53 protein-coding genes and 1 pseudogene (1 of these 54 running past the window's edge) are annotated in these 56,788 nt (G+C 65.0%); 11 read left to right on the forward strand and 43 right to left on the reverse strand.

Annotated elements, in window-relative coordinates; genetic code table 11:
• Positions 1-102 precede the first annotated feature (102 nt).
• A complete protein-coding gene (locus CXR03_RS00255; RefSeq protein WP_104101191.1) occupies positions 103-915 on the forward strand; it encodes an alpha/beta fold hydrolase in 813 nt (270 codons plus the stop codon).
• A gap of 238 nt (positions 916-1,153) precedes the next feature.
• Positions 1,154-2,098, forward strand: coding sequence for a serine/threonine-protein kinase (locus CXR03_RS00260; RefSeq protein ID WP_104101192.1), 945 nt, complete (start codon positions 1,154-1,156; stop codon positions 2,096-2,098).
• An 88-nt stretch (positions 2,099-2,186) separates the two neighbouring features.
• On the opposite strand, the gene CXR03_RS18210 is transcribed toward CXR03_RS00260, so the two are convergent.
• The 5 genes from CXR03_RS18210 to CXR03_RS00280 form a co-directional block, all read right to left on the reverse strand.
• Positions 2,187-2,357, reverse strand: coding sequence for a hypothetical protein (locus CXR03_RS18210; RefSeq protein WP_181034454.1), 171 nt, complete (start codon positions 2,355-2,357; stop codon positions 2,187-2,189).
• Between the two features lie 150 nt (positions 2,358-2,507).
• Positions 2,508-3,863 carry an MFS transporter gene (locus tag CXR03_RS00265; protein ID WP_104101194.1) on the reverse strand — a complete coding sequence of 452 codons (1,356 nt, stop codon included), beginning with the start codon at positions 3,861-3,863 and terminating at the stop codon, positions 2,508-2,510.
• A gap of 103 nt (positions 3,864-3,966) precedes the next feature.
• Positions 3,967-7,062 (reverse strand): AAA family ATPase, encoded by a 3,096-nt coding sequence (locus tag CXR03_RS00270; protein WP_104101196.1) that lies wholly within the window; start codon positions 7,060-7,062, stop codon positions 3,967-3,969.
• The gene (locus CXR03_RS00275; RefSeq protein ID WP_104101198.1) at positions 7,059-8,222 is read right to left on the reverse strand and encodes an exonuclease SbcCD subunit D; all 1,164 of its coding nucleotides are present in this window, start codon (positions 8,220-8,222) and stop codon (positions 7,059-7,061) included. Before CXR03_RS00275 ends, CXR03_RS00270 begins: the two co-directional genes overlap by 4 nt.
• A 157-nt stretch (positions 8,223-8,379) precedes the next feature.
• Positions 8,380-9,408, reverse strand: a complete 1,029-nt coding sequence (locus tag CXR03_RS00280) for an MIP/aquaporin family protein (RefSeq protein ID WP_104101200.1) — start codon at positions 9,406-9,408, stop codon at positions 8,380-8,382.
• Positions 9,409-9,640: 232 nt separating this feature from the next.
• Here CXR03_RS00280 and CXR03_RS00285 point away from each other — a divergent pair, with 232 nt between their 5' ends.
• The gene (locus tag CXR03_RS00285) at positions 9,641-10,663 is read left to right on the forward strand and encodes an ADP-ribosylglycohydrolase family protein (RefSeq protein WP_258073518.1); all 1,023 of its coding nucleotides are present in this window, start codon (positions 9,641-9,643) and stop codon (positions 10,661-10,663) included.
• Between the two features lie 6 nt (positions 10,664-10,669).
• Here CXR03_RS00285 and CXR03_RS00290 read toward each other — a convergent pair whose 3' ends face one another.
• From CXR03_RS00290 to clpS, 9 genes are all read right to left on the reverse strand, one after another.
• Entirely contained in the window at positions 10,670-11,686 is a 1,017-nt protein-coding gene (locus tag CXR03_RS00290; protein ID WP_104101203.1) for an exonuclease domain-containing protein, read from the reverse strand.
• Between the two features lie 129 nt (positions 11,687-11,815).
• Positions 11,816-12,514, reverse strand: a complete 699-nt coding sequence (locus CXR03_RS00295; protein ID WP_104052427.1) for a DedA family protein — start codon at positions 12,512-12,514, stop codon at positions 11,816-11,818.
• A 141-nt stretch (positions 12,515-12,655) separates the two neighbouring features.
• On the reverse strand, positions 12,656-13,288 hold the full coding sequence (gene rdgB, locus CXR03_RS00300) for an RdgB/HAM1 family non-canonical purine NTP pyrophosphatase (RefSeq protein ID WP_104101205.1): 633 nt from the start codon (positions 13,286-13,288) through the stop codon (positions 12,656-12,658).
• Positions 13,285-14,049, reverse strand: coding sequence for a ribonuclease PH (rph, locus tag CXR03_RS00305; RefSeq protein WP_104102713.1), 765 nt, complete (start codon positions 14,047-14,049; stop codon positions 13,285-13,287). Before rph ends, rdgB begins: the two co-directional genes overlap by 4 nt.
• A gap of 82 nt (positions 14,050-14,131) precedes the next feature.
• Positions 14,132-14,686 (reverse strand): hypothetical protein, encoded by a 555-nt coding sequence (locus tag CXR03_RS00310; protein WP_104101206.1) that lies wholly within the window; start codon positions 14,684-14,686, stop codon positions 14,132-14,134.
• Positions 14,687-14,782: 96 nt separating this feature from the next.
• A complete protein-coding gene (locus CXR03_RS00315; RefSeq protein ID WP_104101208.1) occupies positions 14,783-15,634 on the reverse strand; it encodes an MBL fold metallo-hydrolase in 852 nt (283 codons plus the stop codon).
• Positions 15,635-16,615, reverse strand: a complete 981-nt coding sequence (murI, locus tag CXR03_RS00320) for a glutamate racemase (protein ID WP_104101209.1) — start codon at positions 16,613-16,615, stop codon at positions 15,635-15,637. It lies immediately after the preceding gene.
• A 59-nt stretch (positions 16,616-16,674) separates the two neighbouring features.
• Positions 16,675-17,232 carry a DUF2017 domain-containing protein gene (locus CXR03_RS00325; RefSeq protein WP_104101210.1) on the reverse strand — a complete coding sequence of 186 codons (558 nt, stop codon included), beginning with the start codon at positions 17,230-17,232 and terminating at the stop codon, positions 16,675-16,677.
• 60 nt (positions 17,233-17,292) lie between these two features.
• Entirely contained in the window at positions 17,293-17,625 is a 333-nt protein-coding gene (clpS, locus tag CXR03_RS00330; protein ID WP_104101212.1) for an ATP-dependent Clp protease adapter ClpS, read from the reverse strand.
• Between the two features lie 86 nt (positions 17,626-17,711).
• Here clpS and CXR03_RS00335 point away from each other — a divergent pair, with 86 nt between their 5' ends.
• Together CXR03_RS00335 and CXR03_RS00340 are read left to right on the forward strand one after the other, a co-directional pair.
• Entirely contained in the window at positions 17,712-19,043 is a 1,332-nt protein-coding gene (locus CXR03_RS00335) for a nicotinate phosphoribosyltransferase (RefSeq protein ID WP_104102714.1), read from the forward strand.
• Positions 19,040-19,663 carry an isochorismatase family protein gene (locus CXR03_RS00340; protein WP_104101213.1) on the forward strand — a complete coding sequence of 208 codons (624 nt, stop codon included), beginning with the start codon at positions 19,040-19,042 and terminating at the stop codon, positions 19,661-19,663. Before CXR03_RS00335 ends, CXR03_RS00340 begins: the two co-directional genes overlap by 4 nt.
• A 678-nt stretch (positions 19,664-20,341) precedes the next feature.
• Here the strand turns inward: CXR03_RS00340 and CXR03_RS00345 are convergent.
• The 8 genes from CXR03_RS00345 to CXR03_RS00380 form a co-directional block, all read right to left on the reverse strand.
• Positions 20,342-22,129 carry a DEAD/DEAH box helicase gene (locus CXR03_RS00345; protein ID WP_104101214.1) on the reverse strand — a complete coding sequence of 596 codons (1,788 nt, stop codon included), beginning with the start codon at positions 22,127-22,129 and terminating at the stop codon, positions 20,342-20,344.
• Positions 22,126-23,508 (reverse strand): MFS transporter, encoded by a 1,383-nt coding sequence (locus CXR03_RS00350; protein ID WP_181034455.1) that lies wholly within the window; start codon positions 23,506-23,508, stop codon positions 22,126-22,128. The genes CXR03_RS00345 and CXR03_RS00350 overlap by 4 nt, the downstream gene beginning before the upstream one ends.
• A gap of 52 nt (positions 23,509-23,560) precedes the next feature.
• Positions 23,561-23,872 (reverse strand): DUF3039 domain-containing protein, encoded by a 312-nt coding sequence (locus tag CXR03_RS00355; protein WP_104052437.1) that lies wholly within the window; start codon positions 23,870-23,872, stop codon positions 23,561-23,563.
• Between the two features lie 14 nt (positions 23,873-23,886).
• Positions 23,887-25,458, reverse strand: a complete 1,572-nt coding sequence (locus CXR03_RS00360; protein ID WP_104101217.1) for a transporter — start codon at positions 25,456-25,458, stop codon at positions 23,887-23,889.
• Entirely contained in the window at positions 25,440-26,234 is a 795-nt protein-coding gene (locus CXR03_RS00365; RefSeq protein ID WP_104052439.1) for an ABC transporter ATP-binding protein, read from the reverse strand. The genes CXR03_RS00360 and CXR03_RS00365 overlap by 19 nt, the downstream gene beginning before the upstream one ends.
• Positions 26,235-26,458: 224 nt before the next feature.
• Positions 26,459-27,571 (reverse strand): NADH:flavin oxidoreductase/NADH oxidase, encoded by a 1,113-nt coding sequence (locus CXR03_RS00370; protein WP_104101219.1) that lies wholly within the window; start codon positions 27,569-27,571, stop codon positions 26,459-26,461.
• A 10-nt stretch (positions 27,572-27,581) separates the two neighbouring features.
• Positions 27,582-28,544: a tetratricopeptide repeat protein gene (locus CXR03_RS00375; protein WP_104101221.1), complete on the reverse strand. Its 963-nt coding sequence runs from the start codon at positions 28,542-28,544 to the stop codon at positions 27,582-27,584.
• A gap of 64 nt (positions 28,545-28,608) precedes the next feature.
• Complete coding sequence (locus CXR03_RS00380) at positions 28,609-30,414, reverse strand: hypothetical protein (RefSeq protein WP_104101223.1); 1,806 nt, start codon at positions 30,412-30,414, stop codon at positions 28,609-28,611.
• A 236-nt stretch (positions 30,415-30,650) separates the two neighbouring features.
• On the opposite strand from CXR03_RS00380, the gene CXR03_RS00385 reads away from it, so the two are divergent.
• Positions 30,651-31,952: an AI-2E family transporter gene (locus tag CXR03_RS00385; RefSeq protein ID WP_104101225.1), complete on the forward strand. Its 1,302-nt coding sequence runs from the start codon at positions 30,651-30,653 to the stop codon at positions 31,950-31,952.
• A 46-nt stretch (positions 31,953-31,998) separates the two neighbouring features.
• On the opposite strand, the gene CXR03_RS00390 is transcribed toward CXR03_RS00385, so the two are convergent.
• Entirely contained in the window at positions 31,999-32,358 is a 360-nt protein-coding gene (locus CXR03_RS00390) for a hypothetical protein (RefSeq protein WP_104101227.1), read from the reverse strand.
• Positions 32,359-32,399: 41 nt separating this feature from the next.
• Here CXR03_RS00390 and nucS point away from each other — a divergent pair, with 41 nt between their 5' ends.
• Both nucS and CXR03_RS00400 read left to right on the forward strand, forming a co-directional pair.
• Entirely contained in the window at positions 32,400-33,095 is a 696-nt protein-coding gene (gene nucS, locus CXR03_RS00395) for an endonuclease NucS (protein WP_104101229.1), read from the forward strand.
• A 360-nt stretch (positions 33,096-33,455) separates the two neighbouring features.
• On the forward strand, positions 33,456-33,659 hold the full coding sequence (locus CXR03_RS00400; RefSeq protein WP_104101230.1) for a cold-shock protein: 204 nt from the start codon (positions 33,456-33,458) through the stop codon (positions 33,657-33,659).
• A gap of 218 nt (positions 33,660-33,877) precedes the next feature.
• Here the strand turns inward: CXR03_RS00400 and murA are convergent, their stop codons facing one another.
• From murA to CXR03_RS00470, 14 genes are all read right to left on the reverse strand, one after another.
• Positions 33,878-35,143, reverse strand: a complete 1,266-nt coding sequence (gene murA / locus CXR03_RS00405; protein ID WP_104101232.1) for a UDP-N-acetylglucosamine 1-carboxyvinyltransferase — start codon at positions 35,141-35,143, stop codon at positions 33,878-33,880.
• 37 nt (positions 35,144-35,180) lie between these two features.
• Positions 35,181-35,609, reverse strand: a complete 429-nt coding sequence (locus tag CXR03_RS00410; RefSeq protein ID WP_104101234.1) for a DUF2550 domain-containing protein — start codon at positions 35,607-35,609, stop codon at positions 35,181-35,183.
• A 9-nt stretch (positions 35,610-35,618) separates the two neighbouring features.
• Positions 35,619-35,912 carry a F0F1 ATP synthase subunit epsilon gene (locus CXR03_RS00415; RefSeq protein ID WP_104052449.1) on the reverse strand — a complete coding sequence of 98 codons (294 nt, stop codon included), beginning with the start codon at positions 35,910-35,912 and terminating at the stop codon, positions 35,619-35,621.
• Positions 35,913-35,917: 5 nt separating this feature from the next.
• A complete protein-coding gene (atpD, locus tag CXR03_RS00420) occupies positions 35,918-37,381 on the reverse strand; it encodes a F0F1 ATP synthase subunit beta (protein ID WP_104052450.1) in 1,464 nt (487 codons plus the stop codon).
• A 72-nt stretch (positions 37,382-37,453) separates the two neighbouring features.
• Complete coding sequence (locus CXR03_RS00425; protein WP_104101235.1) at positions 37,454-38,347, reverse strand: F0F1 ATP synthase subunit gamma; 894 nt, start codon at positions 38,345-38,347, stop codon at positions 37,454-37,456.
• A gap of 101 nt (positions 38,348-38,448) precedes the next feature.
• A complete protein-coding gene (gene atpA / locus CXR03_RS00430) occupies positions 38,449-40,086 on the reverse strand; it encodes a F0F1 ATP synthase subunit alpha (protein ID WP_104101237.1) in 1,638 nt (545 codons plus the stop codon).
• A gap of 102 nt (positions 40,087-40,188) precedes the next feature.
• Entirely contained in the window at positions 40,189-41,004 is an 816-nt protein-coding gene (locus CXR03_RS00435; RefSeq protein ID WP_104052453.1) for a F0F1 ATP synthase subunit delta, read from the reverse strand.
• Entirely contained in the window at positions 41,004-41,552 is a 549-nt protein-coding gene (locus tag CXR03_RS00440; protein ID WP_104052454.1) for a F0F1 ATP synthase subunit B, read from the reverse strand. The genes CXR03_RS00435 and CXR03_RS00440 overlap by 1 nt, the downstream gene beginning before the upstream one ends.
• A 42-nt stretch (positions 41,553-41,594) precedes the next feature.
• Complete coding sequence (locus CXR03_RS00445; RefSeq protein ID WP_181032239.1) at positions 41,595-41,804, reverse strand: F0F1 ATP synthase subunit C; 210 nt, start codon at positions 41,802-41,804, stop codon at positions 41,595-41,597.
• 85 nt (positions 41,805-41,889) lie between these two features.
• Positions 41,890-42,696, reverse strand: a complete 807-nt coding sequence (gene atpB, locus CXR03_RS00450; RefSeq protein WP_104101239.1) for a F0F1 ATP synthase subunit A — start codon at positions 42,694-42,696, stop codon at positions 41,890-41,892.
• 79 nt (positions 42,697-42,775) lie between these two features.
• Positions 42,776-43,045, reverse strand: a complete 270-nt coding sequence (locus tag CXR03_RS00455) for an AtpZ/AtpI family protein (RefSeq protein WP_258073429.1) — start codon at positions 43,043-43,045, stop codon at positions 42,776-42,778.
• On the reverse strand, positions 43,038-43,526 hold the full coding sequence (locus CXR03_RS00460; protein WP_104101243.1) for a hypothetical protein: 489 nt from the start codon (positions 43,524-43,526) through the stop codon (positions 43,038-43,040). Before CXR03_RS00460 ends, CXR03_RS00455 begins: the two co-directional genes overlap by 8 nt.
• A gap of 111 nt (positions 43,527-43,637) precedes the next feature.
• Positions 43,638-44,636, reverse strand: coding sequence for a glycosyltransferase family 4 protein (locus CXR03_RS00465; RefSeq protein ID WP_104101245.1), 999 nt, complete (start codon positions 44,634-44,636; stop codon positions 43,638-43,640).
• Positions 44,636-46,540, reverse strand: a complete 1,905-nt coding sequence (locus tag CXR03_RS00470; RefSeq protein ID WP_104101247.1) for a nucleoside-diphosphate sugar epimerase/dehydratase — start codon at positions 46,538-46,540, stop codon at positions 44,636-44,638. The genes CXR03_RS00465 and CXR03_RS00470 overlap by 1 nt, the downstream gene beginning before the upstream one ends.
• Positions 46,541-46,697: 157 nt before the next feature.
• Between CXR03_RS00470 and CXR03_RS00475 the strand changes: the two genes are divergently transcribed.
• The 3 genes from CXR03_RS00475 to CXR03_RS00485 are packed head-to-tail and all read left to right on the forward strand — an operon-like array spanning position 46,698 to position 49,619.
• Positions 46,698-47,597: a glycosyltransferase gene (locus tag CXR03_RS00475; RefSeq protein WP_104101249.1), complete on the forward strand. Its 900-nt coding sequence runs from the start codon at positions 46,698-46,700 to the stop codon at positions 47,595-47,597.
• Between the two features lies 1 nt (position 47,598).
• Entirely contained in the window at positions 47,599-48,606 is a 1,008-nt protein-coding gene (locus CXR03_RS00480) for a glycosyltransferase (RefSeq protein WP_104101251.1), read from the forward strand.
• Positions 48,603-49,619, forward strand: coding sequence for an NAD(P)-dependent oxidoreductase (locus CXR03_RS00485; RefSeq protein WP_258073430.1), 1,017 nt, complete (start codon positions 48,603-48,605; stop codon positions 49,617-49,619). Before CXR03_RS00480 ends, CXR03_RS00485 begins: the two co-directional genes overlap by 4 nt.
• A 49-nt stretch (positions 49,620-49,668) precedes the next feature.
• On the opposite strand, the pseudogene CXR03_RS00490 reads toward CXR03_RS00485, so the two are convergent.
• From CXR03_RS00490 to thrC, 6 genes and pseudogenes are all read right to left on the reverse strand, one after another.
• Positions 49,669-50,319, reverse strand: a pseudogene (locus CXR03_RS00490) (L-threonylcarbamoyladenylate synthase); the annotation flags it as partial.
• Between the two features lie 55 nt (positions 50,320-50,374).
• The gene (gene prmC / locus CXR03_RS00495; protein WP_104101254.1) at positions 50,375-51,247 is read right to left on the reverse strand and encodes a peptide chain release factor N(5)-glutamine methyltransferase; all 873 of its coding nucleotides are present in this window, start codon (positions 51,245-51,247) and stop codon (positions 50,375-50,377) included.
• Positions 51,248-51,255: 8 nt separating this feature from the next.
• On the reverse strand, positions 51,256-52,335 hold the full coding sequence (gene prfA, locus CXR03_RS00500; protein ID WP_104052465.1) for a peptide chain release factor 1: 1,080 nt from the start codon (positions 52,333-52,335) through the stop codon (positions 51,256-51,258).
• Between the two features lie 221 nt (positions 52,336-52,556).
• Positions 52,557-54,752 carry a transcription termination factor Rho gene (gene rho, locus CXR03_RS00505; RefSeq protein WP_104101256.1) on the reverse strand — a complete coding sequence of 732 codons (2,196 nt, stop codon included), beginning with the start codon at positions 54,750-54,752 and terminating at the stop codon, positions 52,557-52,559.
• 378 nt (positions 54,753-55,130) lie between these two features.
• Positions 55,131-56,141: a homoserine kinase gene (thrB, locus tag CXR03_RS00510; RefSeq protein ID WP_104101258.1), complete on the reverse strand. Its 1,011-nt coding sequence runs from the start codon at positions 56,139-56,141 to the stop codon at positions 55,131-55,133.
• Positions 56,142-56,146: 5 nt separating this feature from the next.
• Positions 56,147-56,788 carry the 3' portion of a threonine synthase gene (thrC, locus tag CXR03_RS00515; RefSeq protein ID WP_104101260.1) on the reverse strand. 474 nt of this gene lie beyond the right edge of the window, so only the last 642 of its 1,116 coding nucleotides appear in the window; the start codon falls outside the window, past its right edge; its stop codon occupies positions 56,147-56,149.

The following is a 56,788-nucleotide window of genomic DNA, read 5'->3' on the forward strand; positions in this document are numbered from 1 at the left end:
GGAAAATCGACGTACCGTATCTCTCGGGACGGCTTTGAAGATGACGAATCCCCGTACATCGAACCCGTCTCCCCTGGACCCAGCAAGCATTGGAGTACCGGCGTGGCCGAAACCCCTGTCCCCCTGCAGGTGCGAGCCGTGGAAGGCATCAATCCCGGCCTGTTTGCCGAAGTCGTCCTGCCCGACGGCGGCGCGCGGCCAATACGACCGGTGCTGCTCCTGCACGGCTTCGCCTCCTCATCGCAGCTGAACTGGCACAACACGGGCTGGGTGAACACTTTGACCGCCGCCGGCAGAACGGTAATCACCGTGGACCTGCCCGGACACGGGCGCAGTGCTGCACCCGCCGATCCGGCAGCCTACCGGCCCAGCCGTATCCGGGCGGACCTGCTGCAGCTGCTGACGGATGCCGGCGTTCTCCCGCTGGCCGACGACGACCCGGCGTCAGGCGTGGACATGGTCGGCTATTCCCTGGGCTCCCGGCTGGCCTGGGAACTTGGGGCCACCCAGCCCGATCTGGTGCACCGCATGGTCCTGGGTGGTCCAGGCAGCAGCGATCCGCTTGCCGATTTTGATCTGGCGGGTGCGCGGGAGAGCCTCGCCGGGCGCTCTGAGACGGCCGACGGCGTCACGGCCGAATTGCTGCGAATCGCGCAGCTGATTCCTGGCAACGACATGGCAGCCTTGCTGGGAATGGTGGAAGCGATCAAGGAAGAACGGTTTGTTCCGGCCGGTGCCGCTCCCCGGATGCCGCTGCTGCTCGTGGCCGGTGACCTCGACACTTTTGCAACCGGCATCCCGGAGCTGGCAGAACTGTCCGGTCAGGCAGAGGTGCTCCTGTTGCCTGGCCGAACCCATGCCAACGCCGTCACCTCACGAACCTTTAAGCAGGCGGCTGTCTCATTCCTTGCCTGAACGTCGCCACCCCCTGGCGCCGGGGGAACATGTGCGTGATGGCATATTACGAGTTGATAAAACCGGCACCGGGGTGCGCCCTGCCGCTAAGTCAGCAGGATATGATGATTCGGCGAGTAGAGCAGGACAGATTTAATCAGGCTACTGATTAAATCTGTTATCCGTGACAGGCCCGACACCCGAATACCGCCTGCCGCTCTTTCTTTTTCTATGTCGATTCACCTCAAGGAGGACACCCGTGGATGTACTCCTTGGGCACCGATACCGCACCGTTGAGCTTTTGGGCTCCGGCGGCGCTGCTTCGGTTTACCGCGCAGTGGATGAGAACCTAAAGCGCGAAGTTGCCGTCAAACGCTTCCATCCCGACGTCAGTGATGACGATGAGTTCCGCCGCCAGCAGACCGAGACGCTACTGCTGGCCACGCTGAACCATCCCGGACTGGTGACTTTGCTCGATGCAGGCACCTTCGAAGAGGATGACGGCCGGGCATCAACCTATCTGGTCATGGAGCTCGTGGACGGACCTGACCTTCGCAAAACGCTCAAATCCGGTCCGCTGACGCCGTCCGGAACCGCATCATTGGGCGCCGACCTGGCAGATGCCCTGAATTATGTGCATTCCAACGGGGTCATTCACCGGGATGTGAAGCCCGCGAATATCCTGCTGTATCCGCAGGATGAAAACGACACCCGGCTCTACCCGAAGCTGACGGATTTTGGCATCGCCCGAATGACTGACGCAACTATGGCCACCGCACACGGCGCGACCATCGGCACGGCAAACTATTTGAGCCCGGAACAGGCGCTGGGCGGTGCGGTTGAGCCGCGCACCGACATCTATTCCCTGGGCCTGGTGCTTCTGGAATGCCTGACCGGAGAAAAAGCCTTTCCGGGCCCTACCGTCGAGTCCGCCGTCGCACGCTTGGTCCGAGATCCGGAGATTCCGGCGGACCTTGGCACCGAGTGGGTGGACCTGTTGAAGTCAATGACGGCAAGGACTGTGGAGGCCCGTCCCGAAGCCCACGATGCGGCGGGCGCCCTCCGGGCTCTGGCCGCAGAGTCCGACGCCCTTCAGCATGCTGTTGCTTCCGCAGACTTCGGCCCTGACGACGCCGTCACCGGCGGAGTCACCACCGGGAATATTTACATTCCCCTGCCGCCGGCACACGCACCCAGCCTCTAGAAGAGCCGGGGCGGGGACAGCGAACGGCACAAAGAAGCCCGGACCGATTCATGTCGGTCCGGGCTTTCTCCATCCCCGGCGGGTTGTCCTACTTGGAACCTTCGGCCGACTCCTGGTCTTCCTCCGGCTCAAAATTCGAGGGCTCGTCCGTGGACGCGGCGGCTACGCCGTCCTCGGTGTCGGGGATGGTGCCCTCGGGACCCGTGGTCTTCTCCGAGCCCTTGGACTGGTCCTCGTTGGGGTTCTTTTCGCTGCCCATGGTGGGTCTCCTCATCCGCTGCGGCTCCCGCCGAATATTCCGGCGCTTCCTTCGATACTAAGGCACCTGAGCATAGACGGGACAGCGGCCGGGCCGCACCGTGCCCAAACCGGCCGCTGCGGCGGGTTTGGGAACGTGCCGCTGAGACAGTCAGGCGCGACGGCGGCGCGAGGCGACGGCCCAGCGGGTGACCAGGCTCAGCACCAGCAGCGCGGCCGCCGCACCCACCGTGACCATGAAGGCCGCCTGGTGACCGTGGCTGTCCGCGAGCCGGCCGGCCAGGGCGGCACCCAGCGCGGTTCCCGTAACAACTCCGCTGGCGAGCATGGTCATGACCGTGCCCATCAGGTGACGGGGCGCAACCACCGCTCCAATACCAAAGATGCTGACCATGGTGGGGCCCACCGGAAGGCCCAGAACAAAGAGCGCCACCAGCATGGTGGGAATGTCCGCGGGGAATAAGAGGAGCACGGAGAACGCCGTCATCGCAGCGGCTGCGGCCATCCACCGCGCTGCCGGTCCGAACCGTTCGGGCCAGAAGGCCACGGACAGAGCTGCGGCGGCCGAGCTGATTCCCATAACGGCGTACAGCAGGCCGGCGGCAGAGGAGATATCGAAGAGTCCGCCGAAAGCGGTGAGGCTGGTTTGCGTTCCGCCGAAGAACGTTCCCATGGCCACCATGCCGAGGACGGGGAGCGCAATGAGCAGCCAGTCGGCACGCGGCTCCACGGCGGCGGGCGTGGCCTCTTCGCCGGCGGCAGCGGCAGCGGTTTCCCGCGCTTCGCGGGCTGCGCGTGCAGCACGGGCCGGAACCACGGTGCGGACCGTGGGATGCACGGCAAAAGCGCTGACCATGCTCAGGGTCAGGACAGCGGCGATGGCCAGCGGGAGCCAAGGTGCGACGGCGGCGGCGAGCAGCCCGACGAGCGCCGGGCCGAGGACGAAGCTCAGTTCATCCGCGGTTCCTTCGTAGGACATGGCGGTGTCCAGGTCCCGGGTGCCCGCGGAGTTTTTCCCCGCTGTCATGGCCATCCAGCGGACACGCGCGAGCGGACCCACCTGGGGGCACGTGGCCCCCATCAGAAAAGCGGTGGCGAGAGCCGCGTAGGGGGTGGAAGCATCAGGCAGCTGAAAGGCCATGTACAGGGTTAATGCGATGGCCAGCGGGTTGATGACGGCGGCGGTCAGCAGAACCGGCCGCTGCCCGACACGGTCGGCCACATAGCCAAGGATGGGAGCGCCGAGGGCCGAGCCGATGCCGACAGCACCGGCAGCCAAACCGCCGGTGGCGTAGGAACCGGTGACACTCGTGACCAGGGTCAGGGCACCGATGGTCAGCATGGCCAGGGGAAGCCGGGCCAGGAAGGCGACCGGGACAAAGCCGCGGCCCGCCATTGCGAAAATCCGGGCGTAGCGGCCGGCAGTTTCTGCGGCAGCCTGGTCCGGAGCAGGCTCCTGATCCGGAGCCTGAGGAGAGATGGAAGGGGAAGACAGATTATTACTCATGCGATGTCCAGATACGTAGCAGCGCGCATCGTCCCCCCTCCCGATGCGCCGAACCCGGTTACGCATCAAGCTTACCTTCTATCGGGAATCAACGCAGGGCGGCCTACACCCCCACCGGGTTCCCGGCAGAGAAACGGACGGAAGACCCGTTGCGCCCCTTGGTGATCTGCAGCTGCGCCCCGATCCGCTGCTTCATTTCCGCCACGTGGCTGACCAGCCCCACTACCCGGCCGCCGTCGCGCAGTCCTTCCAGTGCGTCCATGACCTGTTCCAGGGAGGTCTCGTCCAAGCTGCCGAAACCCTCATCAACGAACAGGGTCTCGATGCTCACACCCCCTGCTTCCTGCTGGACAACGTCGGCCAGGCCCAGAGCAAGGGCCAAAGATGCCATGAAGCTCTCGCCACCCGAAAGAGTGGAGGTGTCCCGGTGCTGTCCGGTCCAGGCATCAGTGACATGCAGGCCCAGTCCGGACTTCTTGTTGCCGGCGGTGGAGTCGCTGTGCACCAGGGCGTACCGGCCGCCCGTCATCGCCGACAACCGTTCAGTGGCAGCCGCGGCCACCTGCTCCAGGCGTGCAGCCAGCACGTAGGTGCTCAGTGTCATCTTGTAGCCGTTCTCCCCTCCCCCGCGCGCTGTGTCGGTGACAGAGCGCAGAAGGTTGTACCGCTCCTCCAGCGGACGGATCCGTTCGGCGGCCGCTGCCAGTTCCATTCCATAGGACTGCAGCGCCTTGGTGGATGCTTCCAGCAGACCCAGCTGGACCGAGCATTCCGTCAGTCGGGTGCGGGCGGACGCAGCGGCGTCCGAGGCGAGGACCAGATCCTCCTCTTCGGGCACCGGAAGGGGTTCGCCGTCCCCGTCCACATCGGCTGCCGAGTCCTCGCCTTCGCGGCGCAGAACCAGCCGCTGGCCCTCCTGGTCGTACCGGCTCACGGTGAGTTTGGCGTCGGCGGCGGTTCCCTCATCCAACAGGGCTCCGCGCACATCCTGAACGGTGTCGAAGTCGGAATCCCGCAGCCGGGCAGCCAGGTCGTCGTCGGCCTCGGCTGCGTTGTCCCGCGCTGTCTGCAGCTCGGCAAGGGATCGCCGCGCCGTACTGATGAGGGTGCGGAGCCCGGCAAGGCAGTTCACTCTCTCGGCGAGTGTCGCGAAACCGTCGCGGGCAGCCTGCACACGGCCGGTGAGATCGGCGATCCGGCGCTCTGCCGACAGCTGCTGCTCCTGCGCCTGCGCGGCAGCAACCAGCGCTGCGGCCGCTTCCTCGGCAAGGTCGTCCAATTTATGGGTCAGCTCCGCGCAGCGCGCGACGGCGGTGTCCAGTGCTGCGGCAGCAGCCACAGCCGCCGCCAGGGCACTCTCTGCTGCTTCTTCCTGTGCCTTGGCTGACTCCGCATCCCCGTCACCGCCCTGGATCCGCAGTTCGGCGAGGCGGCGGCTGTCCTTGTCCGCGCGCAGCCGTGCGGCTTCGAACGCGGCTTCCGCGGACCGGGTGAGCCGGCGTGCCTCATCCTCGTCCTGCTTGGTGACGGCGTTTTCGCCGTCGGGCAGGGCAGCCGGGGCGGGATGAACGCTGCTGCCGCAGACCGGGCAGCCCTTCCCGTCCTCCAGCCGTCCCGCCAGCTCCGCTGCTGCTTGATCCAACCGGCGCTGCTGCAGGTCCTGCCATGCCTGGCGGAGGTCCTGGTAGGTTCCGCGCAGGCGTGCCGCCTCCGCCTCGGACTCTGCAGCGGTGACAGAGGCATGCGCGTATTCGCTGATGGCATGTGTCAGGGCACGCGCCCGGTCCACCTCTTTCTGCGCGGTTTCCTGCCGGGAGGCCTGCTGCCGGAGCGATTCCAGTTCCCGGGTCACCTCGGACTGTTCGGCACGGAGTGTCTCCCCGGCAGCTTCGGCTGCAGCGGCCGCGGCCCGGCTGGTACTGCCCCGGTTAACCGCGTCAGTGAGCTCCGCTTTCAGGTCGCCGATGCGTTCTTCCTCGGCCAGCGCAGCTTCGGCGGCGCCAAGCTCCGCGGTCAACCGGTCCTCGGCGGCTAGCAGCACCGGCGCAAAATCGCCTTCCGCCGCAACCGTTTCGGTGAGCCCGAACCCTGCTGCCAGAGCATGCCCCAGCAGCGCCTCCTGTGCCTGCCCCGCCGTTTCCTCCCGAACCCGAAGCCGTTCCCGGGCGGTGTCGACGGCGCGGACGAAACCGCTCAATGACTCGGCCCGAAGGTGCCGTTCGAGGGCCTCGCGCACAGGTTCCACTTCATCCCGGCGGGCGGCATGAGCCTGTTCATCACGTTCGAGCTGTTCCCGGGCAATGCCGCGCGCACGGCGCGCTTCCAAGTCCGAACGGGTGTGCTCCGCTTCCCGGAGTGCAGCGGCAAGGACTGTGTGCTCTTCCCGTGCAGCCTCCGTACGCGCCGCGAGCAGCCGGCGGAATTCTTCCACCCCGGCCGCCTCGCCGGTTCCGGGCTGATCTGTTTCTGCGTCCCCTCCTGTGTCTGGGGCAGCGCCGTCCGCATCCTCGGCAGTGCTCTCCGCCCAGCGCTCCATTTCATCGCGCGCCCGGCGCATCACATGCTCGCTTTCGGCACGGGCGGCGTTCAGCTCGTGCTCGGCTACGGTGAGATCCGCCTTGAGCTGGGCTTCAATATTCTCGAACCTTGTGGTGCCGAACAGTTTCTGCAGGAGCGCGGACCGGCTGGCGGCGTCGGCCTGCAGGAAGGCAGCGAAGTCTCCCTGCGGCAGCAGAACCACGCGGGTGAACTGCTCCTTGTCCATGCCCATCAGGGCCCTGATCTCGATGCCTGCTTCATCATTGCGGGCGGTCTTCTGGATCCACTCCCCGTTCACGAGTTCGCGGAGGGTGGTCTTCGCCTGCTCGAGCACGGTTTTGCCGGTGCCGCGCTTGGCCGGACGGTCCCAGGCCGGGGTGCGCACCACTTCGAAGCGGCGGTCCCCGGAACTGAACTCGCACAGGACCTCCGGTGCGGTGTCCGGTGCCGCGTGGTCGCTGCGCAGCCGTTTGGAGGTTTGCCGGGAACCGGGGACGGATCCGTACAGGGCGTAGCAAATGGCGTCCAGGATGCTGGTTTTTCCCGCACCCGTGGGTCCGTTGAGCAGGAACAGTCCGTGGGCTCCGAGCTCATCGAAGTCGATGACCTGCCGGTCCGCGAACGGTCCGAAGGCCTGGATTTCCAGCCGGTGGATCCTCACTGTGCAGCCTCCGATGACTGCACCTTGGACAGGACTTCGGCGAAGAGCTTCTTCTCCTGCTCGTCCGCCTGCCGGGAGCGCACATGGTCAAGGAACCCGCAGCAGATCTCCAGGTCATCCGTGGCCCGGGCCAGCCGCTGGCTGTACGTCTGGTTGGCCGTGCGCGGCCCGGACGCCGGATCAAAGGTCAGCACCAAGGTGTCCGGGAAGCGGGTGCGCAGCCGCTCCATGGCTTTGGCGGGACGTTCGTCGTCGGTCAGGGTGATCTGGCAGTAGGCGCCTTCGGCGTCAGCGAGGCCGGGATCTGCGAGCAGGTGCTCCAGTGTCCCCCGCAGGACCGCCAGCCGGCGCGGGGCAGGCCACAGGACCGGTTCCACCGAAACCAGGCCGCCGGCGTCGAACTCCACCAGCAGTCCGCCCTTCTGCTGGCGTGCCTCGGAGAAGGAGTACGGCAGCGGAGAACCGCTGTAACGGACGGACGGGCTCAGTTCCTGCCGGCCGTGCAGGTGGCCCAGGGCGGTGTAGGCGAACGAGTCAAAGAGGTCCAGCGGAACGGCACCCACCCCGCCCACGGTGAGGTCCCGCTCGCTGTCCGTGGTGATGCCGCCGCTGGCGAAGACATGCGCCATGACCACGGGGTGCACTGGCGTTCCGTCCGCGGCCCGGCGCTGCACATCCTCCCGGATCCGGCGGACGGCTTCGCCGATGACGGTTTCGTGGTGCGGCGTGTCCACTCCCAGCTCCGGGGCAGCCAGCCGCGGTTCAAGATAGGGGATGCCGTAGACCGCCACGGGTGGACCGCCGGTTTCCAGCAGGACCGGGTCCGGAATCTCAGTGATCCGGGTCCGCAGGTACACGCCGCCGCGTTCGAAGATGCGGCTGCCGAAGCCGAGGCGGGCCGCGGAATCATGGTTGCCGCTGGAAAGGATGACTTTGGCGCCGGCAGCGGTGATGCGGTCCAGGGCCGAATCCAGCAGGCGGACGACGTCGACCCCCGGGAGTGCGCGGTCGTAGACATCTCCGGCGATCAGGACCGCGTCCACCTCCCGCTCACGGACCGTCTCCACGAGCCGGTCGATGAACTGCTGTTGGGCGCTGAGCATCCCCACTCCGTGGAAGGAACGGCCCAAATGCCAATCGGAGGTGTGCAGTATTCGCATACCAACAAAACTACATCGCTGCACTGACACTCCCCGGACACCGCGGACATGACAACGCCCACCCCTGTGTGCGCCGCAGGACGGCGGGAGGGGCGGGCGTTGGCGGTGACCTGGGGACGACGAGTCGAGGCAGCCCCGGCGTGTCCCAGCACCCGGTTTAGTGCCGACCGGTACCCGGGCGGCCGCCGTCGTCGTCGCCGTCAAAGAACCCGCGGGCGTCGTCGTCATTCTCCCGGGGCATTTTAGTCGGTGCCGCGGCTGATGCGCCCGCCGCCGTTCCCGTTGCGGTGCCGGACGGGTGCTGTGCCTTGGCCTCCTCAACGTCGGCGTTATCGAGCTCATTGGCATCGTCAGCTTCATCGGCCTCGTCGGCCAGGAAATCCACATCCTCGTCTGTGTCGTCACCGTGCTGCGCATCGGAAACGCTCAGGTCGACGCTGCGGTAGATCAGTCCGGCAATCAGGGCACCCAAAACCGGGGCAGCCCAGAACAGCCACAGCTGCTCCAGGGAATCGCCGCCCGCAAAAATGGCTGCGGCGGTGGAACGGGCCGGGTTCAGGGAGCCTCCGGTGATCGGGGCCAGAATGCTGAGCAGGACCGCGTAGGTCACGCCGACGGCGAAGGCCGCCGAGACAGCGGGAATCCGGCGGGCGGAGGCGCCCAGGAACACGGCAACCAGCAGCGCGGTGGCCACCACCTCGGCGAGCAGCGCGCTGGCGAGCGGGAATCCCAGCTGGTAATCGGTACCGTAGCCGTTGGCCAGCACGCTGAAGATCTCGCGCGTGTCAGTCAGCTCAGGATGGTCCTGGAAGAGGACCCACAGGATCAGGTAGGCCAGGAGCGCACCGATGAGCTGTGCCACGACATAGACGGGAAGTGCTTTCCACGACGTGCGGCCGGCAGCGGCGCTGCCCAGGCTGATGGCCGGGTTGAAGTGTCCTCCGGAGACGTAGCCGAAGGCGACCATGGCGGCGGCCGCGGCGAGCCCGACACCCAGCGGGGAAGAAATTCCTCCGGTTCCGCTGAAGATCGCCACGGCTGTTGCGAAGACCAGCAGAAACGATCCCACGCCTTCCGCGATGCTGCGGCCCAGCAGCCCGTAGCTGTGCAGCCGCCTGCGGGGTGCGGTATGGGCGGCGGGTTCTGCGGCGCGCGCGCCGCCGGCGGAGATGGGCTCGGGATTCATTGGCAAAGGTGTCCTCTTCCTCGTTGGTGGAGCTCAGCTTCTTCCGAAGCCAAGCAAACTCACCCAGCTTTCCATTTCCCGCTGTGAACCAGCTGGGGACTCGCTGGGCCTGCATGCTCGATATGCTGGAACCGTGAGCTTGAACCCTGAACAGTCATCTGCCCCTGACCCGTCTCTCGGCGGGTCCGGCGCGGCTTCTTCCCATCTTCCGCGCAATGGCCAGTCAGGAAAAGTGCTCGGCTGTCTGCTGGGCGGAGCCCTGGGTGATGCGCTGGGCTATGCGGTGGAGTTTTCCCGCCTGCCCCAGATCCGCAGCGCCTTCGGTCCGGACGGCCTCCGGGACTTTTCCGTCCTGCCGGCGCCTGTTCCGTTTTCCGATGACACCCAGATGACCCTCTACACGGTGGACGGACTCCTGGAAGCGCTGGAATGGGCCAACGCAGGCCTGGGCGCCGACGAAACAGCCTGCCTGTGGCTGGCCTATCTGCGCTGGCTGAAGACCCAGGGCGTCGCGCTTGATCCGGGGGCGCCCAGCCCTCCGGCCCGGTGGATTGATTCCCAGACCGTGCTCCACCACCGCCGCGCGCCGGGGAATGCCTGCCTGTCCGGGCTGTCGGGGCCGGACATGGGCACCAAGTTCCGGCCGGTCAATCCGGATTCCAAGGGCTGTGGAACGGTGATGCGTTCGGCGCCCTTTGGGCTGCTCCCCTATGTGGAGACCGAAATGGTGTACCGGCTCAGCGAAGATGCAGCGGCACTCACGCACGGGCATCCGTCGGCGCTGCACAGCGCTGCAGTGTTCTCGACCCTGGTCCACGACCTTCTGGACCCGGCGGCTTCCCTGCAGGACGCCGCAGAGACGGCGCTGGAGCGGGCCGGAGGCAGCGGAGTGCCCGAGCTGGCAGAGCGGCTGGCCGCCGCCGTGTCCCTGGCCCGTTCCGGCCCTGTCCCGCCCGAGGAGCTGACCAGCACCCTGGGTGAAGGGTGGGTGGCTGAAGAAGCGCTGGCGATCGGCCTCTATGCGGCCCTGGCGACGGCGTCAGCCGCCACGCCGCAGGAACATTTCCGTGCCGCCCTGGCACTGGCCGTGAACCACGACGGCGACAGCGACTCCACGGGCTCCGTCACGGGCAACATCCTGGGCACGCTGTACGGCGCAGAAGCGCTGCCGGAAGAATGGCTGGCCGCCCTGGACGGCCGCGAGGTTATTGAGGAGCTGGCCCGGCAGTTTACCGCCGCAACCACCGCGGGCTAAGCAGGGTCAAGCCTGCCGGAGCGTTGCGGGCCAGGTCCCGTCGAGCATGCGCAGGAACTCCGGTTCGGACAGCACCTCAATGCGCTGACCCTTGCCGTGCAGGTCCAGGACCCGGCGGGCCTTGCCCGTCAGGACGCCGTTGCGCAGGTCCCCGGCTTCAAAACCGTCTCCCATTACCAGCACGGTGGTGGCCCGGGTGACGTTGGACGCGGGCTTGGCACCAAGATCAGCGGCAAGCTTCTTGGCCGACTCGCGGGACATGCCGAGGTTTCCACTGAACACCACGGTTTGCCCGTACAGCGGGTGGCTGCTGTCAGCGAGCAGGTTGGGCGGCGGGTTCTCCCCTTCCACCGGCCAGCCTGCCCATCCGGTGGCGGCAGCCTTGGTTTCCGTGCCGGTTCCGCGTTCCAGCGCTGCCCGGGTCGCCTTGGACAGTGCGTCGACGCCGGGGATGTAGGCAGGCAGCCGGGACGGCACCATGCCCTGGACGGCGAAAAAGCCGGGCATGTCCGGGGCGCCGCTGCGGCGCACGATATCCAGCATGATCCCCGCGCAGGCCCGGGCGTCCTCCACGGCGTCGTGGTGGTTCTTCAACGGTACTCCTGCGGCCTCGGCCGCGAACGGCAGGGAATGCGACACCAGGGAATAGGTCCGGCGGGAATGCACCACGGAACAGGTGTAGTCATAGGCCGGTCCGGGCAGGTCGGAGACCTCCAGCGCGGAGCGGATGACCCCCATGTCAAAGGCGGCGTTGTGGGCCACCAGCAGGTCCTCGCCGATGAACGCACCGATCTCCGGAAACAGCTCCCCGAAGCGGGGGGCGCCGGCCACCATCGGGGCTTTGATGCCGTGGATGCGGGTGTTGCGTGGATCGAAAAAGTCATGGCCGGCCGGCGGCCGCATCAGCCAGGACACTTCATCAACGATGACGCCGTCCCGCACCTTGACCAGTCCCACCGAACAGGGCGAGCCCCTGAATCCGTTGGCCGTTTCGAAGTCGATGGCCGTGAATTCAATTCCCACGCGGTGTTCGGTTCCTTAGTTCTGTTCAGATCTAGTTCTGTTCAAGCGGGTTCTGCGCAAACACACGTCTGTGAGGGCAGACGGTGCTGCGGTCCTTTGGTAAGGCAGTGCGGCAGAGGGCTGCGGAGCCTATTCGCCGTCCACCGGCTGGACCGGAGGGGCTGCCTTCTTGCGCCGGTGCGAGCGGACCTTGCTCACCACGTACCACGCAGCAACCAGGACACACGCCACGATGACGATCTTCTGGAAGATCCCGGCGTATTCCTCCACCACGTGCCAGCTCTCGCCCAGGTAGAACCCGGCAAAGACAAAGATGGCGTTCCAGATCAGGCTGCCCGCCGTGGTCAGGCCCAGGAACTTCCAGATGGGCATCCGTTCGATGCCGGCGGGAATGGAGATGAGGCTGCGGAAGATGGGAATCATCCGGCCAAAGAACACCGCCTTGTAACCGTGGCGGTTGAACCAGGCCTCCACCTTGTCCACGTCCTCCAGGTCCACGAGGGGAACCTTCGAGACCAGGGCACGCATCCGGTTCCGGCCCAGCCAGGCACCGAGTCCGTACAGTGCCCAGGCACCCACGACAGAGCCGAGGGTGGTCCAGATCAGGGCTTCGATGATCGAGAAGTTGCCCTGGCTGGCGGTGAATCCGGCCAGGGGCAGGATCACCTCGCTGGGCAGCGGCGGAAAGAGGTTCTCCAGGGCGATAGCCAGGCCCGCGCCGGGAGCACCGATGGTCTCCATGACGTTGACGGCCCAGTCAGCGACCCCTCCCAGCGCCGATCCGTCGGTATTGGCGGTGGCAACTGAGGCAAGGATCTGTGTAGTCATATTGACCCCAATTCTGCCTTACGGAGGGCCCCCGGTGGAAACCCGACACTGCGCGGCAGTCTGCTCAGCGGGTTTTACCGGGGTGGCCGGGGCCGGAACGGGGGCACGGCAGGGACCTGCCCGCCGTTTCCCGGGGCGGCCTTAGGCCAGGGCCGCCACGATCGCCGGGAGCAGGGCGCGGAAGGCCTGTCCGCGGTGGCTGATGGCGTTTTTCTCCTCCGGCGAGAGCTCCGCGCAGCTGCGGTCATATCCCTCCGGTCGCAGGATCGGGTCATAGCCGAATCCGCCGTTTCCGCGCGGTGCTGTGAGAAGCGTCCCACGCAGTTCGGCCCGCTCCACCACGGTGTGTCCGCCGGGCAGGGCCAGCGCCGCGGCGCAGACGAAGGCTGCCCCTCTGTGCTCGTCCGCTATGTCCGACAGCTGCGCCAGCAGCAGGTCCAGATTGGCGGCGTCGTCCCCGTGCCGTCCGGACCAGCGGGCGGAGAAGATGCCCGGGGCTCCGCCCAGGACGTCCACGGCCAGCCCGGAATCGTCGGCGATGGCCGCCAGACCTGTTGCCTCCGCCACCGCGCGGGCCTTGAGCAGCGAGTTGGCCTCGAAGGTCACGCCGGTTTCGGGAACATCGGGAACTCCTGCGGCGGCCGCATCAATCACCTGGGTGTCGACGTCGAGTCCTTCGATCCGTCCGCGCAGCAGTTCGCGCAGTTCCCGCAGCTTGCCGGGATTCCGGGTGGCCAGGACGAGCCTGGCGCCGGCGGGAACGCCGGTGCTCACGCGTTTTCCCCGCGGGATTCACCCAGGGTACGGCGCTGGATTTCAGCCAGCTCGGACGTACCCAGCAGGGCCAGGTCCAGCAGGGCGTTCAGCTCGTCGCGGTCAAACGGTGCACCTTCAGCGGTGCCCTGCACCTCTACGAACTTGCCGGAACCGGTGACCACCACGTTCATGTCGGTTTCGGCCCGGACGTCTTCCACATAGGGCAGGTCCAGCATGGGCACACCGTCGATGATGCCCACGCTGATGGCCGCCACGGTGTCCAGCAGGGGCTGGGCGTTGCGGGCAATCAGCTTGTTGTCCCTGGCCCATGTCAGGGCATCGGCGAGGGCCACGTAGGCGCCGGTGATCGCGGCGGTGCGGGTGCCGCCGTCGGCCTGCAGGACATCGCAGTCCAGGACGATGGTGTTCTCACCGAGGGCCTTGGTGTCGATGATGGAGCGCAGTGAGCGGCCGATCAGCCGGGAAATCTCGTGTGTGCGGCCGCCGAGCTTGCCCTTGACCGATTCGCGGTCATTGCGGGTATTCGTGGCACGCGGCAGCATGGCGTATTCGGCGGTGACCCAGCCCTTGCCCTCGCCCTTGAGCCAGCGCGGAACACCGGCGGTCAGGGACGCGGTGCACAGCACCTTGGTGTTGCCGAACTCGATCAGCGCCGAACCTTCCGCCTGCTTGGACCAGCCGCGGGTAATGGTGATGTCACGCAGCTGGTCGGGGGTCCGGCCGTCGGAACGGACGACGGCGGAGCCTGCGGAAGGCATGGAAGAGGCATTGTTTGCTGCTGTAGTCATGCGCCCAGTCTATCGGCCGGCATTCTCCGGACCGGCCCGACTCCCGTCAGCTTTACCTCCGGACGCGCCGCCTTACGGAATGTCCGCGGCTACTGCTTGATCCGGCGGTGGACTTCCGCGGTTTCACGGATGAGGCCGCTGACTCATCGTTATCTGCGGGCACCAACATGACGGCTGCCGGGTAGCGCATATCGACCGCTGCGGTGCTCTGGCCCGATGCCGCAGCCTGCCCGGCGGGTGAAGCATCTGATCCATACATGTCGATGGAGGGCGGGTCCGGCAAACTGGCGAGCTTCTTCACCGGAGCCGGTGTTTCACGGCCCAACTTTCCGTCGAGGGTGACACGCAGCCGCGCAGCCGAAATGTCCCGCAACAGTTTGTTCAGGAACTCAGCTGCCTCGTTACGGCTCAGCTTGTGCATTTCGCTCATTGCCGCCCTCTCGGTCGCCCGCGTCGTTCCCACTCTGCCCCTCCCCGCCTGCCTCGTCCACAACCCGCTCAGGACTTCCAATGGGCTCAGGGCAGCCGCGATTTCCCACCACGCCGGATCCTCACGGATAAGTTCCGTCGCCTGACGTGCGATCTTCTCGAGCTGATGCTCATCCATTACGGGCAGCCTAGCTGCCGTCCTGCCCGTTCGGGGTCAGCTTGAGCACAGATACTGAGCGTGGCCTCTGCAGCCGGGACCGCCTACGGGTTATCGCTAACCGGCCGGCAGAACCCCCGGATTCATGGCCAGCGGCACGGTGAAGGGACTGCCGACGTCATAGGAGACGCCCGCGACGGCGACCGCCAGGTCCCCCGCGTAGGTTTCCCGGGCCTCGGCAACGGACACGGTTGCGTCATTCCACACCGGAAGGTGGGTGAGCAGCAGCCGGCGCGCATTTGCGGCTGAAGCCGCGGCACCTGCCCGCTTTCCGGTCAGGTGAACACCCTCGATGGCGTCATCCCGGCCTTCATGGAAAGCCGCCTCGCAGAGGAAGACGTCGCTGTTGCGGGCAGCCTCCTCCAAACCTGCGCAGGAATCCGTGTCTCCGGAATAGGCCAGGGTGTGGACCACGGGATTTCCTTCGGCGTCGACACCGGTGGCCTGGACCCGCAGCGCATATGCTTCGTCCGCGGGATGCCGCACCGGATACGGCGTGACCGTAAAGGGGCCGATGGTCACCGGCTCGCCGCTGGTCCAGTGGTGAAACTCAAAGTCCTCATGCATGCCCGGGTCAGCGGGCAGCCCGTAAGCGGTGGCCATGCGGTCCGCCGTGTCCCTGGGGCCCCAGACGAGGATTCGGTCCCGGTTCCAGCCGGCCGGATCCCAGTGCACCGCCACATGCAGGCCGCACAGATCCATGCAGTGGTCCGGATGCAGGTGGGTCAGCAGGACCGCATCGATGTCGCGCAGGTCCATGTAGCGCTGCAGTGCGCCCATGGAACCGTTGCCCAGATCCAGCAGGATGCGCCAGTCGCGCACGCCGTCATTGGCGGTCACGAGGTAGCAGGAGGCGGGAGAGGCCGGTCCGGGAAAGGATCCGCTGCAGCCCACTATGGTCAGTTTCATTTAGGTGCCGTTCCGAAGGGCGCCGTGCGGCCTTCCGTTTTCGCGGTGGATGGAGCGGGCTGCGGCAACCATCTCCGGGGTGACCCGGGCCATGCTGCCGGTTGGATAGTGTGCGGCCACGTTCTCGACGTGTTCAACGCTGAGGACTTCGGGGCCAAGGAAACGGCGGGCGAGCAGTTCAAACGACGCCGCGTCCCCCGTGGCCACGAAATGGTGCTGCGGGGCGGTGTCCGCGGTGCGCTGCAGGTTATGCGAAATGAGGGCCCGGTAGACGTCCTTGGCGGTCTCCTCGGCGCTGGAAACCAGCGTGACGCCGTCGCCCATCACGTAGGAGATCACACCGGTCAGCAGCGGGTAGTGGGTGCAGCCAAGCACCAGCGTGTCCACGTCACGGGACTTCAGCGGTGCAAGGTACTCTTCGGCGGTGGCCAGCAGGTCCGGGCCGGCAGTGACTCCGGCCTCCACAAACTGCACGAAGGCCGGGCATGCCACGGATGCGATCTTGAGGTGCGGTGCCGCAGCGAACGTGTCGTCGTAGGCGCGGGACCCCACAGTGGCTTCAGTACCGATCACGCCCACCCGGCCGGAGCGGGTGGCTGCCACGGCACGCCGCACGGCCGGCTGGATAACCTCAATGACAGGAATGCCGTAGCGGCGGGTGTAACGCTCGCGGGCATCCCGCAGCACAGCGGCAGAAGCGGTGTTGCACGCGATCACCAGGAGCTTGACGCCGGAATCCACCAGTTCGTCCATCACGCCCAGCGCATTGGCGCGGACTTCGGCAATGGGCAGGGGGCCGTACGGTCCCTTGGCGGTGTCACCCACGTAAAGAATCGACTCATTGGGCAGCTGGTCGATCACCGCGCGGGCAACAGTCAGTCCACCCACTCCGGAATCGAAGATGCCAATGGGTGCATCCTGGCGCTGTGCGTCCTTCAGCGGTTCTTTCGTCAGCGTGGAGTTACCCGGGTCAGAGCTCATAATGTATCGACAATAGCCCTCGCGGGCCCCGGCGCGTACTCAGTACAACGTGCTCTTGATCACAGCAGGGAACGAATCATGGACTGCATCAATGTCTCCTGGAGCCAGGTGACGAAGTTGTAAACCAAGGCCAGGTAGCCGTCTACATCCTTGGCCTGGGAGGGGTCAGTGATCCCGTGCAGCCGCTCGGTGTCTTCATCGGTCTCCAGCCCGAGCCGGTCCGCCAGCACCAGCCGCACATCGTTGAGTGCACGGGCAAAATACTGGGCCTGCTCGGCATTGAGCAGCACGTGTTTGGACTCCAGAAGCACCGACGCCGCCCGCAGTGCCCCGGTCTTGTTTTCCCGTAGCGAGCGCTCGGTGAGGCGGCGGAATTCCAGGGCTTCGCCGTCGTCGCCCTGCACCCCGTCCGGCAGCAGACGGCGCAGCGCGGAGTCATCCGGCACACGTGCGCTCGTGTCCAAACCCACCATGGCAGCCAGCGGGTCCGCATCGGCGGGGGTCTCCGGTTCCAGCATCTTCAGCACATCGGCAAACAGGCTGCGCAGCAGCTCCCGCTCCCCCGCATCCAGCGATGCCGAAATGCCCTTGCGGGTGGATTTGAATCCGGTAGCCACGTCTGTTCCTATCCGCCGGCGGTGCCGGCCTGTGCTGCATTGGCCGCTGTTGAGGGCTGTTTAGGGCTCGTCGGTCTTTTGGAAGGTGGCCCAGAGACCGAAGGAGTGCATGGCCGTGGTGTCGCGCTCCGCGGACTCGCGGGAGCCGGCGGCAACCACCGATTTGCCCTGCTCGTGCACTTCCATCATGAGCTTGTTGGCTTTGGCCTCCGAATACCCGAAGTAGCTGCGGAACACGTAGCTGACATAGCTCATCAGGTTCACCGGGTCATTCCACACGATCACCACCCACGGCACATCCTTGCCAACGAGGGACTCCGTATCGGTACGCTCGATGGTGTCGGTGCCCGCTGAAGTGCTCAGGACAGCGCCGGGTGCAGTGCTCAACGTCATGACTCCAATTGTAGGTTGGACCCGGTTGCCGAACCGCCACCGGATGCCTTCTACTCAATAAGCGAACGGGGGATAGAGTTTTGACTGTGAACAGCCCTTCAACGTGGCGCCAACCAAATGCCGCCCTCTATACAGACCATTACGAGTTGACCATGCTGCAGGCCGCCCTGCACTCGGGCACGGCCTCCCGCCGATCAGTGTTCGAGGTCTTCGGCCGCAGGCTGCCCGACGGACGGCGGTACGGCGTGGTGGCCGGCACCGGCCGGATCCTTGAGGCCCTCACCGCCTTCCGCTTCGGCGAGGACCAGCTGCAGTTCCTGGCGGACACCTCCGTAGTGGACGGGCCCACCCTGGAATGGCTGGCGGACTTCCGGTTCTCCGGCAACATCTTCGGCTACGCCGAGGGCGAGGCATACTTTCCCAATTCGCCAATCCTCACGGTGGAGTCCACCTTCGCCGAAGCCTGCATCCTGGAAACCCTGGTGCTCTCGGTCCTGAACCATGACAGTGCCATCGCTTCCGCGGCGTCCCGCATGGTCATGGCTGCCGGCGGCCGCCCCTGCATCGAAATGGGCTCGCGCCGCACGCACGAGGAATCCGCCGTCGCCGCAGCCCGCGCCGCGATTATCGCCGGCTTCGACAGCACCTCCAATCTGGAGGCGGGACGCCGGTACGGCCTGAAGACCGTGGGCACCGCAGCCCACTCCTTCACCCTCCTGCATGACACCGAGCGCGATGCCTTCGAAGCCCAGGTGGGCTCCCTTGGCGCCAATACTTCCCTCCTGGTGGACACGTACGACGTCGAAGCCGGCGTGCGCAACGCCGTCGCCGTCGCGGGACGGAAACTTGGCGGCGTCCGGCTGGATTCCGGTGACCTGGTGGCCCAGGCCCGCTGGGTTCGGGAGCTGCTGGATGACCTCGGCAACACGGAAACCCGCATCATGGTGACCTCGGACCTGGACGAATACGCCATTGCCGCCCTGGCTTCTGCTCCGGTGGACGCCTATGGTGTGGGAACCTCCCTGGTCACCGGGTCCGGGGCTCCGACCGCCGGCATGGTCTATAAGCTGGTCAGCCGGGAAGGGGACGACCATGAGTTTGTCTCCGTCGCCAAGGCTGCCAAGAACAAGGCATCCCGCGGCGGCAGAAAGTACGCCCTGCGCCGGCTCGATGAGCACCGAACGGCCACGGCAGAGGTCATCGGCATCGGCCACCGGCCGCTGGATGACGGCAATGACCGTCCCCTGCTGGAGCAGTTCGTTGCCGACGGCGAGATCCTTCCCGGCTGGACCGGGGCTGAGGGCGTGGAGCGTGCAGTCAAACGGCACACCGCGTCACTGGATGAGCTGCCCGATGCCGTACACCGCCTGCAGCGCGGCGAACCGGTGATCCCCACAGAATACGAGGAGGAAGTATGACGCGTGCCCTGATTGTTGTTGATGTCCAGAACGACTTCTGTGAAGGAGGTCCTCTCGCCGTTCCCGGCGGTGCCGACACGGCGTCTGACATCACTGACTACATCGAGACGACGCTGGGCCGCTATGACGTTGTGGCCGCCACCCAGGACTGGCATATTGAGCCCGGCGCCCACTTCTCCGACACCCCGGACTACAAGGAGTCCTGGCCGGTGCACTGTGTTGCCGGCACAATCGGAGCCAACCCGCACCCGGACCTGGACACCGAACACATTGATGCCTTCTTCCGCAAAGGCCAGTATGAGGCCGCGTATTCCGGCTTCGAAGGGGTGCTTGCCCCGGAAGACGAAGTGCCTACGGGCGATCTGGACGCGGCCGCCGCACCGGCTGATCCGGCAGAAACGGTAAGCCTGGATGACTGGCTTCGGGAGAACGACGTCGATGAGGTGGTCATTGTGGGCCTGACCACCGACTACTGCGTCCGGGCCACCGCGCTGGATGCCGTCGCGGCCGGCTATGACACGTATGTCATCCCCGAACTGTGCGCCGGAATCGACCGCGCGGATACCCGTGCCGCGCTCGCCGAGCTGGAAGACGCCGGAGTGGAGCTGCTGGACCTGTAAGCCCTGCCGGCCGGCATCGTCGGCACGTCGGCAAACAGCAGAAGAGGTGCCGGAGCGAGTTGCTCCGGCACCTCTTCTGCGTCCTGGGTGTGCACGTATGGCAACCTCAGCTCGGGGCCACCCGCCAGAGCTGCACACACGGGGCGGGGCTGGACCTCTCGACCCACCAGAACTGCACACCAGATCCTCCGTGTGGATCCTTCGTGCAGATCACGGGGCTTGCCGAAATCTCTCGTGCAGATCCCGGGCCCATAACGGCAAAATTCTCATGTTTGCGCCCGTTATATGCACGAAGGAATCGCGGTGCCCTGGTTTAGGCCCGTTATCTGCACGAAGGATGATCGTTGAGACCCGCTCCGGTGTGCCCCTATGGCCTCAGCGCACTGGAACCCGCCAGAGCTGCACAGTCGATGGTAGCCAGGGGTCCTTTGTGCGGATCAGGGCCCCAAAGTCGCTCGACCGGTGCTTTGGACTCGCCGTCTGCCCTGATGCTCCGGGTTGAGACCTCTCTAGTACAGATAACGGGCCTAAACGTCCCCCATGAGCCCGTTATCTGTACTGCGGACGCCTAACCATGGACCGGACCAGCCCGCACGGCGCCGGCGCCGGCACACAACAACGGCGGGTGCCGGCTCCCGAAGGAACCAGCACCCGCCGTCGTCGTTCCGGTCTGTTTCGCTACTTGCGCCCGATGAACCAGTCCTGCAGCTTCTTCAGCCGCTGGTTGAGCTGTTCCTCGTTGGCCTGCGCCACGGGCGGTCCGCCGCAGATGCGGCGCAGCTCGCTGTGCACCATGCCGTGCGGCATACCGGAGCGGGCAGACCAGGCGGAGACGTTCTTGGCCAGCTGGCCGCGCAGTTCGGTGAGCTGCCGGTGGTCCATGACCGCGGGGGCCGCTTCGGGCTCGGGTGCTGCAGCAGCCTTCCGGCCGCGGCGGGACTGCTGCTCCTGCTGGCGCTGGCGCAGCAGCATGCCCACCTGGTCTGCGTCGAGCAGACCGGGGATGCCCAGGAAGTCCTGTTCCTCTTCGCTGCCCAGCTCTCCGCCGGTGCCGAATTCGCCGCCGTCGAACAGTACGCGGTCAAAGGACGCCTGGGATTCCAGTGCCTCGAACTTCTGTTTGGTGAGGGAGTCCGACGCCTTTTCCTCCCGGTTGGCGGCCTCCATGAGACTGTCCTCCAGCGCGAACCCTTCCTCTTCGAGGTGGTTCTCCGGGCGGTCCAGGGCGTGGTCGCGCTCCAGTTCCAGCTGGTTGGCCAGGGCCATCAGGTTAGGCACCGAGGGCAGGAACACCGACGCCGTCTCACCGCGCTTGCGGGCACGCACAAACCGGCCCACGGCCTGGGCAAAGAACAGCGGGGTTGCCGTGGAGGTGGCGTAGACGCCCACCGCCAGGCGCGGAACGTCCACGCCTTCGGACACCATGCGCACAGCCACCATCCAGCGCCGGTCTCCGGCGGAGAATTCGTCAATCTTGTCCGAGGCCTTGGCATCATCGGAGAGGATGACCGTGGGAGACTCCCCCGTGATCTTCTTCAGCTGGCCCGCATAGGCACGCGCGTCGTCGTGGTCCGTTGCGATCACCAGTCCGCCGGCGTCGGGCACTGCCCGGCGTACCTCGGAAAGCCGGCGGTCCGCAGCTGCCAGCACCGCAGGAATCCATTCACCCGTGGGGTTCAGCGCCGTGCGCCAGGCCTGGGCCGTGATGTCCTTGGTGACGGCGGCTTCACCAAGGGAGGCGGCCATTTCATCGCCGGCACTGGTGCGCCAGCGCATGGTGCCGGAGTAGGCCATGAACATCACCGGACGCACCACGTGGTCCTTCAGTGCCTGCCCGTAGCCGTAGGTGTAGTCCGCCTTGGACCGGCGGATCCCGTCGCGGTCCTTTTCGTACTCCACAAAGGGAATGGCCGCGGTGTCGGAGCGGAACGGCGTACCGGTCAGGGACAGGCGCTTGACGGCCGGTTCAAAGGCCTCGCGGATTCCGTCACCCCAGGACAGGGCGTCGCCGCCGTGGTGAATCTCGTCCAGGATCACCAGGGTGCGGGCCGCTTCGGTCTTGGCGCGGTGCAGCATGGGCTTGGAAGCCACCTGGGCGTAGGTCACTGCCACGCCGATGAAGCCGTCACCGTGGCGGCCGTCAGCATTCTTGAAGTTGGGGTCCAGGGCCAGGCCCACCTTCGCGGCGGCGTCAGCCCACTGGCGCTTGAGGTGGTCGGTGGGCGCGACGACGGTGATCCGCTTGACGATCCCGCGGTCCACCAGCTCGGTGGCCACGCGCAGGGCGAAGGTGGTCTTGCCTGCGCCGGGGGTGGCGACGGCGAGGAAATCGTCGGCGTCGGAGGCAAAAAATTTCTCCAGGGCTTCTGCCTGCCATTGGCGAAGCTTCGGGGCGGTGCCCCACGCGGCTCGCTCCGGGTAGGCGGGCGGCAGGGCCGGTCCGCCGAAGAGGGTATCTGGGCTCACGCTGTGAACGGCACCTTTCCTGTGTTCGGGGTAACAATTGCGCTGCGCGCACCGGAGACAATCCCCAGGCACGCAAAAATGGCCAGGACAAGCCACATGACGCGGAAAACGCCGGCTTGTCCGGAAGCGGCGGGGTCCTGCAGGAGGGCGAAGAGAATTCCCGCCACTGTGGTTCCCGCAACGGCTCCGAGCTGGTCGGAAATCTGCAGGGACGAGGAATTGCGTCCCCGGTCCGCGGAAGTGGACAGAGCCAGCACCATCACGGAAGTGCTGGACAAGGCCAGGCCCATGGCTGCTCCCGCGAAGGACCACACCAGGACGATCACCCAGAAGGGGACCGACGGCGAGGCAAGCAGCCCGATTCCTCCCACGGCCGCGGCCAGCATGGTTGCGCCGATCACCAAAAGCCGGTGACGCCGCCCGCCGGCACGTGCCTGCAGGAAAGAACCCACAGCCCAGCCTACCGCTCCTGCGGTCAGTGCCAGTCCGGCAGTGGCGGGGTCCACACCGTGCGTGGCCAGCACCATCAACGGCAGGAAGGCCTCCGCTGCCACGAATCCGGCACTAAGCAGGCCGCGCGTGGCGACCACGCTGGGCAGTCCGCGGGACAGGCGCAGGGTGCCCGGCGGCAGCAGACGGCCCAGCGCGACACCGGCCGCTCCTGCTCCCGCCGCAGCTGCGGCCCACAGCAGTACGGCGCCCGACGACGGCACTGCGGCCGCGCTGCCCGCCCACTGCGCGAGGAACACGGCAGCGGCCAGCACCGTGCCCCAGAGCGCGCGGCGGCGCCCTGCTGCTGCGTCCATTGCGGGGCTGGCTGGCGGACCCAGGCTGCGGATCCGCGGCCAGACCATCAGTCCGGCAACCAGCACAATGGGAATCACAGCGGCAAAAACCCACCGCCAGCTCACGTACTGCGCCAGCAGGCCCGCGGCCAGCGGACCCACCATGGAAGGCAGGATCCAGGCCGCCGCCAGCCAGCCAAAAATCACCGGTTGAAGCGCCGACGGGTAGATCTCGCCAATGATCACGTAGACCGCCACGATCATGGCTCCCCCGCCGAGCCCGGATACCGCCCGGCCGGCGGTGACAATCCAGAATTCCCCGGCCAGGGCCGAGAGCACCAGCCCGGCGGTCATCAGCAGCATGCCCCCGGCAAGCGAGGGCAGCGGCCCCTCGCGGTCACACCTGCTGCCGGCAACCACGGTGCCCAGCAGCGAGGCGGTGAGGAACATCGAAAATGCCAGCCCGTAGCCGGCACCCGCCGAGAGTTCCGCTGCCACCACGGGCATCGCCGTCGTTACCGCCATCGCTTCGAAGGCGGAACAGGTGATGATCGCCAGAATGCCCAGGGTGAGGGCCCGGTACTCTGCAGACATTGCGCCTGCGGGCCGGCGCTGCGGAGCCGAACCGCTCATGGACGCACCGGAATTATTTCTTGCCGTCCTTGGGCGCGCTCAGCCCGTCGTAGATTTCCTTGCAGGTGGGGCACACGGGGAACTTCTTCGGGTCGCGGCCCGGGGTCCACACCTTGCCGCACAGGGCGATCACGGGTTCTCCCGAGAGCGCGGACTCCATGATTTTTTCCTTGCGGACATAGTGGGCAAACCGCTCACTGTCGCCAGGTTCGGTGTACTCGCGCTGTTCTTCGCGCTCGATAACGGCGGTGGAACCGCCGCCGTCGTCGAGGCGGCGGGCAGGGTCGTTTTCGAAAGGATCGGGAGGAAGACTCATGGCTCCCATCTTAGTACCAGGGGTCATTTGTTCACGGATACAGCAGCCAGAAGCTCCGGGGCGCGGCGGTCCAGCCAGCGGCCGCCAATCCGGATCCCGGCCAGCAGCAGCCCGGCTCCGAGCACCACGCCGGCGGCCAGGGTGAGCCAGCCGAGCAGTGCACTGCCCGTCACGAGGGCGGCCACGGCCAATGCCAGCACCGGCAGCACGATCACCACCTGAGCCAGCATGCCCAATCCCTGGACAAGGACGGTGCGCCCGCCGGAACCGGGCGGCGTCTTGAACGCGTTCTCTCCCGGCAGCGGCACGTTGTAGGTGTAGCGGGCGGACACCACGCTGCACAGGCCCAGCCCGCTGAGCAGCACCCCCAGTGAAACACCCAGCAGCACCGGCAGCAGGTCCGTTTGCCCCAGCAGCACGCAGGGCAGCACGGTGGCGAGCAGCACCGTCGGCACGCCGAAGGCGGCACAGGCAAGGACACGGCCGGCGCGGTCAGCGGCGCCGGTAACCCCGGTGCTGATGTGCAGCGCAAAGGCGGTGTTGTCATACGCCACGTCGGCCGAGATCCCGAAGGCCAGAAGGAAAGCCACCAGCGGGCCGATGAGCAACGGCACCACAGGAGTGCCGCCGGTGTTGTTGACGAAGAGCAGCACCACCACCAGCAGCGGAATGATGAGCAGGGAGGCGCCGTAGCGCGGATCCCGGATCCAGTAGGTCAGGGCCCGGGCCGCCACTGCACCGGTGGGGGTCCCCGGAAACAGTCCAAAGAAGCCCAGCTTGCCGCCCTTACGCCGGGCTCCGGCGTTGTAGGGAGGCGTGACCAGCGCCCGGACGAGGAGGACTTTCCAGGCCCAGACCAGCAGGGCCAGAAAAACGACGGCGATGGCCAGCTTGGCGGCCGCGGTTCCCCACTGGCCCAGGGCAACGTCGCCGGGGACGGCCCAAACAGCTCCCAACGGGGTCCAGGACAGTGTGCCTGCCAGGGAAGGAAGGTACTCCCCTGCACCGCTGACACCCGAGCTGATCCCCCCAATAATCGGTCCCAGCAGCATCAGGGGAATGATGAGCAGAAGACCGGTGATGTCTTTGAACCGGCGGGAGGAAGCCAGCGAGGTACTCGCCGCCACGGTGACCCGGGCAGCAATGACACAGGTGAAAACCGCGATGAGCGCGGTCAGGAGACCGGCCGCCACTGCGGCCGGAGAACGCCACCACACTGCCGCCGAGGCAAGCGCGGCCAGGACGGTGACCACGCCGGGAATCCCGATGAGACCGCCCAGTGCCAGGCCGGTTAGCAGCTTCGGCAGGGGAACGGCAAACGTGACGAAGCGCGCCGGGTCCAGGGTCAGGTCCACACCGGTGGCAAGGATCGGGATCAGCGCCCAGCCCAGCACGGCGGCGGAACCGGCCAGCACCGTAGCTGTTCGGGCCAGCTCCGGATCGATCGTGCTCAGAAGGAACAACCCTGCGAAAAGCAGGGTTAGAACCGCAATTCCATACAGTGCACCCAGGACAATCCCCACGATCTGCCAGGGGCTGCGGCGCAGGGAGTTGCGCAGCAGGGTCAGCTTAAGCCTTACGAGGTGCGCAACCACGGCAGTCCCTCCGAGTGGGTGCGTCCGCCGACGAGCTGCACGAACCGGTCTTCCAGGGATTCGCCGCCGCGGACCTCGTCCACGGTTCCAGCCGCCAGGAGGTTGCCGCCGGAAACCACAGCCACGTGGTCACACATGCGCTGGACCAGGTCCATCACGTGGCTGGAGACGATGACGGTGCCTCCGTTGGCAACATAGCCGGCGAGGATGTCTCGGATATTGGCGGCGGAGATGGGATCCACCGCTTCGAATGGCTCATCCAGCACCAGCAGCCGCGGCGCGTGGATCAGTGCCGATGCCAGCGCAATCTTCTTGGTCATTCCGGCGGAGTAGTCAACAACGAGGGTGCCGGCGTCATTGGCCAGGTCCATGGCTTCGAGCAGGTCCTGCACCCGTTCGGCCACGGTCGCGCGGTCCATGCCACGCAGCAGGCCGGCATACGTCACCAGCTGTTCGCCGGTGAGCCGGTCAAACAGCCGTACGCCGTCCGGGAGTACTCCCATCAGGCGCTTGGCCTTCAGCGGCTCCGCCCAGACATCCGTGCCGTGCACCCACACCTGGCCATGCTCGGGCCGCAGCAATCCGGTTGCCATGGACAGCAGGGTGGTCTTGCCCGCACCGTTGGGGCCGACCAGTCCGAAGAAGGAACCCGCCGGGACGTCGAGGCTGATCCCGTTGACGGCAATTTTCTCGCCGAAGCGCTTCGCCAGTCCCCGAATTGCCAGGGCGGGGGCAGCGGGAACGGCCGAGGTTTCCAGGGGCAGGGAGTCGGTCATGTGAGCACCACTTTCGTCATGCCACCAACCTACCCCCGGGCTCCCGTCCACGGATCAGCCGCAAGGACCAGAATCGCGCCGAGTCCGGGCGGCGAAACCCGCCTTCCGGAGTAGGGGGCCGAAACAAAGCCGCATCGCCGGGACAACCGAACCGGCAAAGGCGCCTTTTCTCGCCACGCGGATCGGATCGGACCTTCGCCAAGCTAACCCAAAGGGCTTGCAGGCTACGGCTGGCGGGCCCGTTCATACTGCGGGGCCCACGGCAGCTTGGCGTCCAGCGTGTCGGCAGCATGCAGCCACCAGTGCGGGTCGCTGAGCGCTGCCCGCGCAATAAGGACCGCGTCGGCACGTCCCTCGCGCAGTATCTGCTCGGCTTCCGCCGCTGTGCGGATCAGGCCGACGGCGCCCGTGGGCACGCCTGCGTGCTTCCGCACGTACTCCGCAAAACCGGTTTGGTATCCCGGCCCCACCGGTATGGAAGCCCCCGGAACTGCCCCGCCGGTGGAAACGTCCACCAAGTCCACGCCCTGGTCACGGGCCTGGGCGGCCAGCCGGGCTGAAGTGTGCTCGTCCACCCCGCCGGCGGTCCAGTCCGTGGCAGATATGCGCAGCAGCAGCGGCATGGATTCGGGGATGACCGCACGGACGGCGTCGATGACCGCCAAGGTGAGCCGGTTGCGGCCCTGCTCCGACCCGCCCCAGCCGTCGGTGCGGGTATTCACCAGCGGCGTCAGGAACTGGTGCAGCAGGTAACCGTGGGCGGCGTGGATTTCAATGGTGTCGAAGCCCGCCTCAACGGACCGTTTGGCAGCGACGGCGAAGTCATCAATGACCTTGCGGATGCCTGCCTCGTCCAAGGCCTCCGGTGCGCCATAGCGGCCAAACGGCTCGGCGGTGGGACCAACGGTGAGCCACCCGCCGTCGGCCTCCGGAACAGTGCCGCTGCCCTCCGCGAAGGGAGCATAGGTGGACGCTTTGCGCCCCGCGTGGGCCAGCTGCACGCCGATCTTGGTGTCCACGGCCCCGTATTTGTGCACAAAGCCGATGATCCTGCGCCAGGCGTCAACCTGTTCCCGGTTATAGATTCCAGTGTCCTGGGGGCTGATCCGGCCCTCGGGACTGACCGCTGTGGCTTCGGTGATAATCAGAGCCGCTCCCCCGGCGGCGAAGGAGCCCAAATGCATCAGATGCCAGTCATTAGGCACTCCGGGAGCGTTGACCTCGTCGGCGGAGTACTGGCACATGGCGGCAACCCAGCCGCGGTGTGCCAGCTCAAGGCCCCGGAGGGTCAGGGGATCAAACAGGCCGTGGAACTGGTGTGCCGCCGCCTCGGTCATACCGGCGGGCCTAGAAGAGTGCCCGGGCCAGGGCGGAGCGCGCCTTGGTCACCCGCGGGTCGGCGGTGCCCACCACTTCAAACAAATCCAGCAGCCGCAGCCTGGCCCGCTCACGGTCTTCGCCGAAGACCCGGGAGATCAGGCGAACCACACGGGTGAAGGCATCTTCAACGTGGCCGCCGGAGACATCCAGGTCAGCGACCGCCAGCTGGGCGTCGACGTCGTTGGGGTTCTCCGCGGCATCGGTGCGAAGCTTCTCCGCGTCGACCCCCTTGAGCCGGGCCATCAGCTCCACCTGGGCGAGCCCGGCCTTGGCTTCGGCGTCGGCAGGCTGCTCGGCCAGCGCTTTGCGGTAGGCCGCGGCAGCGCCGTCGTAGTCTCCTTCAACAATGGCGTCGTAGGCTTCCTGGTGCAGCGGCGGAAGGGGTGCATCCTCCGCAGCTTCAGCGCCTCCGTCCTCATTCAGGGAACCGGTGACACCGTTGGCCGCGGCGACCTGGAGCAGCTCGGCAACGAGGGCGCGGATCTGTTCCTCGGGCACTGCACGGTCAAAGAGCGGTACCGGCTGGCCCTTGAGGACCGCAGCGACCGTGGGCACTGCCACGGCCTGGAATGCCTGGGCAATCTGGGGATGCTGATCCGCGTCAACCCGTGCCAGCAGCAGCTTTCCGTCCTGCTCCGCCACGATGTTCTGCAGCACCGCACTGACCTGCTGCGACTCCGGGCTGCGGGCCGAGTAGAGGTCAATAATCACCGGCACCTGCGCGGAGAGCTGAACCACCTGGGGGAAGGACTGCTCGGTCACCTCCACGATGTACGGGCTGGCACCACCCGCAGCCGCTGCCGGCGCGCCCGGAGCACCGGCAGGTGCCGGCGGCGCAGCCGCCTTGGCTTTTAGCGCGGACAGGTCAACGGCTCCCCGCAGGTTCATCGAGGAAGGGGCCGGTGCGGGGCGGTGGTTCGGAGTGCTCATGGCTTCACCTTATTACGCGGACTCGGGTCACCGGCACCCCGGTTACCCCTGACATAGGGTAGGGCTACTTGAGGGTGGCGGACAACAGTTCCTGGACGGCGCCAATGACCTGAATCTGGTCCGTGCTGCCGGCGGGCGGAACATACAGCATGACGCCCTCGCCGTACTTCACGTCGATTCCGGCCTCCGTGCTCGTTTCGCCTGTCAGCTTCTCGTAGACGGTGCCCTCCAGATTGATCGAGTCACCCACTTCCCGCGGAACGCTCGCGTAGCTGCTGTCCATGTACCCGAAGACGATGGCGCCTCCGTCCGCGGTCCTCAGCGCCCGGGTGTCCGCCGGCACGGATGTGTGCTTGAACGTAATGTCGGCAAACTCGTTATCCGGGCTGGACAGGACGGTCTTCTGGAACTTGGTGACGGCCTCGGCGAAGGTGTTGGCCGCAAACGTGTCCTTGTTTGCGCCTTCGGGGTTGGTCAGGGCGTCCGCCAGGCCGTCGACGGCGGCCTGCGGGGCAATGTCCAGTCCGTCAGCTGAGCCTGCCGGAGCCGGATTTACTCCGGTGCCGTTGGCAGGACGCTTGGGAAAGGTGGTGCCGGGCAGCATCTTGATGGCCGAAACCAGCTTGTAGTTCTGGCGGGCCGATTCCTGCACAAGGAGCAGCGCCTGCGGAACTTCATTGTCCGGACCCTGGGTGACCGCCACGATGCTGCGCGGGAACTCAGTTCCGCCCATGATCAGGTCCGTCATCAGCGGTTCCGCGACAACCGGCTCCGGTGCGTCAGTTTCCGGCACCTTCGCTGCGGTGGCGTAATTGGCCTCGCGCAGGCTTGCGGTGCTTCCGGCGGCGCGGGTGGCGAGCAGCTTTGTATCCTTTGCCGCATCGGCTTCGGTCACGGTAGATGCGACTTCGGAGAGGATCCGTTCCAGCTGGGAATCCAGAACCACGGGCGGCGTGGCTTCGCTGCCGGATTCTGCTGCGGGGCTCGCGGATTCAGCTGTGGGGCTTGCGGTGAGCGGAAGCGCTGCCAGTGCCGCAGCCGGTGACCCAAAGCTCAGGCCGGCGGCAATGACGGTGCCCAGAGCCGCTGCAGGACCGCGGCGCCTGAGGGCGGGAAGGATACCGAAGGCCTGCGTGCTGCCCGCAGGTCCCGCTGTGGAGTCCTTGGCGGGTACGACGGCCGGGTCCCCGGTGCCGCCGGTTGCCGGATGGGCGCCCGGCGGTGTGGCCTGCTTGCCCGGCTCCGAAGAGGCAGGTCCGTTCCCGCCGGACCGGCGGCCGCTGTTGCCCCGGCCGGTCATGAAGGTCAGCGCCAGGCCCAGAACGGCGACAAGGGCGCCCAGGACAATCAGGGGGACGGCAAACGGAGTGGAATCATCGTTGGCGAAAGTAACCGAGACAGCCGAAGGCGCAGCAGCGGTCCCGTCCGTGGCCAGCAGGATCTGCCAGTCCCCGGAGGCGGGCGGCTCCCAGCCGAAGGTCAGCTCATCCTCAATTTCCTGTTCGGAGACCCACAGGTCGGATCCGGCAGGGTTGGGAACAGTGTCAGTGCCGTCCGTTACCTCGGAGGTGAGCGACTCGCCGTCGGCACCGATGCGCAGCACGGAGGCGTCCCCCACCCAGGCGTCGACGTCGTCGGCCCGGCCTACGGCCATCAGGAACGGCCCGTCCGCAGAGACGGTCACATCCACCCCGTCGGAGTGCTGGGTGAGGACGTCCGAACTGATGACGGTCAGCGGCGCTTCCTGGTCTTGGGACGGTGCTGCCGCCGTAACGGTGCTGGGCGGGGCCCAGACGGTGCGCTGCCCGATGCCGATGAGCATCAGCAGCACTCCGATGACGATCAGCGGAACTGCAAATTTGTTTCGCACAACTTACCTATCTTCAGTCTCGGTGCAAGTGCCTCACGTATAGGCAGGCGAACGGGACGTGGAGCCTCTTGAATGTCAGGGCGGTAGCCGGGTTTATAACCCAATGGTAACGAAATCCTCTGGCAGGACACATTCGAAGCCCGCCGCCGCGTCGGCGCACCCCGCCGCCGGGGCACCGGGACTGATAATGTGGCGCTTCGTACCGGGGCGTTCGCTAAATCTAGGAGACCTGCACAATGGCCGAGAATCAGGACCTGCCGGCTGACGGATCCCCTCCTATTTCCGGACAGACCGGGGGCACGAATTCTCCGTCAGGCAAGCGCCCCGGTTTTCTGTCCGCCGCCTCCGAACGGATCCGGCACGCGGCGCCCCGCGGTATTCCCGGAGCCCGTCCGCGGCGCCGGTTCGAGTTTCCGCCGGAGACTGCGATGGAGGGAACAGCGCCGGCCGGTCCCCAGCAACCGGACGAGGCCGGCAGCAGCGGCGATGATTCCCCCGACCGCATGAGCAGCCATCCCATCCATTTCGGCTTCATGTTTTCCGTGGGCGTGGGAATTGCCCTCCTCTGCTATTTCATCCTGACCAACGTCGGTGAACTCCTGGTATGGATCGGAGCCGCACTCTTCATTGCGCTGGGACTGGACCCCATAGTGCGCTGGCTGGCGGCCCGGAGAATACCCCGGCCGGCCGGAATTGCCATCACCGTCCTGGGCCTGGCCGGAATCATTATGGGCTTCTTCGCGACCCTGATTCCCACCATCGTGCGGCAGACCACGGAGATCATCAATAATGCCCCCGGCTATGTGGACACCTTTCTGGAATCGGATTTCTTCGTAAACATTGAACAGCAGTTCCACGTGCGGGAGCGGATCGAAGAAGAGGTCAATAAGTTCTTCAGCAACGCGGACGCGTTGGGCGGGGTCTTCGGAGGCGTGCTTTCGGTGGGCACGGTTATTGCCAACGGCCTTTTTGGTGCGCTGATTATCCTGGTGCTGACGCTGTACTTCCTCTCCTCCCTGCCGTCCATGAAGTTGTGGGCGTACCGTCTGGCACCCAGGAGCCGGCGCCGCCGCGTCGAAGCCCTCTCCGAGGAAATCAGCGGCAGTGTGGGCAACTACGTGATCGGCCAGGGGCTGGTCGCCCTGCTGGACGCCACTTATGCCTTCATTGTCATGAGCATCACCGGGGTGCCGTTCTCTGTTCTGCTCGCCTTTGTAGTGGCACTGCTGGCGTTTATTCCGCTGGTGGGCCCGCCCATCGCCCTGGTGCTGGTATCCCTCGTAGCCCTTACCGTCAGCTGGCAGACCGCCGTGGTCTTCGCACTGTTCTACGTGGCCTATCTGCAGTTCGAGGCGTACTTCGTGTCCCCGCGCATCATGCAGCGCGCCGTCGCAGTGCCGGGGGCCGTAGCCGTTATCGCGGTTATCGCCGGTGGCACCCTGCTGGGTGTCCTGGGCGCCCTGATTGCCATTCCCACCGCAGCAGCCGTGCTGCTGCTGCTCAAGGAAGTCTTTATTTCCCGCCAGGACCAGCGCTAGCGGCCAGCTACGGGGCGCTCAGCGGAGCCCGACGGCGGCACCTCAGTCAGCGCCGTCGGCCGCCGGTCCTGCGGGTGCGCCAGCAGCGGTCGTGCCAGTGCCGGCGGTCCGCGACGGCGGTGTCGCGGCCCAGGAGCGAATCCTCCTGCCACACCACGAGGTGCGGGACTCCCGGCGGGATCGTGATGCCGCACCCGGGGCATTTGTACTCTTTTGCCGCGTTCCGGGCCGTGATTTGCCTCACTGACCATTCGCCGTCGGGCGCGCTTTCCCGGTGCGGTATTCCGGCACGGGTACGCTCCAGATCCAGCTCCATGGCGGGCATTGCCCATTTGCTCCGGGCACTGCGGCCCAGGTTGGCGTTGGCTGCGCCGGGCGGGCGGCGGGGACGGTTGGAACGGGGCATATAAGTCATTTTGCCTCAATCGGAGCCGGTAAAGTGCAACTGTGCGTTTAGTAATTGCCCGCTGCTCTGTTGACTACATCGGCCGCCTCCGTGCCCATCTTCCGCTCGCCGTCCGTCTGCTGATGGTGAAAGCCGACGGTTCCGTCCTGATCCACTCCGACGGCGGCTCCTACAAACCCCTGAACTGGATGAGCCCTCCGGCCACCCTGCGCATCACCGCTCCCTCGGACGACGACGCCGACACCGGCGTCATCGAAACGTGGAACGTTCAAAGCGCCAAGACTGACGACAAACTCGTCATCAGCATCTACGAACGCTTCTCCGAGACCTCCCATGACCTCGGCGTGGATCCCGGCCTCATCAAGGACGGCGTTGAGGCTGACCTGCAGCGCCTGCTGGCTGAGCAGATCACCAAGCTGGGCGAGGGCTTCACGCTGATCCGCCGGGAATACATGACGGCGATCGGACCGGTGGACATACTGGCCCGGGACGCCTCCGGCACCACTGTTGCCGTTGAGCTCAAGCGCCGCGGGGACATCGACGGCGTTGAACAGCTCACGCGCTACCTCGAGCTGCTCAACCGCGACCCGCTCCTGGCTCCGGTCAAGGGTGTGTTCGCTGCCCAGCAGATCAAACCGCAGGCCCGGGTACTCGCGAACGACCGCGGCATCGAGTGCCTCACCCTGGACTATGACGCCATGCGCGGTGTGGACGATTCAGAATCGCGCCTCTTTTAGCTTGGCGGAGACCTGGTCCCGCGGACCGGAGATTGCACGTGAAATCAACCCGGTTATCCCCGGACATAACGCCGCCGGAAGTTCAAACGGGCCGGACCAACCGCACTAAGAAGTGCGGGCAAAACACTCTCGAAAATACTCGAAAATATTTTGCCCCAATTCGTTGACCAGCCTTTGGGTGTGTGTAATCCTATAACCAGTCTTTGTGTAGGTGTTATTCATGCTCGCAAGACCGTTGCGAGCGTGAAGCTCCTCAAGGAACTGCTGAATGGCAAGGATCTTGAGCCTTCCCGTTTCAGTAACAATGAGGCTGCCGCGGGGTGTGGCGGTCTGTAGTTCCACTTATGAGGAGAAACAAAAATGGCACAGGGTACCGTCAAATGGTTTAACGCTGAAAAGGGCTTCGGCTTCATCACTCCCGATGATTCAGACGGCGACGTCTTTGTTCACTACTCTGAAATTCAGACCGGTGGCTTCAAGACTCTCGATGAGAACCAGCGCGTTGAGTTTGAAATCGGCCAGGGCGCCAAGGGCCCCCAGGCTACCGGCGTCACCGCCCTCTAAGCTTCACCACAAAACGAAGCTTCACCATAAAACGAAGCTTCACCACAAAACTTAGCACCGCCTTCCGGGGTCTCTTCCCGGATAACCAGGAAAGTCCCCGGCATCTGCCGGGGACTTTCCTGGTTTCCGGCCTGGTTTCCGGCCTGGTTTCCGGGGGTGGGAATCCTGCCGCTGCTTACCGGCAGGATTCCCCACGCCGGAGGGATTTGCCCCGGGTGTCAGCTGCGCCGGCGAATGACCTGCGCGCCCAGCCCGCGGAGATTCTCCATAAATTTTTCGTACCCGCGGTCAATGTGGTCCACTCCGCGGACCTCGGTGGTGCCTTCAGCGGCCAGCCCGGCTATGACGAGGGCAGCACCGGCCCGGATGTCATTGGCTTCGACGGGTGCCCCGGACAGTCGGGGAACGCCCTGGATCAGGGCGTGATGCCCGTCCAGCCGGATGACCGCACCCAGCCGCGCGAGCTCCGAAGTGAATCCCCAGCGGGCCTCGAAGACATTCTCCGTGACCATTCCGGAGCCGGTGGAAACGGCATTCATGGCCACAACGAAGGGCTGCAGGTCGGTCGGAAAACCCGGATACGGCAGGGTGGAGACGTTGATGGGCTCCGGGCGACCGTTGCCTTTGACGGTAAAGCTGTCCTCCCCCACCGTGACGGTGCAACCGGCCTGCGAGAGCTTGTCCAGCACCACGGTCAGCGCGGAGGCGTCCGCGTCGCGCACTTCTATGCAGCCGCCGGTGATAGCCGCTGCGAAGGCCCACGTTCCGGCAACGATCCGGTCCGGCACGACCCGGTGCACCACCGGTTCCAGCCGCTCAACGCCCTCGATCACCAAGGTGTTGGTGCCAATGCCGGAAATTCGGGCGCCCATCTCGTTGAGCATGAGTGCAATGTCCGTGATTTCAGGTTCGCGTGCCGCGTTGTCGATTACGGTGGTTCCCGCGGCAAGGGTCGCAGCCATCATCAGGTTCTCGGTAGCCCCCACGGACGGAAAGTCCAGCAGATGGCGGGCTCCGATCAGGCCGTCCGGCACAGAAGCCACGAGGTACCCGTGGTCAATGGTGATGGTGGTTCCCATCAGCTCAAGGCCGGCCCGGTGCATGTCCAGCCCGCGGGAGCCAATGGCGTCACCGCCGGGCAGCGCCACTTCGGCTTGGCGGCAGCGGGCGACCAGCGGACCGAGGACCGAGATCGAGGCCCGCATGGCGCGCACCAGGTCATAGTCCGCCTGGTGCAGGGGAAGTTCCGGAACGTCGATGGAAACAGCGGCCGCTTCGACGTCGTAATCGACGGAGCAGCCCAGCCGGCGCAGCAGCTCGGCCATGATCCAGACATCCTGGATGTTGGGAACGTTGGTGATCGTGGAGCGCCCCTGCGCCAACAGCGTTGCCGCCATCAGTTTCAGGACACTGTTTTTAGCTCCGGGGACGCTGACCGCTCCGTTGAGCGTGGCCGGTCCGGTAACAACAATGACGTCTTCCATTCCTCAATACTAAGGCGGTTGACGGTTGCCGATTTCCTTAGCGCCAGGTCCCGATGCCAATGACAGGGCCGGCTTCAAGCCAGGAGGACAGGCCTGTATAGACCTCATACTTCATGGCCACGAGGAATTCTGTGCCCTGATATTCCAGAGTGACGATGATGGCGCCCGGCTGGATGCGGGCGCGCTCAGCCTCCGTAGGCTGCCGCCAGCTCCCTATCTCCAGCGAACTGCGCAGGAACCGATGCGGCGGCCGAGGGCTGAGCGAGATAAGGCGCAGCCATTCCAGATGAGTGTCCGTATAACGACAAACCCCCATCTGCCACCCGCGGGGCGGAAAGCAGATGGAGGCGTCAAAAGTACCCAGGGCGCGCCGCAGCTGACTGCGGCGCACCCCGAACAGAACTACTGCCAGTACCAGCAGGAACAGGAGCCCTGCCAGCGCAATGAACAAATAAGAGCTGCTCATTGGGAAGGGTCAGCGAGTCCCAGCGTTGGCTGCGTCGTTCATCTGAGCGTTGTCAGCGACAATCACTACGCGGTTGCTGTCGACGGAGAAGAAACCACCGTCAACGTTCACCGTGAAGCGGGCACCGGAGACCGGCTCGATGGCCATTTCGCCCTCGGCCAGAATGGCCAGCAGCGGGGTGTGGCCGGGAAGGATCCCGACGTCGCCCTCGCTGGTGCGTGCCTTGACCATCTTTGCCGCGCCGGACCACACGAAGTGGTCCGCTGCGACAATCTCAACTTCGAGTTCAGCAGTGTTCGCCATAGGGCTTACTTCCCGGTCTGCTCTTGGATCTTCGCCCAGTTGGCCATGACATCGTCCATGCTGCCGACGTTGAAGAAGGCCTGCTCGGCGATGTGGTCCACGTCGCCGTCGCAGATGGCCTTGAAGCCCTCAATGGTTTCCTTGATGGAGACCGTGGAGCCCTCGACGCCGGTGAACTGCTTGGCGGTGTAGGTGTTCTGCGACAGGAACTGCTGGATGCGGCGTGCACGTGCCACAACAATCTTGTCCTCTTCGCCGAGCTCGTCGATGCCGAGGATGGCGATGATGTCCTGCAGTTCCTTGTTCTTCTGGAGGATCTGCTTGACGCGGACTGCCGTGTCGTAGTGCAGCTGGCCCACGTACTGCGGGTCGAGGATGCGCGACGTGGAGGTCAGCGGATCCACGGCCGGGTACAGGCCGCGCGAGGCGATTTCACGGGAAAGTTCCGTGGTGGCGTCCAGGTGCGCGAACGTGGTGGCCGGGGCCGGGTCGGTGTAGTCATCAGCAGGCACGTAGATGGCCTGCATCGACGTGATGGAGTGACCCTTGGTGGACGTGATGCGCTCCTGCAGGAGACCCATCTCGTCGGCCAGGTTCGGCTGGTAGCCCACAGCGGAAGGCATGCGGCCCAGAAGCGTTGAAACCTCGGAACCTGCCTGCGTGAAGCGGAAGATGTTGTCGATGAAGAGCAGCACGTCCTGGTTCTGCACATCGCGGAAGTATTCCGCCATGGTCAGGCCGGACAGGGCCACGCGCAGACGCGTTCCCGGCGGCTCATCCATCTGGCCGAATACAAGGGCGGTGTCCTTGAGGACGCCTGCCTCTTCCATTTCAACCCAGAGGTCGTTGCCTTCACGGGTACGCTCGCCAACACCGGCGAATACCGAGGTACCACCGAAGTTGCGGGCCACACGGGTGATCATTTCCTGGATCAGCACGGTCTTGCCGACGCCGGCGCCGCCGAACAGGCCGATCTTTCCACCCTTGATGTACGGGGTGAGAAGGTCGATCACCTTGATGCCGGTTTCCAGCATCTCGGTGGAGCCTTCGAGGTCCGCGAAGTTCGGAGCCTTGCGGTGGATGGGCCAGCGCTCGGTGATCTCCAGCTGATCTTCAGCGACGTCCAGGGGCTTGCCCAGGACGTTGAAGATGTGGCCCTTGACGCCGTCGCCTACGGGGACGGAGATCGGTGCGCCGGTGTCCTTGACGGCTGCGCCGCGGACCAGGCCGTCGGTGGCCTGCATGGAGATGGCGCGCACGAGGTTGTCGCCGAGGTGCTGGGACGTTTCGAACGTGATGGTCTTGGTCTCACCGTTGAGCGTCAGCTCGGTGGTGAGGGCGTTGTAGATGGTGGGGATTGCGTCAGCCGGGAATTCGACGTCGACAACCGGGCCGATGACACGGGCGATACGGCCGGTGGCACCCGAGGCTACGGAATCAGATCCGTGCTCGACAGTTTGGGCAGTCATCTCTCTCACTTCACTCAGTTAGATGGCGTGTGGACTAAGTTTGCTTTGGTGGAACTGGTCCTGAAGCAGGCGCTAGGACGCGCTGAGCGCGTCGGCACCGGCAACAATTTCGGACAGTTCCTGGGTGATCTCGGCCTGACGGGCGTTATTGCGAAGTCGCGTGTACTTCTTAATAAGGTCGGAGGCGTTGTCCCCTGCGGACTTCATTGCACGCTGGCGGGCTGCAAGCTCGGAAGCGGCTGCCTGAAGCATGGCTGCGAAGATGCGCGACTCGATGTAGCGCGGCAGCAGTGCGTCAAGAACCTTTTCGGGCTCCGGCTCGTACTCGTACAGAGGCAGCAGCTCAGTCTCGGACTGTGCTTCTTCCTCCACGACCTCCAGCGGCAGCAGGCGGATCACCGTTGGTTCCTGGACAACCATCGACTTGAAGCGGGTGTAGACAATGTGGATTTCATCCACGCCGCCGTCTTCGTAGTCTGTGTTGAAGTCATCAAGAAGGGCCCTGCCGATTTCGCGGGCCGTTTCGAAGTCAGGTGCGTCGGTGTTTCCGGTCCAGACACGTGCGGATTCCCGGTCACGGAAATCGTAGTACGCCTGTGCCTTACGTCCCACCAGGTAGGTCTTGACCTCTTTGCCCTCTTCATGGAGCAATTCGACCAAGGATTCGCTCTGCTTGAGCACACTGGCGGAGTACGAACCAGCAAGACCACGGTCGGAAGTCATAACCACCATGGCTGCCCGGCGGATCTGCTCCGGCTCGGTAGTCAGCGGGTGATCGATTTCCGACTGGGACGCCACAGCAGAAACGGCACGGGTGATCGCATTGGAGTACGGCAATGACGCAGCCACACGGGTGCGTGCCTTTCCAATGCGAGAGGCAGCAATCAGCTCCATCGCCTTGAAGATCTTCTGCATCGACGTCGTCGAAGCGATCTTCTGACGGTAGACCCGAATTTGGGCTCCCATACTTTTCCTTTCAGTTCCTAGCGTTTGAACTAGGGGCTAAGGCATAGGCCAAGGGTTCCGCGTCCGGGCCGCTGGGGCCCGGACGCGGAACACCTAAGCCGCTAGCGCTTCTGCTTGACGATCTTTTCCTGGTCAACAGCGTCTTCGCCCAGGGCGGCATACTCTTCGTGGCCGGCGGCAACCAGGTGGTTGTCGCCTTCTCCGAAGAAGCCTTCCTTGAAGGAGACAACGCGCTTCTTAAGTTCCTCCACAGTGGAGTCCTCAAGCTTGCCCGTCTGTGCCAGGGTGGTCAGGACGGACGTGCTGTGCTTCAGGTGGTCGATGAACTCGCCTTCGAAGCGGAGCACGTCTTCCACGGGAACATCGTCCAGGTAGCCGTTGGTGCCGGCCCAGATCGAAACAACCTGTTCCTCAACCGGGTACGGAGCGTACTGACCCTGCTTGAGGAGTTCCATCAGCCGCGCACCGCGGGTGAGCTGCTGGCGGGTGGCTGCGTCCAGGTCCGAAGCAAACATGGAGAATGCCTGCATGTCGCGGTACTGGGCCAGTTCCAGCTTCAAAGTACCGGAAACCTTCTTCATGGCCTTCTGCTGTGCAGCACCACCGACGCGCGAGACGGAAATACCGACGTCGACGGCGGGGCGCTGGTTGGCGTTGAAGAGGTCCGACTGAAGGAAGATCTGACCATCGGTGATGGAGATGACGTTGGTCGGGATGTAAGCCGAGACGTCGTTTGCCTTGGTTTCGATGATCGGAAGGCCGGTCATCGAGCCTGCACCGAGCTCGTCGGAGAGCTTGGCGCAACGCTCCAGCAGACGGGAGTGCAAGTAGAACACGTCGCCCGGGTAAGCTTCGCGTCCCGGCGGACGGCGCAGCAGCAGTGACACGGCGCGGTAGGCTTCAGCCTGCTTGGAGAGATCATCAAAGATGATCAGGACGTGCTTGCCGCCGTACATCCAGTGCTGGCCGATGGCCGAACCGGCGTACGGTGCCAGGTACTTGAAGCCTGCGGGGTCGGATGCCGGGGAGGCCACAATGGTGGTGTACTCCATGGCGCCGGCCTCTTCGAGGGTGCGCTTGATCTCAGCAACCGTGGACGCCTTCTGGCCGATGGCTACGTAAATGCAGCGCACCTGCTTCTGGACGTCGCCGGATTCCCAGTTGGCCTTCTGGTTCAGGATGGCGTCAACAGCAATGGCGGTCTTACCCGTCTTGCGGTCACCGATGATCAGCTGGCGCTGGCCGCGGCCGATCGGGATCATGGCGTCGATTGCCTTGAGGCCCGTCTGAAGCGGTTCGTGAACCGACTTGCGCTGGGTTACGCCGGGTGCCTGGAGTTCCAGTGCACGGCGTGCCTCGGCCTGGATGGGGCCCATGTCATCCATGGGCTCGCCCAGCGGGTCGACAACGCGGCCCAGGAAGGCATCGCCCACGGGTACGGACAGGACTTCACCGGTGCGGTGAACTTCCTGGCCTTCTTCGATCCCGGCGAAATCGCCGAGTACAACGACACCGATTTCACGGGTGTCAAGGTTCTGGGCCAGGCCCAGTGTGCCGTCCTCGAACCGAAGCAGCTCGTTTGCCATGACGGAGGGCAGGCCCTCCACACGGGCAATGCCGTCGCTGGCGGTTGTTACGCGGCCAACTTCAACGCGCTCTGCGTTTCCGGGTTCGTAGGACGCCGCGAATTCGTTCAACGCATTACGGACGTCGTCGGCGTTGATGGTCAATTCGGCCATCTGCAGTCCCTGCTCTCCTGTGTTGTGATCATCGCTTGGTGCCGATGACCGTGATTAATTCTCAAATGATCTGAAACTGGTCTCAACCGTCCCGCGGGACGGCTAGACCGCGAGCTTCCGACGGAGGTCGGACAGACGGGAAACTACTGATGAATCCAGTATCTCGTCCCCCACTGCGATCCGCACGCCGCCGATCAGTGACGGGTCAACGTCGGCGTTGATCTTCAACTCACGGCCGTAGAGTCCATTAAGAGAGGACTGCAGACGCGAAAGCTGCTCTTGGGTCAACGGACGGGCGGCCCGAACCTCGGCGATCCAGCGCTTCTGGCGCCCGGCAACGAGCTCCAGGAAGCGTGCCACCAGGGCACTGGGCTTCAGGCCACGCGGATGCGTGACCGCCTGGCGGATCAGTACCAGTGCCGCGGGGCTGGCCCCGGGCACAATCTTCTCGGCCAGCGTGATCTTTGCTTCAGGCGAGGCCTGCGGCTCGGACAGTGCACGCTGGAGTTCGTGGCTGGAAGCCACCACCCGGTTGAACCGGATGAGATCGTCTTCCAGTGCATCGAGGCCGACAAGCCCTGATCCCCTGTTTTCTGCCGTTGCCGAAACAACAGTGGCAGCCAGTTCCTCGAGCGCATCACCCAAGTCACGCGGAGACCGCCAACGCGAGGAGACCAGATTGGCTGCAATGGCTTCAGCGTCGGCTGAAACCTTTCCGCCTACCAGCTGTGAAACCAGCGCCGCCTTGGCATCGCTTTCACGGGCGGGATCGGTCAGCGCACGCCGGACACCGGCGCTGCTGTCGAGAACGCCCAGGATTCCAAAGAGTTCCTCTGCCAGCGACAGGGACGCAAACGGAAGCTTGGCTTCCAGCTGCTGCCGTGCCGCGGCGAGTGATTCGCTCGATACTCCTGCCATTACCTAGCTGCACCTGCGTTCTCGTTTTCCAGTTCCCCAAGGAAACGGTCAACCACGCGGGCAGCGCGGGCGTCATCCTCGAGCGTCTCGCCGATGATGCGTCCGGCCAGCTCGGTTGCCAGGGTGCCAACCTCAGCACGGAGCGACGTTACGGCCGCCTGCCGTTCTGCGGCAATCTGCACCTGGGCCTGCTCGGTGATCCGAGCGGATTCAGCAGCAGCTTTAGCCTTCAGGTCCGCAAGAATCTGAGCGCCTTCGGCGCGTGCTTCCTCACGGATGGCGTTGGCTTCTGCCCGGGCATCTGAAAGCTGTGCCTTGTACTCCACCAGCGCTGCGCTGGCCTCGGCCTGGGCCTTCTCCGCTTTGGCAATGTTGCCTTCAATGGCTTCAGTGCGCTCCGCGTACGTCTTTTCGAAGCCCGGAACCACAAACTTGACGACGATGAACATCAGTATGGCGAAACTGATTCCCGTCACCAGGATTTCCCAGACGTTGGGAATCAGGGGGTTGGCGCCCTCAGAGGCTGCCAACATAATTACCTGATCCATAATGCACCCGTCCTATCTGCTTGGTGGGTCAGTCGGTTCGGACTAGACAATGAACGCGAGAACCAGACCAAGAATAGCGAGTGCTTCGGTCAGTGCCAGGCCAAGGAAGGCGATGGGCTGAAGGACGCGCTGTGCCTCCGGCTGGCGTGCAACGCCGCTGATGTAAGCGAAGAAGACGAGACCCACACCGATGGCGCCGCCGATTGCGGAGAGACCATAGCCGATTGCGTTGAGGCTACCTGCGATTTCCATGTTGATTTTTCCTTTCAAGATGCCCTGAGGGCAGGTTGCTTGGGGTTTCCCCGAAGGGGAAGTTTAGTTATCCCGGAGGGGAAGCTTAGTGATCGTCTGCCAGTGCGCCCTGGATGTAGATGGCGGTAAGCAGGGTGAAAACGTAGGCCTGGAGCACCATGATCAGTGCTTCAAGCATGTACATGGCGATGCCGCCGACCAGCACCAGGACAGACGAGGCCTGGAGGATGATGTTGTCCTGGAGAACCAGGAGGTATTCAATGCCGGCGCCGGCAAGCATGACAATCAAGTGCCCGGACATCATGGTGGCGAACAAACGCAGGCTGTGCGTGATCGGCCGGACCAGGAAATTGGAGATGATCTCAATGGGAACCAGAACGGGGAGGATGTACCACGGCACGCCCGAGGGCACTGTGGCCTTCACGAAGTACTTCATTCCGTGCTTCTTGATGCCAACACCGATCCATGTGAAGTACACGATCGCGGCCAGCAGGTAAGCACCACCCGGGTGGGAGAAGCTCGGCAACTGAATGAACGGAATGGCACCGTAAATGTTGTTGACGATGATGAAGAAGAACAGCGCGAAGAGGAAGGGGACGAACTTGAGGAAGTCCCGCTCGCCGATCACATCCTTGGCGATGCCGTTGCGGACGAATCCGTAACCGAATTCACCCAGGAACTGCAGGCGTCCCGGCACCAGCTGGCCCTTACGGGAAGCTCGAACAAAGATGACGGCAATGATGATGACCGAGAGGACGACCAGCAGCATCTGCTTGCCGACACCGGTGCCGTAGTCCGCGCCCCACGGGAGAATCTCAGGGAGGTGCATTTCGTCAATGGCCGGCGGAACGAATCCACCTTCATTAGTGGCCGGGAGTGCAAGCGCGATCAACGCGTTTCCTCTCTGCTGTGTCCTTCATCGGGCGTGTGAATCGGGGCAATACTGGTTGCCCGCTCTAAAAACTGTGGCATTACTGTTCGGCTTCTTCACGGTTGTGGGCTGGATGGCCGACGCTGGCTTTCGCAGGTTTGCTTCCGGTCAGGCCGTGGACTTTGGTCAGATAGAATCCGGCGGCTGCTCCAAAAAGGATACCGACGAGCACCAACCACTGAGTCTCGAACAGATTGTCCAAAAACCACCCTATCAAACCCCAGGCGACGATCCCGCCAATGATGTAGCTGAAGACGCGCATGCCCGAGTCGTACGTGTTTTCGGGATCGTAATCAGGCTTTTCAGACATCCATTTTCCCTTTGACTGATGTTTCTTCCCCCGCATTGTCGTCGTACAGCTGGAAACGAATCCGAGAGAAGGCACGGATTTCCGCAACCTGCCATACCACCACGGTCAGAAGCGCTGCGGTAAAGAACCACGTTGCCTCAAGCCAGTCCGGTCTGCCGATCAGAAGCAGCACCGCAGCAAAAACAGCCACTTTGACGATGTAGATCAGCGCAAACATGGCCATCGCGCCGTGCGGGTTGTCCCGGCCCACCACATGGACAATCAGCAGGCTGACGCCGCTGAAGGCAATGACGAGGGCCCAGCCAAACAGCACGCTGCCGACACCTGCGGTCCCGTCTACGACCAGGGACGCAACGATAAGGACTGCGGCAACCAGGCCGGTCCACATCATCGCGGTGCGGAAGATGCGCAGCCACGGATTCAGGGTGGGCCCTGAAGCGACAAGGGGACGTCCAGTCTGGGCACCGTCTGCGGGGCTCATAACTTTAGACATCCTTCGGGCTGGGGCGGGAATTGTGCCGCGTATTCTTCGCGACTCTTGAAATTCTACAGCACATAGAAGTCGCCTCCGCCCGGGAGACGTCACATACGCTCACACCCGGGCGCGCCGCCGGCCGAAGACCTTCGGAGAGAAAAGGTAAAACACCACTACGGCGGCGGCAAAGAGCGTCAGCGCAATCTTGGGCACATCCTCCGCTCCGGCGAGAACGAGGCCCGCTCCCCCGGTCAGCAGGGTGCAGACGGTCACCACGCCGGCGGACTGGAGATGGCTGAGACCAACGTCGGTCAACCGCTGGTAGACATGCTGGCGGTGCGCGGCATACCAGCGTTCACCCCGGCTCATGCGCAGCAGGAGGGTAGAGAAGGTGTCAGCGAGATAAATGAGGATCGGGAAGATCAGATACTCCACGGGAACCCCGGCCAAAAAGGCAGCAACCGCAATTCCGGAAACGCAGGCACCCAGGAGGTAACTGCCGACGTCGCCCATGAACACCGAACCGCGGCCCAGGTTCCATGGCAGGAACGCCGCAAAAGCGGCGGCAGTGACCGCACCGGCCACCGTCATCCACACATGGTCAGTGAGCTGGCCGGCCACCGCGTAGAGGACGCCGACAGCGATGCCGTGCAGCCCGGAGATCCCGTTGACGCCGTCCATGAAGTTGGCGACGTTGATGTAGGCGGCAATGGCAAGGGCCCCCACCGGAACCCACCAGTAGCTTTGCTCCATGGTCCAGACAAGCGCGGTGGTTCCCACGATGCCAAGGAGCAGCTGAAGTCCGGCCCGGACCCGGACCGACAGGCCGCGGAAGTCCTCGATCCAGCCCAGGAGTGACGCCGCGGCGATAACGGCCATCAGGATCGCCATGATGGACCGGTCAATGGCAACCAGTCCGGTCAGCAGGGATAGGCCCGTGCCCAGCAGGACACCCGCGGCGATGGTGACTCCCACACCGCGGATGATGACCTTGCTGTGCGAGGAGCGCTCGTTGGGGATGTCCAGGACGCCAAGGCGGCGCAGGAGAGGTATGAAGAGGAAGGGCAGCAGCAGGCTTGCGAGGAAGGCTGCCCCAATGCACAGGGCAAGGAGCATTAGCCGGTCCGCCGTTTCGCTGTTCCGTCGCTGCGGGGGCGGCGGGCAGTGCGTTCGCCGGGAACCGCGCCTCCGATTTCAGTGACCGGGGGCAGGATTTCACCGTGCGAATCCACACCGCACTTGTGTAGCCAGTCTTCGAATTTCAGGTCCGACGGGTTCAGTTCATCCACCGCAGTATGGGAAATCTTGGGATGCAGCGGACGGGAGTCATCTTCACCGGTGCCCACCAGGATTTCGTGCATCTTTTCGCCCTGACGAAGCCCTGTGAACACAATCTCTATGTCCTTGCCGGACATGGCGATCATCCGTTTTGCGACGTCGAGGATCTTCACCGGCTCCCCCATGTCCAGGATCAGGACTTCTCCGCCGCGGCCGATGGCCCCGGCCTGGATCACCAGCTGGCAGGCTTCGGGGATGGTCATGAAGAACCGGGTGACTTCCGGATCGGTCACGGTCAGCGGCCCGCCCTGCCGGATCTGCTCGGTGAACAGGGGCAGCATGGAACCCCGGCTGCCGATCACGTTGCCGAACCGCACCGACACGTAGCGGTCCTGGGTGCTGTGCGCCATCCACGCGGTGAGTTTCTCGGCCACCCGCTTGGAGTGCCCCAGCACCGTGGTGGGATTGGCTGCTTTGTCCGTGGAGATGTTGACGAAGTACTTGACCTTGGCCTTCTTGGCGGCCCGCAGGACGTTGGCGGTTCCCAGCACATTCGTCTTCCAGGCTTCCTGCGGATACTGCTCCAGCAGGGAAACATGCTTCAGCGCCGCAGCGTGGAAAACGACGTCGGGGCGGCGTTCGGTGAATATCTGCTCCAGCGCTGCGGGATCGCGGATGTCCGCCAGGACGGTGTCCCTGCCGTTCAGCAGGCCGTGTCCGGTAATGGACAGCTGGGTGAGCTGCAGTCCGGTTTCGTCGCGGTCCACCATAATCAGCTCGGCCGGATCAAAGGCGGTGATCTGGCGGCACAGCTCGGAACCGATGGATCCGCCCGCTCCGGTCACCAGGACCTTGCGGCCGGTGAGGTAGCCGGCCACCTCCTCCACATGGATATCCACGGGACGGCGGCCGATCAGGTCCTCAACGGCAACCTCGCGGAAATCGGTGAGGCCGGCACCGGCGCCCTTGCTCAGCATGTCCTTCAGCGGCGGCAATACCAGTACCCGGAGGTTCAAGCCCTCAGCATGGTCGGTGACCTCGCGCACCTGGCGGGCTTCGACGTCGGCGATCGCAATGATCAGGATAGTGGCGCGGGTGCGCTGGACAACCTCGCGCAGGTCCTGCAGCCGGCCCAGCACGGGCACGGTGGACAGCCGGAGATGTTTTTTCGCCGGATCATCGTCGATCAGGCCAACGGGATAGTAAGGGGAATCCGGGTCCTTCATCATCCGCGTCACGAGGGAACTGCCCAGGAAACCGGCGCCGTACACCAGCGTCCGCTGGGCCTCGTCGCCCGGACGCGCCTTGCCCTCGACATACATGCGCTTGAGGTAGCGGATGGCGGCCATGAACAGGCAGGCAAACGGGAAGGCGATCATGCCGGTGCTGCGGGGAATGTCGATGGCCAGGCCAAAGAGCGCACTGACGATGACGAGTATGGCGGAGACAACCAGCGTGACGATGGCCAGCAGCCGCATCTCGTGGAAGCTTCCGAAGCTGTACCTGCCGCGGTAAAGCGCGAAGGAGTAACCCACGATCAGCTGCACCAGCACGGCCACGCCGCAGAAGACGGCGACACCCCCGGGATTGATCTGGTCCACCGTGAGCTCGTACCGCAGCACCAGCGCCAGGACGATGGCCACGATCCAGGCCAGAGAGTCCAGAATGTACTGCGTCCACAGCCACAGCGCAGGCCTTTCGCCGCGGAAAGGACCGCTCTCGTCCGTGCTTGTCTGCCTCATAATCCTCAACGGGTAGTTCCCCGGTTCTCTTCTCGGTGATTGCAACACTGTTCGGAAGAATCCGGTGTAATAGACTGGAATCTCATCAGCATTCTAACTGCACACCCTTCTCCGTTCGGCTTGGGCCGCTCATCCGGGTTGCCTCGAAAGGATCATTTTGCCGGACTCCGTGGCCGTAGCAGCAGTAACGTTCGACCGCCCCGACGATGTGTCCACTCTGCTGGACTCGCTGGCCGCCCAGAGCGCCAACATTACCTCGGTGGCCTTGGTGGATTCAGGGAAGACGCCGGTTCAGGATATCGCTGAAGCTTCATCCGCGCCCGTTACGTACGTTCGATCCAACACAAACCTTGGTGGCGCCGGCGGTTTTTCGCTGGCCATCCTCACCGCCATGGCTTCCGGGGCGGACTGGATCTGGATTATGGACGACGACGCACATCCGGAGGATCCGAACTGCCTCGCCGCCCTGCTTGAGGCAGCTCAGAAGCACCAGATGGACGTGGTCCTTCCGCTGGTCGTGGCTCCCGGGCACCCGGATACCCTGTCCTTCCACTTCCGGTTGGACGGCAAGCTGACCCATGACCGTGCGCAGGTGGAGAAACTGGGCTTCATCCCCGACGTCGGGCATTTCTTCAACGGTGCGCTGATTCGCGCCGACGTATTTTTCCGTGTGGGCCTCCCTGATCTGCGCCTGTTTATCCGCGGGGATGAGACCGATTTCATGATCCGGCTGCGGCGCGCCGGAATCCGGTTCGGAACTGTCACTTCCGTAGCCCTGACCCACCCGGCGGCGTGGGCCGAAGTGCAGCAGGTTGCCGGTGAACGGCTGCACGTGCTGGTTCCCGAAAATGCCTTCAAACAGTTTTATTTCTACCGCAACCGCGGTCACCTGACATGGAAATACAAGCGGCTGCGCTCCTTCGCCGCTGACGCGGTGGGCTATCCCGTCCACTTTGCCAAGACCCGCGATCCGCGGGGCTTCGCCGCCTGGCTGCGTGCCTACGCTGCCGGTATGCGCGGACGCCGCTTCGGACCGCCGTCGGACTTCGGCTTCTGACATGGTCCGCCCCGAGGCGCCCTCCCCCGCAACGCCCTCCTCTGCCGATGAACTGACCCTGGTCATCGCCACCTTCAACCGTTCCGGATATTTGCGCGGACTGCTGGATTCCGTGGCTGCCCTGGAACCGGCACCGGAGCGGATTGTCGTGGTGGACAACGCCAGCACCGATGACACCCAGGACGTCATCACCGCCGCTGCCTCCCGGCTCGCCATCCCGCTAATCAACGTGCGGCTGCCCGTTAACGCCGGCGGCGCCGGGGGATTCTCCGCCGGCGTGGAGCGTGCCCTCAGCGAAGGCGCGTCTTGGCTGTGGTTAATGGACGACGACGTCGTTGTCCTCCCGGGTGCCGTGACGGCGCTTCGCAAGTGGACCGGAACGTACGGGTGCATCCACGGCAGGCGCCTGGACGAGGCCGGCAACCCGTTCTTCTGGCAGCACCGGTTCCTCCCGTTCCTGGGTATCCATGTTCCGGTCCGCGGCAATGTCTTTCGGGACAGTGCAGCTTTCACAACCAATGTGGGCTGCTTTGAGGGCATGCTGATTTCGGCTGATCTCGTGCGCCGCATCGGGCTTCCCGACGAGCGGTACTTCATCAACGGCGATGACGAGATCTACGGCTGGCTTGCCTCCCGCCTCACGGACGTGGTCTACGTCAATGACTTTGTGCTGCAGAAGGTCCGTCCACAGAAGCAGATCGATCTGGGCATCCGGCATTTGAATGATTCAAGTGACCTCAGCCGCTTCTATTCCATGCGCAACCGCGGCCATACGGGCCAGTACCTGCGGGCGCACGGGCGGTACAACCGCCTTGGGTTTGCGCTGGGAACGATGCTGACTGCCGGTAAGGAGATTCTGCGGCTGCTTGCCGTGGAGCACCGGGTTGCCGGGGCGCCGAGCCTGTGGCGCGGTTGGCGGGAAAGCCGGTTGATCCTGCACGATGGATCTTGGCAGCCTATGCCGGCGCTTGATCCGGCCCCGTCCCACGATCGGAAACACCAGGTTTGACGCACGACATTTCTCCGCACGATCCCGCCGTACAGAACTCCAGCGCAGCCGAGCCAACGACGTCGGCTGTTTGGGCCGTGCTCGGATCCTCCGGTTTTATCGGCAGCGCCGTCTGCGAATCACTGCGTGCCGCCGGACTTACCGTGCGCGCCGTTGCAGCTCCCCGGCTCGAATCAGCCGCCGAAGACGCAGCGGGGCTGCTTGAGGAAGCTTCCGCGCTGGCTGCAGTGCGGGCGGAACTCGCGGACGCCTTTGCCGGCGCGGACGTCATCATCAACGCGGCCGGCCTCGCCACGCCGGGAGGAACAGACTCCCCCGCGCTCCACGGGGCCAATGCGCTGCTGCCGCTGGTTGTTGCCGATGCTGCAGACGCCGCCGGGGTTCGCCGCTTCGTCCACCTGAGCAGCGCCGCCGTGCAGGGACATCGTCCGTTCCTGGACGAAACCAGCTACCTCCAGCCCTTTTCCGCCTATTCCCGGTCCAAGGCCCTGGGTGAACGCGGTCTGGCGGCACGGGCTGCCGGTGCCTGCGGCGTCGTGACCATCCGGGCCACCTCTGTTCAGGGACCGCAGCGGCCCACAACGGTCAGTCTTGCCCGTTTAGCCGCCTCTCCGCTCGCCAGCGTCGCCGGAGAGGGAACGGCGCCTTCCCCTGTCAGTTCAGTGGATTCACTCGTGCAGTTCATCCGCACCGTGGGACTGCACGCGGGCCGTGTTCCCGCCGTCGTCCTGCAGCCGTGGGAGCATGCCACGGTGGCAGGAGTGCTGGAGGCGGCGGGCGGCCGGAAGCCGCTGCGGCTGCCTCGATGGCTGTGCCGCAGCGCGCTCTGGAGCGGCTACCGGCTCTCTGCCCTCGCGGGCGAACGGCTGCACGGTCCCCTGCGCCGTCTGGAAATGATGTGGTTCGGCCAGCGGCAGGTTCCCGGGTGGGCCGAAGCGAGCGGCAACGTTCCCGAGCCCCGGGTGCAGGAAGTCCTGCGCTCTGTGCAGGTCCGGGAACCGGCGGACCGCTAACACACCTGCCCGAGCGGGAAAGGACAGCCTAGGCTGCGTCCTCCGATGGTCCCTGGACTCCCGGCACGACTTCCTGCAGCCGCTCCAAGCTGATCGCCCCCAGCCGGACCACCCGCAGGGTGTCGGACGTGGCATCGACGATGGTGGACGGCACTCCCGGCTCGCCGTGTTCCGGCCGGGGCCCGGCCTCCAGATAAACCTCCACCGACTCGGCCAGCTGCTCGCGGGCCTGCGCGGCAGTCTGCGCCGCCGGGTTGCCGGTGCGGTTAGCCGACGAGACCGCCAGCGGCCCCGTGAGGTTCAGCAGTTCCAGCGCAATCTTGTCATCGGGCATGCGCAGCGCAACGGTGCCCAGCGTGTCGCCGAGGTCCCAGGTCAGCGAGGGCTGGGCATGGAAAATCAACGTCAGCCCGCCGGGCCAAAAAGCCGAAGCCAGCGCCCGCGCGTCGTCGGACACGTCCACTGCCAGCCCGTCCATGGTCTGCATCCTCGGGATCAGCACGGGCGGCGGCATGGACCGGCCCCGGCCTTTCGATGCCAGCAGGGTAGCCACGGCCTGGGGAGAAAAGGCATCCGCGCCAATGCCGTAGACGGTGTCAGTGGGCAGGACCACGCACTGCTTTGCAGCTACGGCCTGCTGGGCTTTGGCCAGGCCTTCGCTTTGGCTCTGCGGATCAGTGCAGTCGTAAGTGGTAGTCACTTGTGTCCTTGTTCCTTCGAATCATTAGATCTGTTGATATAAGCGGGTCTGTGCATCAGGCCGGGAATGAAGTCCGCACTGCAGACGTCGCCCGCGGACGGCCGTTGAGGTCGGTGTGCGTGGCAACATTCCGCCAGCAGGCTTCCGCCGACAGGAGGGCAGCAATCCGCTCGGCCTGGACTTCGGCGTGTTCCATGACAAAGTAACCGTCCGGAAGCAGCAGCCGGGCAGCGGTGGCGGCAGCGGCCAGCGGCAGTTCCAGTCCGTCCTGCCCGCCGCCGTAGAGTGCCATGGCCGGATCATGCTCGGCGGCTTCCGGTTCATTGGGAACAGCTTCGGCGGGGACGTACGGCGGGTTGGATACCACCACGTCAAAGCTGCCGTTTTCATCCGAGAGAGCGGTCCGCAGGTCCGCGTGCAGGAGGCGGACTCCCAGCGGTTCGAGGTTTTGGCTCGCCCAGGCCAGGGCCAGCGGGCTCAGCTCGACGGCGGATACCTCAGCACCCGGAACTTCGGTGGCCAGGGCGGCGGCAATGGCACCGGAGCCGGTGCCAAGGTCCACCGCCCGAACCGCAGGCTTCCCGGCAGCGAGAACGGCACGGGCATGGTCGATGGCCAGCTGGGCCACCGTTTCCGTCTCGGGCCGGGGAACGAAGACCCCGGGCCCGACCTTCAGCTCGAGGTAGCGGAAGGACGCGGAACCAGTCAGGTGCTGCAGCGGCACGCGGGCCGCACGTTCGGCCACCAGCTCCTCATATCCTGCCGGAACCGGTGCATCGGTGAAGGCCAGCGCCTTCACCCTGCCGCGGGACTCCCCCAGCAGATGTGCGGCCAGCAGTTCGGCGTCCACGGCCGGAGTGGGCACCCCGGCTGCGGCCAGAGTGGCTGTTGCCTCACGCAAAGCCGCTGCCAGGGTGGTGGATTCCATCGGCTTACTTAGTTCTCGTCACCGATGGCGTCCAGGCGGGCCTGTTCATCCATTTCGATGGCAGCCTGCACCACGGCCTCAAGCTCGCCGTTCAGGACGGTGTCCAGGTTGTACGCCTTGTAGCCGGTGCGGTGATCCACGATCCGGTTTTCCGGGTAGTTGTACGTGCGGATACGCTCGGAACGGTCCATGGTGCGGATCTGTGACTTGCGGATGTCCGAGTTGGCGGCGTCGATCTTTTCCTGCTCGTGGGCCAGGATGCGGGAACGGAGCACGCGCATGGCGGCTTCGCGGTTCTGCAGCTGCGATTTCTCGTTCTGCATGGCCACCACAATTCCCGTGGGAAGGTGGGTGATGCGCACGGCGGAGTCGGTGGTGTTCACGGACTGTCCGCCGGGGCCGGAGGAACGGTAGACGTCGATCTTCAGGTCGTTCTGGTTGATCTCGACTTCTTCGGGCTCGTCCACTTCGGGCAGCACCAGCACGCCGGCTGCTGAGGTGTGGATGCGGCCCTGGGATTCGGTGACGGGGACACGCTGGACACGGTGCACGCCGCCCTCGTACTTCAGGCGGGCGTAGACACCCTCGGCCGGGTCATTGGAGTTGCCCTTGATGGCCATGGAGACATCCTTGTAGCCGCCCAGATCGGACTCGGTGGCGGAAATGATCTCGGTGCGCCAGCCGCGGTGCTCGGCATAACGGGTGTACATGCGCAGCAGGTCACCGGCGAACAGTGCTGCTTCATCGCCGCCTTCACCGCCCTTGACCTCGATGATGACGTCGCGGCCGTCATTGGGGTCGCGCGGAATCAGCAGGCGGCGCAGGGTTTCCTGTGCCTCATCCAGCTGTTCCTTCAGCACGGGAACCTCGGCCGCGAATTCCGGATCCTCCGCTGCCATTTCAGACGCTGCTGCGAGGTCATCCTCGAGGGCGTGCCACTTGTTGTAGGCGTCCACGATGCGGCTGAGCTCGGCATAGCGCCGCCCGAGCCGCCGGGCCAGGCCCTGATCCGCATGCACTGCGGGATCGGAAAGCCGCAGCTGCAGCTCTGCGTGCTCATCCAACAGACCCTGTATGGACTCAAACATCTTTTACATTCCTCTTTCGATGGTTGGAACCGGCCCAAAGCGGACGGTTCCATGGCAATTTCACGGCGGAGATTTTCGACTGCCCAACAGCAGTTTATCCGCGCCCGGCCACCTTACCTGTGCCCGGACTTCCGAGACCTGCGCATTAACTGCCAAGCCGCCCAGACTCCGGTCCGTCCGCGGAAGGCGGAGGCCGGAATATGAGCGGCTTGGTACGGCAGCTAGTTGTCCTTGGTGCCCAGGGTGGTCTGCTGGACCTGCATCAGGAACTCAACGTTGGACTGCGTCTCACGGATCTTTCCGGTGAGCAGTTCCAGAGCCTGCTGGGTGTCCAGGCCGGACAGGACGCGGCGCAGCTTCCACATGATCTTGACTTCATCAGGGGAAAGCAGGTTCTCTTCGCGGCGGGTACCGGACGCGTTGACGTCCACGGCCGGGAAGATGCGCTTGTCCGCGAGGTTGCGGGACAGGCGCAGTTCCATGTTGCCGGTGCCCTTGAATTCCTCGAAGATGACCTCGTCCATCTTGGATCCGGTTTCCACCAGGGCCGTGGCCAGGATGGTCAGCGAACCGCCGTTTTCGATGTTGCGGGCAGCACCGAAGAAACGCTTGGGCGGGTACAGCGCCGAGGAGTCGACACCGCCGGACAGGATCCGGCCCGACGCCGGAGCGGCCAGGTTGTAGGCACGGCCCAGGCGGGTCATGGAGTCCAGGAGGACGACGACGTCGTTGCCCATTTCCACGAGGCGCTTGGCCCGCTCGATGGCGAGTTCGGCAACCGTGGTGTGGTCATCGGCGGGACGGTCGAAGGTGGAGGCAATAACCTCGCCCTTCACCGTGCGCTGCATGTCCGTGACTTCTTCGGGACGCTCGTCCACGAGGACCATCATGAGGTGGACCTCAGGATTGTTGATCGTGATGGCGTTGGCGATTGCCTGCAGGATGAGGGTCTTGCCGGCCTTGGGCGGGGAGACGATCAGGCCGCGCTGGCCCTTGCCGATCGGCGCCACGAGGTCAATGACACGCGGGCCGATCACCTTGGCGGAGGTCTCCAGGCGCAGGCGCTCGGAGGGGTACAGGGGAACCAGCTTGGAGAATTCCACGCGGTCCTTGTTGTCCTCGGCGGGCTTGCCGTTGACCGAGGTCAGGCGAACCAGTGCGTTGAACTTCTGACGCTGGTTGCCGCCCTGGTTCTCGCCTTCGCGCGGTGCGCGGATGGCACCGACGACGGCGTCACCCTTGCGCAGGTTGTACTTCTTGACCTGGGCCAGGGATACGTAGACGTCGTTCGGGCCCGGCAGGTAACCGGAGGTGCGGACAAACGCGTAGTTCTCCAGGACGTCCAGGATGCCGGCTACGGGCAGCAGGACGTCGTCGTCAGTGACCTCGACGTCGTCGACGTCCGGGTTCTGGTTCCGGTTGCGGCGGCGCTCGTTGCGGTCGCGGAAGCGGTCGTTCCGGTCGCTGCGATCGTTGCGGTCATTCCGGTCGTTGCGGTTGCGGTTGCGGCGGTTGCGCCCGCGTCCGTTCTCGTCGCCGTCGTTGTCGCGGCTGTCGCTGCGGTTGTTCTCGCGGTCATTGCGGTTGTTCTCGCGCTCGCCGCGGTTGTTGTCACGGTCATTGCGGTTGTTCTCGCGCTCGCCACGGTTATTCTCGCGCTCGCCGCGGTTGTTCTCGCGGTCATTGCGGTTGTTCTCGCGCTCGCCGCGGTTATTGTCACGCTTGTTCTCACGGCTGTCGCTGCGGTTGTTGTCGCGGCGGTCCTCGGCAGCGTTGGCGTTGGCTCCCGTGCCGTTCTCCGAGGCATTGGACGGAGCAGAATCGGCATTCGACTGCTCGGCCTTGCTGTTGTCGGAACGGCCGTTCTCGGAGGTGCCGTCACTGTCCGCACGGCGGCTGCGTGAACGGCGGTTGCTGCGCTCGCGCTGCGGCTGCTCTTCGCGCGGAGTCTCCTCGCGGGAGTTCTCCTCCCGCGGAGCCTCGGCCTGTGCGGGCTCAGCAGCGGTCCGGGCGGGTGCCTCGGCGGCAGGCGCAGTGACTACTCCGTCACTGGCAGCGCGGCGGTTGCGGTTGCGGGTCCGCGCCGGACGCTCGGGGGCTGTCTGCTCTGCGGCCGGAGCCTCAGCTGCAGCCGGGGCGGCGGAACCTGCTGTGGCAACGTCGGCCTGGGCAGTCTCGGTCTTGGCACCGCGGACCGGCCGGTCGGCGACTGCGCCGCCCCGCTGATGGTTGGAGATCGCCGTCACGAGATCTCCCTTGCGCATGCGGGATCCGCCGGTAATACCCAGCTGGCCGGCAAGCGCCTGAAGCTGAGCGAGCTTAAGGCCAGCCAGTCCGGAGCTTTTTGAAGTCGCTTCGCCGTTGGTTCCGGCGGTAGCTGAGTCCACACCTGTTGTCAGGTCAGTGGTATCGGTCACGAAGGATCCTTCCCCCTCGTCGGGCGGTCCGGCGCAGTGCCGGCCGCGGATGATTTGATCCTGGTCCCCCTATGGTCAGACATGGGGGGCAGGGTTCGCCGGTTCCGGCAAGAGCCGGGCAACGGCGAATCTACTGGGTGCCTCTTGGAAAGAAATCCACAGGAGTTTGGTCAGCTTTGCTGCCGAACTACGCGGCATTCAAGGGAACTGACCTTTTCTTGGCAGTACCCGAAGGCTGCACCGGGGATTGCGCTTCCGCAGTTGAATAAGAGTATTCAAACACGATGCTTGGACAGTATGCCCCTGACAGCGAGTTTTCAACAAATACTCAGGGCGGTCCAAGTATGGACGGCCTGGATGCGGGAGCACAAAAGACGGTTAGTACCGCTGGTGCTCTTCCACTCTAGCACCATCACGATCAACACTCAGCCGCAAAACACGCCATAAATGAGCAGCTTTAGCGTCCGCAAGATGCCGGGCAATCAGGTGCTCGGCCCGCTGTGCCTGGTCCTCGCCGTTGGCCAGCGCCATGACCGTGGGCCCCGCACCGGAAATGACCGCGGCGATGCCGTGTTCACGCAGGTACCGCATCAGTGCCGCGCTGGGCTCCATGGCCGAAGCGCGGTAGTCCTGATGCAGGAAATCCACCGTTCCCGCCGGCAGCAGGGAGGGTTCCGCGGCGAGGGCATGAATCAGCAGGGCGGCCCGTCCCGAGTTGGCAGCGGCGGCCGGATGCGGGATCTGCGCGGGAAGCAGCCCGCGGGCACTCTCCGTGGAGAGTTCAGTGGCCGGGACCGCAGCAACGGGGATGATGTCGCCGTGCACCGGTGCACTGACAGAGCGAAAGGCCCCCTCTTCTTCCCAGGAAATCGCCAAACCGCCGGCCAGCGCCGGGGCCACATTGTCCGGGTGGCCTTCCAACCGGGAACACAGGTCCAGCAGCGCAGCTGCATCCAGCCGGTGATCCCGTGGCAGCAGGGCGTTGCCGGCCAGCACGCCGGAAACGATGGCCGACGCCGAAGAGCCCAGCCCCCGGCCGTGAGGGATGACGTTCTCCGCGTCCAGCTGCAGTCCGGGAAGGGAAAACCCTGCGGACTCCACGGTTTCCCTGATGGTCCGGACCACCAGGTGCGTGTCATCGGTCGGCAGCCTTCCGGCACCCTCGCCGGTGATGCGCACCGTGGTGCCCGGCTCACCGGACGTGCGCACCCGCACAGTGTCATACAAGCCAACAGCCAGGCCCAGGCTGTCAAAGCCCGGGCCCAGGTTGGCGCTGGTGGCGGGAACCCGCACGGTCACGTCCTGGCCGGCGGCCACTGCTCCGGTTACCGCTCCCGGCACAGGCACTGACGCAGCGCGGGGCAGGGCAGCGGAATCACTTGCATGCATATCTGTTAGCCCGCAGCCTGTGCTTCCAGGCCCAGCGCGGCGGCAACGGAGACGACGTCGAAGTCCACCTTGGTGGGTTCAACATCGGAACCGTCGGCGGTACGCAGGGCCCACTGCGGGTCCTTGAGGCCGTGGCCGGTGACGGTGATGACAATCTTCTTGCCCGTGGGTGCCTCGCCGGCGGCGTGCTTCTTGAGCAGCCCGGCCACGCCTGCGGCGGAGGCCGGCTCCACAAAGACGCCTTCCCGGGATGACAGCCAGCGGTGCGCTTCGAGAATCTCGGTGTCAGTCACTGCTTCGATCAGGCCGCCGGACTCGTCGCGGGCAGCAATGGCCTGCTCCCAGGAGGCGGGGTTGCCAATACGGATGGCGGTGGCAATGGTGTCCGGATCCGTCACCGGATGGCCCTTTACCAGCGGTGATGCACCCTCAGCCTGGAAGCCCCACATCACGGGAGTCTTTGTGGCCACCGGCGCCAGTTCCTTGCCGGCGACGTTGGTGTAAGGCTCGGAGTATTCCCGGTAGCCCTTCCAATACGCGGTGATGTTTCCGGCGTTGCCCACCGGCAGCAGGTGGTAATCGGGGGCATCGCCGAGGTAGTCCACCACTTCGAAGGCAGCGGTCTTCTGTCCTTCGATACGGGCGGG

This window comes from Arthrobacter sp. 08Y14 (genome assembly GCF_002929455.1).
Lineage (GTDB): Bacteria > Actinomycetota > Actinomycetes > Actinomycetales > Micrococcaceae > Arthrobacter_B > Arthrobacter_B sunyaminii.

What these genes read in the sequence shown, in the direction of transcription:
- CXR03_RS18210 (WP_181034454.1), bottom strand. Translation starts at nt 2,357, where the DNA reads ATGGGCAGCGAAAAGAACCCCAACGAGGACCAGTCCAAGGGCTCGGAG.
- CXR03_RS00265 (WP_104101194.1), bottom strand. Translation starts at nt 3,863, where the DNA reads ATGAGTAATAATCTGTCTTCCCCTTCCATCTCTCCTCAGGCTCCGGAT.
- CXR03_RS00275 (WP_104101198.1), bottom strand. Translation starts at nt 8,222, where the DNA reads ATGCGAATACTGCACACCTCCGATTGGCATTTGGGCCGTTCCTTCCAC.
- CXR03_RS00280 (WP_104101200.1), bottom strand. Translation starts at nt 9,408, where the DNA reads ATGAATCCCGAGCCCATCTCCGCCGGCGGCGCGCGCGCCGCAGAACCC.
- CXR03_RS00295 (WP_104052427.1), bottom strand. Translation starts at nt 12,514, where the DNA reads ATGACTACACAGATCCTTGCCTCAGTTGCCACCGCCAATACCGACGGA.
- rph (WP_104102713.1), bottom strand. Translation starts at nt 14,049, where the DNA reads ATGCCTTCCGCAGGCTCCGCCGTCGTCCGTTCCGACGGCCGGACCCCC.
- CXR03_RS00310 (WP_104101206.1), bottom strand. Translation starts at nt 14,686, where the DNA reads ATGGATGAGCATCAGCTCGAGAAGATCGCACGTCAGGCGACGGAACTT.
- CXR03_RS00315 (WP_104101208.1), bottom strand. Translation starts at nt 15,634, where the DNA reads ATGAAACTGACCATAGTGGGCTGCAGCGGATCCTTTCCCGGACCGGCC.
- murI (WP_104101209.1), bottom strand. Translation starts at nt 16,615, where the DNA reads ATGAGCTCTGACCCGGGTAACTCCACGCTGACGAAAGAACCGCTGAAG.
- clpS (WP_104101212.1), bottom strand. Translation starts at nt 17,625, where the DNA reads ATGACGTTGAGCACTGCACCCGGCGCTGTCCTGAGCACTTCAGCGGGC.
- CXR03_RS00340 (WP_104101213.1), top strand. Translation starts at nt 19,040, where the DNA reads ATGACGCGTGCCCTGATTGTTGTTGATGTCCAGAACGACTTCTGTGAA.
- CXR03_RS00350 (WP_181034455.1), bottom strand. Translation starts at nt 23,508, where the DNA reads ATGTCTGCAGAGTACCGGGCCCTCACCCTGGGCATTCTGGCGATCATC.
- CXR03_RS00355 (WP_104052437.1), bottom strand. Translation starts at nt 23,872, where the DNA reads ATGGGAGCCATGAGTCTTCCTCCCGATCCTTTCGAAAACGACCCTGCC.
- CXR03_RS00365 (WP_104052439.1), bottom strand. Translation starts at nt 26,234, where the DNA reads ATGACCGACTCCCTGCCCCTGGAAACCTCGGCCGTTCCCGCTGCCCCC.
- CXR03_RS00370 (WP_104101219.1), bottom strand. Translation starts at nt 27,571, where the DNA reads ATGACCGAGGCGGCGGCACACCAGTTCCACGGCCTGTTTGATCCCCTG.
- CXR03_RS00375 (WP_104101221.1), bottom strand. Translation starts at nt 28,544, where the DNA reads ATGAGCACTCCGAACCACCGCCCCGCACCGGCCCCTTCCTCGATGAAC.
- CXR03_RS00385 (WP_104101225.1), top strand. Translation starts at nt 30,651, where the DNA reads ATGGCCGAGAATCAGGACCTGCCGGCTGACGGATCCCCTCCTATTTCC.
- CXR03_RS00390 (WP_104101227.1), bottom strand. Translation starts at nt 32,358, where the DNA reads ATGCCCCGTTCCAACCGTCCCCGCCGCCCGCCCGGCGCAGCCAACGCC.
- CXR03_RS00400 (WP_104101230.1), top strand. Translation starts at nt 33,456, where the DNA reads ATGGCACAGGGTACCGTCAAATGGTTTAACGCTGAAAAGGGCTTCGGC.
- murA (WP_104101232.1), bottom strand. Translation starts at nt 35,143, where the DNA reads ATGGAAGACGTCATTGTTGTTACCGGACCGGCCACGCTCAACGGAGCG.
- CXR03_RS00410 (WP_104101234.1), bottom strand. Translation starts at nt 35,609, where the DNA reads ATGAGCAGCTCTTATTTGTTCATTGCGCTGGCAGGGCTCCTGTTCCTG.
- CXR03_RS00415 (WP_104052449.1), bottom strand. Translation starts at nt 35,912, where the DNA reads ATGGCGAACACTGCTGAACTCGAAGTTGAGATTGTCGCAGCGGACCAC.
- atpD (WP_104052450.1), bottom strand. Translation starts at nt 37,381, where the DNA reads ATGACTGCCCAAACTGTCGAGCACGGATCTGATTCCGTAGCCTCGGGT.
- CXR03_RS00425 (WP_104101235.1), bottom strand. Translation starts at nt 38,347, where the DNA reads ATGGGAGCCCAAATTCGGGTCTACCGTCAGAAGATCGCTTCGACGACG.
- atpA (WP_104101237.1), bottom strand. Translation starts at nt 40,086, where the DNA reads ATGGCCGAATTGACCATCAACGCCGACGACGTCCGTAATGCGTTGAAC.
- CXR03_RS00435 (WP_104052453.1), bottom strand. Translation starts at nt 41,004, where the DNA reads ATGGCAGGAGTATCGAGCGAATCACTCGCCGCGGCACGGCAGCAGCTG.
- CXR03_RS00440 (WP_104052454.1), bottom strand. Translation starts at nt 41,552, where the DNA reads ATGGATCAGGTAATTATGTTGGCAGCCTCTGAGGGCGCCAACCCCCTG.
- CXR03_RS00445 (WP_181032239.1), bottom strand. Translation starts at nt 41,804, where the DNA reads ATGGAAATCGCAGGTAGCCTCAACGCAATCGGCTATGGTCTCTCCGCA.
- CXR03_RS00455 (WP_258073429.1), bottom strand. Translation starts at nt 43,045, where the DNA reads ATGTCTGAAAAGCCTGATTACGATCCCGAAAACACGTACGACTCGGGC.
- CXR03_RS00460 (WP_104101243.1), bottom strand. Translation starts at nt 43,526, where the DNA reads ATGAGCCCCGCAGACGGTGCCCAGACTGGACGTCCCCTTGTCGCTTCA.
- CXR03_RS00465 (WP_104101245.1), bottom strand. Translation starts at nt 44,636, where the DNA reads ATGCTCCTTGCCCTGTGCATTGGGGCAGCCTTCCTCGCAAGCCTGCTG.
- CXR03_RS00470 (WP_104101247.1), bottom strand. Translation starts at nt 46,540, where the DNA reads ATGAGGCAGACAAGCACGGACGAGAGCGGTCCTTTCCGCGGCGAAAGG.
- CXR03_RS00480 (WP_104101251.1), top strand. Translation starts at nt 47,599, where the DNA reads ATGGTCCGCCCCGAGGCGCCCTCCCCCGCAACGCCCTCCTCTGCCGAT.
- prmC (WP_104101254.1), bottom strand. Translation starts at nt 51,247, where the DNA reads ATGGAATCCACCACCCTGGCAGCGGCTTTGCGTGAGGCAACAGCCACT.
- prfA (WP_104052465.1), bottom strand. Translation starts at nt 52,335, where the DNA reads ATGTTTGAGTCCATACAGGGTCTGTTGGATGAGCACGCAGAGCTGCAG.
- thrB (WP_104101258.1), bottom strand. Translation starts at nt 56,141, where the DNA reads ATGCATGCAAGTGATTCCGCTGCCCTGCCCCGCGCTGCGTCAGTGCCT.